Source organism: Streptomyces sp. NPDC006733 (genome assembly GCF_040636125.1).
Taxonomy (GTDB): domain Bacteria; phylum Actinomycetota; class Actinomycetes; order Streptomycetales; family Streptomycetaceae; genus Actinacidiphila.
Genome location: NZ_JBEYJD010000020.1, coordinates 56380 through 112718 on the forward strand (window position 1 = coordinate 56380; position 56339 = coordinate 112718).

Genomic DNA, 56339 nt, shown 5'->3' on the forward strand with positions numbered 1-56339 from the left:
CCGCCGCGAGCACGACGTACGCCTTCGGCACGGCGAGCCGCAACGGGTCGGGGGCCGGGACGACGGCGGCCTCGGCGACCGCCTCGTGCTCCAGCAGCACGCTCTCCAGCTCGAACGGGGAGATCTTGTAGTCCGACGCCTTGAACACGTCGTCGGAGCGGCCGACGTAGGTGATGTAGCCGTCGGCGTCGCGCGAGCCGATGTCGCCGGTGCGGTAGTAGCCGTCCGCCATCGCCGCCGCGGTGCGCTCCTCGTCCCCCGCGTAGCCGGTCATCAGCCCCACCGGGCGGTGGGTGAGGTCGAGGCAGATCTCGCCCTCGTCGCCCGGCTCGCCGGTCAGCGGGTCGACGAGCGCGACCACGTAGCCGGGGCTCGGGCGGCCCATCGAGCCGGTCTTGAGCGGCTGGCCGGGGCTGTTGGCCACCTGCACCGCGGTCTCCGTCTGCCCGAAGCCGTCCCGGATGGTGACGCCCCAGGCCCGCCGGACGTGCTCGATGACCTCGGGGTTCAGCGGCTCGCCCGCCGCGACCACCTCGCGCGGCGGGGTGCGCAGCGCGCTGAGGTCCGCCTGGATCAGCATCCGCCACACGGTCGGCGGGGCGCAGAAGCTGGTCACCTCGCAGCGGTCCATCTCCGCCATCAGCCGGGCCGCGTCGAAGCGGGTGTAGTTGTGGATGAAGACCGTCGCCTCGGCGTTCCAGGGGGCGAAGAGGTTGCTCCACGCGTGCTTGGCCCAGCCGGGCGAGGAGATGTTGAGGTGCACGTCCCCCGGCTGGAGGCCGATCCAGTACATGGTGGCCAGGTGGCCGACGGGGTACGAGATGTGGGTGTGCTCGACGAGCTTGGGCCGGGCGGTGGTGCCGGAGGTGAAGTAGAGCATCAGCGGATCGGACGCCCTGGTGGGGCCGTCCGGCGTGAAGCCCGCCGGGCTCGCGTACGCCTCCTCGTAGGGGTGCCAGTCCAGGGCCTCGCCGCCGGCCACCACCCGGGTGTACTCCCCCGGCACGTCGGCGAACTTGGCGGTGTCCTCGGCCCGCACCACGACGTGCCGGGCGCCGCCGCGCTCGATGCGGTCCGCCAGGTCGGCGGGACCGAGCAGCGGGGTGGCGGGGATGACGACGGCACGCAGCTTCATCGCGGCGAGCGCGGTCTCCCACAGCTCGACCTGGTTGCCGAGCATGACGACGATCCGGTCGCCGGCCCGCACCCCCAGGCTCCTGAGGTGGCCCGCGACCCGGTTCGACCGGTCGGCCAGCTCGGCGAAGGAGTAGAGGCCCTCCGAGCCGTCCTCCTCCACGATCCACAGCGCGGTGCGGTCGTTGTCCCGGGCGATCGCGTCGAACCAGTCCAGCGCCCAGTTGAAGTACTCGGGCTCGGGCCAGCGGAACCCCGCGTAGGCCGCCCGGTACTCCTCGCGGTGCCGCAGCAGGAAGTCCCGGGCCGCCCGGAACTGCTCCGTCGGCCCCTCGGTCCCGCCAGTCGTCGCACCGCTCGCCGTCATGTGCCCTCCTCAGTGCTCGACCGCTGAGTAGCATCGTCCATCCAGCGGCCCGGGTCCCACCACCCCCGGACGGGGGTGTCGGGCTGAAGGAGTGACTTCGGGGTGAGGGAGTGACGTGACGGAAACGGGCGAGGCCGCCGACGTACGGGCGGCCCTGCTGCGCATGCGGCGGGCCGGCGGGCTGCCGGTCGCCTTCGGCGGGCTGCTGTCGGGCGGGCGGCAGCTGCGGATCTCGGAGCTGTCCGGCACGGAGACCTCCGCCCTGCGCACCCTGGCGATCACCGCGGGCAACGGCCTGGGCGGCAAGGCCATCGCGCTGTCCCGGCCGTTCTCCGTGACCGACTACCACGCGTCGCGCGTCATCAGCCACGAGTACGACCAGGCCGTCGCCGCCGAGGGCCTGCGGTCGGTGCTGGCGGTGCCGGTGGTCGTCCGCAGCCGCGTCCGCGGCGTGCTGTACGGCGCGCTGCGCCAGCCGATGACGCTCGGGGACCGGCCGCTGACCGCCGCCGTGGCCGCGGCGCGCGAGCTGGAGCAGTCCCTCGCGGTCCGCGACGAGGCGCACCGGCTGCTGGCCCTCCTCCACCAGCCGGTCGCGGTCGACCCGGGGGCCTGGGAGGAGGTCCGCGAGGCGCACGGCGAGCTGCGCGCCCTCGCCCCGCTGATCGGCGACCCCCGGCTGCGGCAGGCGCTGCTGACCGCCTGCGGCCGGATCGCCGCCGCGTCGGGGGCGGCGGGGACGGCGGGGCGCGAGGGCTCCGCGGCCCGCGAGCTACCCCCGGCGGCGCCGCTCTCCCCGCTCGCGCCGCGCGAGCTCGACGTGCTCGCCGCGGTGGCCTCGGGCGCGACGAACGCCGCCGCCGCGCAGCGGCTGGGGCTGCGGCCGGAGACCGTCAAGAGCTATCTGCGTTCCGCGATGCGAAAACTGGGTGCTCACACCCGGCTGGAGGCGGTAGTGTCCGCGCGCCGGGCAGGGCTGCTTCCCTGACCGACCCGGTGTGTCTCGGAGGTGAGGGTGTTGGTGTCGACCGACCGCCTGCTGGCGTTCGCCGCGATGTCCGTGCTGCTGATCCTGATACCGGGTCCCAGCGTGCTGTTCGTCCTCGGCCGGGCGCTGGCCCACGGCCGCCGCACGGCCCTGGAGAGCGTGCTCGGCAACACGGTGGGCTCCTACGTCCTGGTCGTGGCGGTGTCGCTCGGGCTCGGCTCGCTCGTGGCGGGCTCCGCGGCGGTCTTCCTGGCCCTGAAGCTGGCCGGCGCGGCGTACCTGGTCCTCCTCGGGGTGAAGGCGCTGCGGCACCGCCGTGACCTGACCATGGCGCAGGACGTCCCCGGCGGCGGCGCGCGCAGCGGGCTGCGGACCCTGTGGGAGGGGTTCGTGGTGGGCGTGACCAACCCCAAGACGATGGTGTTCTTCGCGGCCGTGCTCCCGCAGTTCGTGGACCGCTCCGCAGGCCGCGTCCCGCTGCAGATGCTCGTCCTGGGCATGGTGTTCAGCCTGACCGCGCTGGTCTTCGACAGCCTGTGGGCGCTGACCGCGTCCGCCGCCCGCACCTGGTTCGCGCGCTCCCCGCGCCGCCTCGCCGCCATCGGCGGCACGGGCGGCCTGGCGATGATCGGCCTCGGCGTCACGGTCGCGGTCACCGGCCGGACGGACTGACCGGCGGCCCGCGGCCGTCCCCGCCTGTCCGCCCGCAGGACCGTCCGTGCGTCCGTGCGTGGGCACCCCCCCCGGCGATACCTCGCGTGTCGGCCCATACCTCGCGCCGCGTCTGCTTCAATCCTCAACTTCCCTATGCCGCCGCCCCGTTGACGCCTACCCTTGCCCGCAGCACCAGACGTCAAGGAGCCGCGGTGGGCAAGCGCCGTTTAGGACAATATCCCCAGTCCCGATACGCACATCTGCTCTCGTCGGAACGCATCGGCAACTACACCGAGCACCGCCCGGCGACCTTCGAGATCCCCGTCGAGCGCCCCTCCAAGGGGTGCCAGTCGTGCACCCTGGCCTGCGAGACCTGCCGGACCTCGCTCACGTACACGGTCTTCTCCATCCCCGCGACCCGGGCGCGCCGTTGGGCGTGGCTGCTGACGGCGCTGGCGGGCAGCGCCTCGATGCTCGTGTCGGGGCTCACCATCCACCACCTCGGCGGCCGGCACCTCGGCGAGCCGGGCGGGGGCCTCAGCGGCCTGATCGCCCTCGGCTCCGTCGGCGGCTTCATCGTCGCCGCCGTCGGACTGAGCTTCTGGTGGTACGAGGACGGCGTCCGCGGCCCCGGCCGGCTGACGGGCATCGGCGGCCACACGATAAAGCGCTGACGCGCGCGGTGGTGGCGCACCGCGATGGTGGCGCACGGTGGCCGCGTGCGCCGCGATTCCGGGTGGGCGAAGGAGGATTCGAACCTCCACAGCCGAAGCGGGGGCTTTACAGGCCCTTGGGATCACCGATTCCCGGTTCGCCCGGAGCGGAGGAGGTGGGGGTCGAACCCACACGGGTGCTCACACACCCCGACGGTTTTCGGGACCGCGGCCGGCGCCGCCTCTCGGCTGGCTCCTCCATGACGTACGCGGAGAGTGCGCGGATCGAACGCGCGCGGGCTCACACCCGACTACGGCTTAGCAAGCCGCTGCCTTACCACTCGGCCAACTCTCCACAGGGTGGGGCGGCAATGGAGAAGCCGCCCTGGCGGGGGTTCCCGCAGGCGGCTCGGTGACGGCTGTCACCGGTGGCTATGCGGCCTGCCCGAGGCTCCCGCGCTGGGAACGGGTACTGGAAGAGCGCTGATAACGCGGCGAACCGGCCTGGACGTTCATCGTGCGCTCCCCTCGTGCCTCGTCGGTGGTGTCACCACTGTGCCGGGCGGCGTCCGCCGGGGCAACGGATTATCCGGCGGGCTGCCCCTCGCCCAGCAGGGCCGCGATCGCCGGGGCGTACGCGGTCTCGATCTCGTCCGCCGTCAGGGCGGTGACGGCCGGCAGGCGCAGCAGGTAGCGGGTCAGGGCGAGGCCGAGGAGCTGGGCGGAGACGAGGCCCGCCCGGCGGGCGGTCTCCGGGCCCGCGGCGGCCAGCGCCGGGACGAGGGCGGGGGCCACCTGCCGGGCGAAGATGTCGCGCATGCGGGCGGCGGCCTGGTCGTTGGTGACGGCCGAGCGCAGCAGGACGAGGAGCGCGTCGTCGGTGGGGTCGCCCTCCCAGCGGTCCAGGAAGTGCCGGACCAGCGCGCGCGGCAGTTCGGCGGGCGGTACGGCGGTGAGGTCCGGCAGCCGCAGGTCGATGGCGAGGGCCGCCTCGAACAGGCCCTCCTTGCTGCCGAAGTAGCGCATCACCATCGACGGGTCGATGCCCGCGTCGGCGGCGACGGCGCGGATGGTGGTGCGCTCGTAGCCGTGACCGGCGAAGCGCTCGCGGGCGGCGGTGAGGATGGCGGATTTCGTCTGGTCCGAGCGGCGCGGCTTCTCTGTTCCGGTCACATCAACAAGCGTAGGCCAACAAGCGTTGACAAGCCAGCGAGCCCCGGCGCACCATGTCCACAGACGTTGGCCAACAACCGTTGGCAACGCTGTCGAGAGGGGGCACCACATGACCGCCGCCGCACTCCCCGCCACCACCCGCGTCGCGATCGTCGGCGCGGGCCCGACCGGGCTCGCGCTGGCCGTCACGCTGGCCGGGGCCGGCGTGGACTTCGTCCTGCTGGACCGGCTCGCCGAGGGCGCCAACACCTCCCGCGCCGGCGTGGTGCACGCCCGGACGCTCGAGGTGCTGGACGAGCTGGGAGCCTCGGCCGCCCTGGTCGAACGCGGGCTGGTCGTCGAGCGGTTCCGCGTCCGGGACGGCCGCCGCGCGCTGGCCGCGCTGGACTTCGGCCGGCTGCCGACCCCGCACCCGTACACGCTGCTGGTGCCGCAGTACGACACCGAGGCCGTCCTGCTGGCGCGGCTGCGCGAGCTCGGCGGCGACGTGCACCGCCCGTACGAGGTCGCCAAGGCCGAGCAGGACGAGGACGGGGTGACGCTGACGATGGCCACCGGCGAGACGCTGCGCGCCGCGTACGCGGTCGGCGCGGACGGCATGCACAGCGTCGTCCGCGAGGCGGCCGGCATCGGCTTCACGGGCAGCGCGTACGAGCAGTCGTTCGTGCTCGCCGACGTGACGATGGAGTGGGCGCCGGGCCGCGCCGAGGTGGCGCTGCAGTTCCACGCGGCGGGGCTGGTCGTCATCGCCCCGCTGCCGCAGGACCGCTACCGCGTCGTCGCCACCGTCGACGACGCCCCCAGGGAGCCGGACGCCGCCTACGTCCAGCGCGTCCTGGACGAGCGGGCGCCCGGCCAGGCGAAGGTCACCGGGCTGGTGTGGAGCTCGCGCTTCCGCGTGCACCACCGGGTCGCCGACTCCTACCGCAACGGCCGGCTGCTGCTGGCCGGGGACGCCGCGCACGTGCACAGCCCGGCCGGCGGCCAGGGCATGAACACCGGCATCCAGGACGCCTTCGCGCTCGGCCGCGCCCTCGCCGAGGACCGGCTGGACGGCTACGAGGCGCAGCGCCGTCCGGTCGCCGAGCGGGTCGTCGCGTTCACCGACCGCATGACCCGGATCGCCACCACCCGCAACCCCCTGCTCCGCACGGCGCGCAACCTGCTGCTGCCGGTGGCCGGCCGCGTCCCGGCCTTCCGCACCCGGCTCACCACCGAGCTGGCCGAGCTCGACTACCGCTGAACCGCGCCCTGCGTCACACCGCCGGCTGCACGTCGCCCACCATCGACGAGGGGACGTCGCCGCGCCCCGCGAGGTCGCCCGGCGGGATGCCGGGGTGGTGGCGGGCGGCGGCGTCCGGGCCCGGGGCCCCGGCCTCGCCGAGGGCGAGGCGCGAGACGATGCGGTAGCGGTCGCCGCGGTAGAGCGAGTGGACGTACTCGACCGGGCGGCCGGTGTCGTCCTTGGTGAGGCGCTCGAAGAGCAGCGCCGGGGAGAGCAGCGGCACGCCCAGCAGCCGGGCCTCGACCTCGTTGGTGACGGTCGGCTCGATGGACTGCACCGCCTCGTGGATGCGCACCCGGTGCCGGTCGCGCAGGAACTGGTAGAAGTCCCCGGACTCCATGTCCTGCGCCCGCAGGCCGGGCACGAGGACGGCCGGCACGTGCAGGTACTCGATCGCCATCGGCTCGCCGTCGACGAGCCGCAGCCGCGCGATGTAGGTAATCTCGGCCGCCGGTGAGATGTGCAGCTTGCGGCCCACCCGCGCCCCCGCCTGCACGGTGGTCAGTTCCAGGACCCGGCTGGACCAGGTGCCCGACGCCTTCGGCACCGAGAACGAGTGCTCGTCCGCCACCAGTTCCTGGGTGATCTTGGTGGGCGCCACGAACATCCCGCGCCCGTGCTCCCGGACGATCAGTCCGGTGTTGACCAGTTCGTCGACCGCGGAGCGCAGCGTCGGGCGGGAGACCGACAGCTGCTCGCACAGCGTCCGCTCCGAGGGGATCGGGTCTCCGGGCAGCTGGGATTCGACGAGCTCCAACAGGTAGTCCCGCACCCGTTCTCGCTTGAGCGCCGACCGTGGCGACTCGCTTCCCATGCTCACTCCTTCGTGCCGTCCGGGTGCCGCCCCGGCGCGTCCGGGCTGCTGTCCTGTCCAGTCCCTCCCCTGGAGGCTATCCAGATCCTGACCAGTACGCCAGGCCGGTCCGCTCCCGAAGGGGAGGATCCGGCGGCAACCGGCGCTCAACCCTTTGTCTGCACGAGGTCTTGACGGCTCCACTGGTCTATGCCACCTTCTCCAACCAGCACCAGACCAGTTGTGAAGTGGTAAGTTCCGCCGCTCCTATTCGAGGTGACAGACCCCGTGAGAACCAGACTCCTTGCAGGCACCGCGGCACTCGCGATCGCCGTGGCCGGCCTGAGCGCCTGCAGCTCTTCCGCCGACTCGTCGGACACGGCGGGCGACGGCAAGAGCCCCGCCGAGCTCACCGTGTGGATCATGAAGGGGAGCGTCTCCGACCCCTTCCTGGAGCGCTTCAAGACCGACTTCGAGAAGACCCACGCCGGCACCACCCTCAAGATCCAGATCCAGGAGTGGGACGGCATCGGCGCGAAGATCACCAGTGCCCTGGCGAGCAAGGACGCGCCGGACGTGATCGAGGTCGGCAACACCCAGGTCGCGCAGTACGCCGCCAGCGGCGGGGTCAAGGACCTGACCGCGAAGACCGACGACCTCAAGGGCGCGGACTGGATACCGGGCCTGGCCGAGCCCGGCAAGATCGACGGCAAGCAGTTCGGCATCCCCTGGTACGCCGCCAACCGCGTCGTGGTCTACAACAAGGACCTCTTCGCCCAGGCCGGCATCACCACCCCGCCCAAGACCCGCGACGAGTGGATCGCCGACACCACCAAGCTCAACACCGGCGGCAACGACGGGATCTACCTGACCGGGCAGACCTGGTACGCGCTGGCCGGCTTCGTCTGGGACGAGGGCGGTGAGTTCGCCGTCAAGGACGGCGACCGGTGGAAGGGCACCCTCGACACGCCCCAGGCACAGGCCGGGATGGCGTTCTACAAGAAGCTCCAGGCGCTGGGCAAGGGCCCGAAGGACTCCGACGAGGCCAAGCCGCTCCAGGCGGAGGTCTTCGCCAAGGGCAGGAGCGCCCAGATCATCTCCGTCCCCGGTGGCGCGGCCGCGATCATCAAGGCCAACCCGGCGATGAAGGACAAGATCGGCTTCTTCCCGATCCCCGGCAAGACCGCCGACAAGCCCGGCGCGGTCTTCACCGGCGGCTCCGACCTCATCATCCCGGAGGCCTCGAAGCACCAGGACGCGGCCTACGAGGTCGTCAAGGCACTGGCCGGTGAGAAGTGGCAGACCGACATGGCCAAGGAGATGAGCTACGTCCCCAACCGGACGTCGCTGGCCGGCGCGCTGGCGGGCAACGAGGGCGGCGCGGTGATGGCGGTCGGCGCGGCCAACGGCCACGGCACCCCCAACTCCCCCAACTGGGCCGCCGTCGAGGCGAACAACCCGATCAAGCAGTACATGACGCAGTACCTGACCGGTGCCGACCCGGCCACGGCCGCCCGCACCGCGTCCGAAGCCATCACCAAGGCCCTCAACACCGCTTCCTGAACCGGGGACCGGCCCGCACGCCCCCGCGCGGGCGCCCCGGCCTGACGAGACAGACGCCACCAGGACAACAGGAGAAGTGCCGTGCCCGCTGCACCCCCCGCCGCCCGTCGGCGCCCCCCTCAACAGGCCCTCGTGGCTCCGCCCCCGGCACCGCGCCGCAGGCGGCCCGTGCTCGGCGCCCTCTGGCCGTATCTGTTGATCGCTCCCACCGTGGTGGGCACGGCCTTCCTCCTGCTGTACCCGCTGATCCGCAACACCGTGATGTCCTTCCAGCACTTCCGGCTGGGTGAACTGATCCGCGGCGGCGCCGCGTTCGTCGGGTTCGACAACTACTCCGAGGTGCTGAACGACCCCGAGTTCTGGACGGTGGTGCGCCGCACCCTGTGGTGGACCGCGCTCAACGTCGTCCTGATCATGGTGCTCGGCACCCTGATCGCCCTGATGCTGGCGCGGCTCGGCAAGCGGATGCGGCTGGCCGTGATGAGCGGGCTCGTCCTGACCTGGGCGACGCCGGTGATCGCCGCCACCACCGTCTTCCAGTGGCTCTTCCAGTCCCGCTTCGGCGTGGTCAACTGGGCGCTGGTGTCCCTCGGGTTCGAGTCCTACCGCGACTACTCCTGGTTCGCCGACGGGAACTCGACCTTCTTCATCCTGGTCACCCTCGTCGTCTGGCAGTCGGTGCCGTTCGCCGCGCTGACCCTCTACGGCGGCCTCACCACGATCCCCGCCGAGCTGTACGAGTCGGCCCGGCTCGACGGCGCCGGCAGCTTCCAGGTCTTCCGCCACGTCACCTTCCCCATGCTGCGGCAGCTGTTCGCGCTGATCACGTCCCTCGAAGTGATCTGGTGCTTCAAGTGCTTCGCCCAGATCTGGGTGATCAGCGCGGGCGGCCCGAACGGCGCGACGACCACCCTGCCCGTCTACGCCTTCCAGATCGCGCAGTCGCTCCACAAGTACGACGTCGGCTCGGCGGTCTCCACGCTGACCGTGCTGATCCTCCTCGTGGCGCTGGTCTTCAACCTGCGCCGCATGTTCCAGCAGGAAGGAGAGGTCCGGTGACCCGGTCGCTGCGCAAGGTACCGCTCAACCTCGCCGCGCTGTTCGTCCTCGCGGTGTCGGTCTTCCCCGTCTACTGGATGGTGCTGACCGCCTTCAAGCCGACCGTGGACATCCAGGCCGACACCCCGTCGTTCCTGCCCCGCCACCTCACCCTCGACCACTTCTCCGCCGCCGTGCACGCCGACGGCTTCGGCACCTTCTGGCGCAACAGCCTCACCGTCACCCTCGGCGCGGTGCTGCTCTCCCTGGTCGTCGCGCTCCTGGCCGCCTTCGCGGTCGGCCGGATGCGCTGGCGCGGGCGGCGGGCCTTCATCCTGATGGTCTTCACCGCGCAGATGGCGCCCTGGGAGGCGCTGCTGATCCCGATGTACGTCATCGCCCGGGACACCGACATGCTCGACAAGCTGTCGATGCTCACCCTGGTCTACTTCATGACCACGCTGCCGTTCACCATCGTGACGCTGCGCGGGTTCCTCGCCGCGATCCCGGTGGAGCTGGAGGAGGCGGCACTGGTGGACGGCTGCACCCGGCCGCAGGCGTTCCGCCGGGTGACGTTCCCGCTGCTGGCCCCCGGACTGCTGTCCACCTCGCTCTTCGGGTTCATCACCGCCTGGAACGAGTTCGCGTTCGCCAACACCCTGATCATCAAGAACCAGGACGCCAGGACACTGCCGGTCTGGCTCTCCTCGTTCAGCAACGTCTTCGGTACCGACTGGGGCGCCACCATGGCCGCCTCCTCGCTCTTCATGCTCCCCGTCCTGGTGGTCTTCCTGGCCCTGCAGAACCGCGTCACCTCCGGGATGACCGCCGGCGCGGTCAAGGGCTGACGCGTGCCGACCGGAACGACCCGAATCCCGTACGGGCCTGGAGGCCGACCTGTGATCATTCCCCACCCCAGCCATCTGGTCCGCATCCCGGGCCACTTCACCTTCACCCCCGACACGGCCGTCCGGGCCACCGAGGGCGCGGAGGGCGCCGCCCACCTGCTGCGCACCCTGCTGCGCCCCGCCACCGGACTGCCGCTGCGCTCCTCCCCCGACGGCAACGTCATCCTCGCCCTGGACCCGCAGCTCGGCGGGCTGGGCACCGAGGGGTACGGGCTGACCGTCGGCCCGGACGCCATCCTGCTGCGGGCCGGCACCGCGGCCGGGCTGCTCAACGGCGTGCAGACGATCCGCCAGCTGCTGCCGCCCGAGGCGCTGTCGACCGCTCCCGTCACTGGGGTGCCGTGGCGGCTGCCGTGCGTGCAGGCCACCGACGTGCCGCGGTACCACTGGCGCGGGGCGATGCTCGACGTGGCCCGGCACTTCCAGCCGGTGTCGTTCCTGCGGCGCTTCGTGGACCTGATCGCCTTCCACAAGCTCAACGTCCTGCACCTGCACCTCACGGACGACCAGGGCTGGCGGATGCCGGTCCCCGGCTACCCGCTGCTGACGGAGACCGGCGGCCACCGGGCGCGCAGCATGACCGGCCGGGCCGGCAGCGCCCGCTGGGACGACACCCCGCACGGGGGCGCGTACACCGCCGCCGAGCTGCGCGCGCTCGTCGCCTACGCGGCCGAGCGCGGCGTCAGCGTCGTGCCCGAGATCGAGATGCCGGGCCACGCGCGGGCGGCGCTCGCCGCCTACCCGCACCTGGGCAACGTGCCCGGCCGGCAGCTGGACGTGTGGACCGAGTGGGGCGTGTGCGAGAACGTGCTCGGCGTCCACGACGAGGTGCTGGAGTTCTGCCGCACGGTGCTCGGCGAGGTCCTGGACGTCTTTCCGTCGCCGTACATCCACGTCGGCGGCGACGAGTGCCCCACCGTGGAGTGGACGGAGAGCCCCCGCGCGCGGCAGCGGGCGGCCGACGAGGGGCTGGCGGGGCCGAAGGCGCTGCACGGCTGGTTCCTCGGGCGGATCGGCGACTTCCTGCTCCAGCAGGGCCGCAAGCCCGTGTGCTGGGCGGAGGACGGCGGGATCCTGCCGCCGGAGTTCACCGTCATGCCGTGGCGCGACTCCGACCACGGGCTGGCCGCCGCCCGCCGGGGGCACGACGTCGTGATGGCGCCGTTCCGCACCACGTACCTCGACTACCCGCAGAGCGACCGGGCGAGCGAGCCCCTCGGGCAGTCCGGCGCCGTGGTCGACCTGCGGACCGTGCACGGCAACGATCCCGCGCCGCGCGAGTGGGAGCCGGACGCCGCCGCCCGGGTGCTGGGCACGCAGGGGCAGCTGTGGACCGAGTTCGCGGCCACGCCCGCCCAGGTCGAGTACCTCGCCTTCCCCCGGCTGTCGGCGCTCGCCGACAGCGCGTGGAACCCGCGCAGCGACTGGAGCACCGACTTCCTGCCCGCCATGCGCCACCACGAGGCCCGGCTCGCGGCGCTCGGCACCCGCCGCCAGGCCGTGTCCGGCTGATCCCGCCGGGCGTCGCCCCCAGATGTTCCACCCCGCACCACCCGCATCACCCGCAGTCGCACCACCCGTAGTTCCTTCCAGCAGTTCCCCCCTGCGATACCCCCACCTGGAAAGGGATTCACCGTGTCCGCAAGATCACGTATACCCGTCCGCGTGCGTACGGCGATGGCCCTGTGCACCTCCGCCGGGCTCGCGTGTGCCGCGCTGACGGCCATGCCCGCCTCGGCCGCGCAGGACTCGCTCAGCGCGCAGTACCGCACCAGCGCGACCGGGGCCACCGCCGACCAGTCGGAGCCGTGGCTGAAGGTCACCAACACCGGCAGCACGACCGTGCCGCTCAGCGGGGTGACGGTGCGCTACTACTTCAAGGCCGACACCGCCGACTCCTCGTACCGCTTCGCCTGTTCCTGGGCGGTGAAGGGCTGTGCCAACATCACCGGCACGTTCGGCACCCTGGCGCATCCCACCGCCACCGCCGACCGGTACCTGGAAGTCGGCTTCACCGCGGGCGCCGGCTCGCTCGCCCCCGGCGCCGACACCAGCGACATGCAGCTGCGGTTCTACCGGTCCAACTGGGCCACGCTGCGGCAGAGCGACGACTACTCGTTCAACGCCGCCCAGACGTCGTACGCCAACTGGTCGAAGGTCACCGTGCAGCGGGGCGGGACCGTCCTGTGGGGCACCGCGCCCGAGGGGAACGACCCCACCCAGCCGCCGACCAACCCGCCGACGACGCCGCCCACTACCCCGCCGACCACGCCGCCGAACGGGAACGGCCCGGCGCTCTTCGACGACTTCAACTACACCGGCAGCAGCGACCCGCTGGTGCAGCAGCACGGCTGGACGGTGAAGTCGGGGCAGGGCGGCCCCGGGGTCCCGGGGGCCACCTGGTCGCCGCAGGACGTCACCTTCGCGACGCAGAACGGCAACAGCGTCATGAACCTCAAGCTCACCACCGACGGCACGGCCGCCGGCACCAGGGAGACGGAGATCCAGACCACCGCGCGCAAGTTCCGCAACGGAACGTACGCCGCGCGGGTGAAGTTCAACGACACGCCCGCGACCGGCCCCGACGGGGACCACGTCAACCAGACGTTCTTCTCCTTCACCCCGCTCGCCCGCGACATGGACCCCGACTACGGGGAGCTGGACTTCGAGTACCTGCCCAACGGCGGCTGGGGCGAGACCGGCAACATCATGTACACCACGTCCTGGGAGACCTACCAGAACGACCCCTGGAACGCGGTCAACGCCCACACCGAGAGCCGGCAGAGCTACGACGGCTGGCACGACCTGGTCGTCACGGTCGACAACACCGACATCAAGTACTACATCGACGGGCAGCTGTTCGGGACGCACGGCGAGCCGTACCTCCCCGAGACGCCGATGTTCATCGACTTCAACCACTGGCTCATCGACCTCAACGGGCAGACGAGCAGCACGCCCCGCTCGTACAACGAGCAGGTCGACTACGTCTACTTCGCCAAGGACCAGGTGCTGAGCCCGGCGCAGGTGCAGGCCCAGGTGGCCGTCTACCGGGCGGCACACACCACCCACGTGGACACCGTCCCGGGGAGCTGAACCGGCGCGGCGGCGTCAGCCCCCGGGTCCGATCCGGACCTCGTGGCGCGCCGCCGACGGATCGCTGACGGCCAGCAGCCGCGCGCCCTCCGCCAGGAGGGCGTCGCGGTCGCCAGCCGTCAGCGGCGCGAAGGGCGTCACGCTCACCGCGGCGGCGGCCTTGGTGCGGTCGAACCGCCACGTGCCGCCGACGAAGCCGTCGACCAGGATCGTGCCGCGGATGATGCCGTTCACCGTCATCACCCGGCCGCGGTGCTCGTCGGAGAGGATCCGGGTCCGGTCGGCGTGCGACAGCAGCAGGTTGTCGAAGTCCGCGACGAACCGGGCCGGCACGGGGGTGTCCCGGTCGGGCAGCGAAGCGCCGGGCAGGTCGTACAGCTCCCGGCCCTCCTCGTCGCGGTAGGTCCGCAGGTCCAGGCCCGCGACCACGGAACGCAGCCCCGTCAGGCCCGACCACTTCTGGACGTCGGCGACGCTCGCGGGGCCGAACGCCGCCAGGTAGCGCTCGACGACCGGCCCGGGGTCGGGCGCGGCGAGCGGGGCGCCGAGGTACTCCTCGACGGTGGCGTACGTGGGCTGCCCGCTCTCGCCCCACAGCCCGCGCGGCGGCAGCTGCACCAGCGGGGCCCACAGGCGCAGCGCCTTCTCCAGCGCGTCGGGCGGCACGCCCGGCCAGCGGACGGCGAGCAGCTCGCGCAGTTCACCGGGGTTGCGCGGGCGCTCGGCCAGCAGCTCCCGGCCGGCGGCGACCACCTCGTCGCGGTCCACCCCGTCCAGCGCCGCACCACCCCACGCCGCGCTCCTGACCATCCGGTCGAACACCGGCTGCAGCAGCGGCCGCAGGATCAGCGCGTCGGCCGCGCTCACCAGGTGGACGGTGCCGCGCATCAGGGTCAGCCGCACCGCGCCGCGGTCCTTCATCAGCTGCGCCAGCTCGTCGAAGGAGAAGTCCCGCAGCCGGGTCCACAGGCCGATGTAGGGGGCGTTGGACGCCTGGGACTGCATGCCGAGCAGCCGCTCGATCACCTCGATCGCGGGCGCCTTCGCCCGTTCGAGCAGGAGTTGGCGCTCCAGCAGGGCGCGGTTGAGGGCGCGGCGGTCCAGCGTCGTCGTCGGCATACCGCCTACGCTACGACGCCCTGCGGACGGTTCCGGTCCTCAATGCTGACGCGGTCTACGCGGCCGAGGACCCGACGCGCCGGGATATCGGCGGGTCGGCCTCGTGGTGGATCGGCGTGTGCGCGCCGGTCAGCGGTACGCCGCTGCCGCCGCGCCGGTGGGCGACGATCTCCGCCGCGATGGACAGCGCGGTCTCCTCGGGCGTGCGCGCCCCGAGGTCCAGGCCGATCGGCGAGCGCAGCCGCGCCAGTTCGAGTTCGGTGACGCCCACGTCCCGCAGCCGCTCCAGGCGGTCCAGGTGGGTGCGGCGCGAGCCCATGGCGCCGACGAAGGCGACGGGCAGCCGCAGGGCCCGCTCCAGCAGCGGTACGTCGAACTTCGCGTCGTGGGTCAGCACGCAGATCACCGTGCGGCCGTCGACGCGGCCGGCCGCGGTGGTCTCGTCCAGGTAGCGGTGCGGCCAGTCGACGACGACCTCGTCGGCCTCCGGGAACCGGGCGCGGGTGGCGAAGACGGGGCGCGCGTCGCAGAGGGTCACCTCGTAGCCGAGGAACTTGCCGACCTTGACGACGGCGCCCGCGAAGTCGATCGCACCGAAGACGATCATGCGGGGGGCGGGCACGCTGCACTCCACGAGGAGCGTGAGCGGTGCGCCGCAGCGGCTGCCGTCCGCGCCGATGGTGACGGTGCCGGTCCGGCCGGCCTCCAGCAGGGCGTACGCCTCGGCCGCCGCCGTGCGGTCCCGTTCCAGGTCGCCGAGGCCGCCGTCGTGGCCGCCGTCGGCCCGCAGGGTCAGGGCACGGCCGAGCAGCTCGGCCGGGCCCTCGACGATCCTGGCCACCGCGGCGGTCTCCCCCGCCGCCGCGGCGGCCAGCGCCGCGGTGAACTCCGGCCGCACGCCGGGGTCCACCCGCTGGACGAAGATGTCGATCACGCCGCCGCAGGTCAGTCCCACGGCGAACGCGTCCTCGTCCGAGTATCCGAAGCGCTGGAGCACCGGCTCCGCCGAGTCCCCCGACTCCAGCGCCTCCCTGCAGAGCTCGTAGACGGCTCCCTCGACGCACCCTCCGGACACGCTGCCGATCGCGGTGCCGTCGGAGTCGACGGCGAGCGCGGCACCGGGCTGCCGGGGCGCGCTCCCGCCGACCGCGACCACGGTCGCGACGGCGAACGGACGCCCTTGCCGACACCAGCGGTGCAGCTCGTCAGCGATGTCCAGCATGGTGAACAGCTCCTCTACTTGACGCCGAGCCAGTTCTCGATGGGGTGGAGTGCGAAGAAGACGACGAACACCGCCGTGAGCACCCACATGAAGGCGCCGGGCTCGCGCCACTTGCCCTGGGCCGCCTTGATGGCGGTGTAGGAGATGACGCCCGCGGCGACACCGGCGGTGATGGAGTACGTGAAGGGCATGAGGGCCACGGTCAGGAAGACCGGGACCGAGACCGAGCGGTCCGACCAGTCGACGTGCCGGGCGTTGCTCATCATCATCGCGCCGATGACGACCAGGGCCGCGGCCGCGACCTGGCCCGGGACGATCTGGGCCAGCGGGGTGAAGAAGAGGCCGGCCGCGAAGAGCAGGCCGGTGACGACGCTGGACAGACCCGTACGGGCGCCCTCGCCGACCCCGGTGGCCGACTCGATGAAGACCGTCTGGCCGGAGGCGCCGGCGACGCCGCCGATCGCACCGCCCGCGCCGTCGATGAACAGCGCCTTGCTGAGGCCCGGCATCCGGCCCTGCTCGTCGGCGAGCTTGGCCTCGGTGCCGACGCCGATGATGGTGGCCATCGCGTCGAAGAAGCCCGCCAGCACCAGGGTGAAGACGATGACGCCGACGGTCATGCCGCCGATGGAGCCCCAGCCGCCGAACTCGACGTGGCCGAAGAGCCCGAAGTCGGGCATGGAGACCGCGCTGCCGTTCAGCTCCGGGGAGGCACCGCCCCAGTCCTTGTCGGTCAGGCCGCCGACGGAGTTGACCACGACGGCCAGGACCGTGCCGACGACGATGCCGATGAGGATGGCGCCGGGGATGTTGCGGGCCTGCAGCATGAAGATCAGCAGCAGCGTCACGCAGAAGAGCAGGACCGGCCAGCCGGAGAGCTGCCCGCCGGCGCCGAGGGCGACCGGGGCGGTGCCCTTGGCGTCGCCCTTGCCGACGAAGCCGGCGTTCACCAGGCCGATGAGGGCGATGAACATCCCGATGCCGATGGTGATGCCGTGCTTGAGGGCGAGCGGTATCGCGTTCATGACGATCTCGCGGAGCCCGGTCACCACCAGCAGCACGATGATGGCGCCGTAGATCACGCACATGCCCATGGCCTGCGGCCACGTCATGTTGGGGGCCACCTGGGTGGCCAGCACGCCGGAGACGCTCAGTCCCGCGGCGAGCGCGAGCGGCACCTTGCCGAGGAAGCCCATCAGCAGGGTGGAGACCGCCGCGGCGAGCGCGGTGGCGGTGATCAGCCCCGCGTGGCTGAGCTTGTGCCCGGCGGCGTCCGGACCTGACAGCAGGAGCGGGTTGAGCAGCAGGATGTAGCACATCGCCATGAAGGTCGTGATGCCGCCGCGGACCTCGCGGGAAATCGTCGACTCTCGCTGGGAGATGTGGAAGTACCGGTCGAGCCACGATCGGCCGGCCGGTGGGCGCGAGCCCGCGCCCGCGTCCTCCGCCGTCGTCTTCTGCTCTACAGGGGTTTGGGTCATGGTGCCGACTCCCAAGGTTCAATGGGACACCCGCACGTGGTGCGCGGGTTTTGGGATGGTGCGTGGGCTGCACGACCCGGGGGACGGCCCGAGGCGAACGGGGTGGAGCGGTCACGGCGGATGCCGTTGCCAAGCAGGCCCGTTGGCGGTGCCTGGGTGGCCCCGGACGGGGCGGGGATCGTCATTCCCCCGCCCCGTCCGGAGGTCGTCACGTACCGGTGAGGTGTTCGGGCCTGACCGGTACGCGCTTGAGTGCCAGACCGGTCGCGGCGCGGATGGCGGCGACGACGGCGGGCGTGGAGGAGACCGTCGGGGCCTCACCGATGCCGCGCAGCCCGTACGGGGCGTGCTCGTCGGCGAGTTCCAGTACGTCGACCGGGATGGTCGGGGTGTCGAGGATGGTGGGGATCAGGTAGTCGGTGAAGGACGGGTTCCGCACCTTCGCGTTCTTGTCGACGATGATCTCTTCCATCACGGCCAGCCCGAGGCCCTGCGTGGTGCCGCCCTGGATCTGGCCGACGACCGACAGCGGGTTGAGCGCCTTGCCGACGTCCTGGGCCGCGGCCAGTTCGATGACCTTGACCAGGCCCAGCTCGGTGTCGACCTCGACGACCGCGCGGTGCGCGCAGAAGGAGTACTGGACGTGGCCGTGGCCCTGTCCGGTGACCAGGTCGAACGCCTGGGTGGGGCGGTGCCGCCACTCCAGCTCGATGTCGACGGCCTCGCCCTCGATGACGTCCACCAGGTCGGCGAGCACCTCGCCGCCGTCGGTGACGACCTTGCCGCCCTCCAGCAGGAGTTCGGCGGTGGCCCACGCGGGGTGGTAGCTGCCGAACCGGGCGCGGCCGAGCTCCAGGACCTTCTCGCGGACGGCCTCGCAGGAGTTCTTCACCGCGCCGCCGGTCACGTACGTCTGCCGGGAGGCGGACGTGGAGCCGGCGGAGCCGACCTGGGTGTCGGCGGGGTGGATCGTCACCTGCGCGACGCCGAGCTCGGTGCGGGCGATCTGGGCGTGCACGGTGACGCCGCCCTGGCCGACCTCGGCCATCGCGGTGTGCACCATGGCGACCGGTTCGCCGTTGATGACCTCCAGCCGCACGCGGGCGGTGGAGTAGTCGTCGAAGCCCTCGGAGAAGCCGACGTTCTTGATGCCGACCGCGTAGCCGACCCCGCGCACGACGCCTTCGCCGTGGGTGGTGTTCGACAGGCCGCCGGGCAGCGCGCGCACGTCGGTGCTGCGTCCGGCGGAGTCGCCGGCCAGCCACTGCTGCTCGGGCGGCATCGGCAGCGCCTTGACGCGTCGCAGCAGTTCGGCGACCGGGGCCGGGGAGTCGACGGGCTGGCCCGTCGGCATGATCGTGCCCTGGCTCATGGCGTTGAGCTGCCGGAACGCGACCGGGTCCATGTCGAGGGCGGCGGCGAGCTTGTCCATCTGCGCCTCGTAGGCGAAGCACGCCTGGACCGCGCCGAAGCCGCGCATCGCGCCGCAGGGCGGGTTGTTGGTGTAGAGCGCGACGGCCTCGATCTCGACGTCGTCGATCACGTACGGGCCCACGGACAGCGAGGAGGCGTTGCCGACGACGGCCGGGGAGGCCGAGGCGTAGGCGCCGCCGTCCAGCACGATCCGGCACCTCATGTGCGTGATCTTGCCTTCGCTGGTGACGCCGTGCTCGTACCAGAGCTTCGCCGGGTGGCGGTGCACGTGGCCGAAGAAGGACTCGAAGCGGTTGTAGACGATCTTGACCGGCTTGCCGGTGCGCAGTGCCAGCAGGCAGGCGTGGGCCTGCATCGACAGGTCCTCGCGGCCGCCGAACGCGCCGCCGACGCCGGAGAGCGTCATGCGGATCTTGTCCTCGGGCAGGCCGAGGACCGGGGCGAGCTGGCCGAGGTCCGAGTGCAGCCACTGGGTGGCGATGTACAGGTCGACGCCGCCGTCCTCGGCGGGCACGGCCAGGCCGGACTCCGGGCCGAGGAAGGCCTGGTCCTGCATGCCGACCTCGTACTCGCCGCTGATGACGATGTCGGCGCGCTTGGCCGCCTCGTTCGCGTCGCCGCGGATGATCGGCTGGCGGTGCACGATGTTGGGGTGCGAGACGTGGCCCGCGTGGTGGTCGTCGCGGTTCGGGTGCAGGATCGGCGCGCCCTCGGCGAGCGCCGTCTCCTCGTCGATGACCAGCGGCAGCGGCTCGTACTCGACCTTGATCTTGGCGGCCGCGCGGCGGGCGGTCTCCGGGTGGTCGGCGGCCACGAGGGCGACCGGCTCGCCGTGGTAGCGCACGACGCCGTCGGCCAGGACCGGGGTGTCCTTGTACTCCAGCCCGTACTTGGTGAAGGCGGGCAGGTCGTCATGGGTCATGACGGCGTAGACGCCGGAGGTGGCGAGCGCCTCGCCGGTGTCGATCGACAGGATCCTGGCGTGGGCGTGCGGGCTGCGGAGCGTGAAGCCCCACAGCATGTCCTCGTGCCACATGTCCGAGGAGTACGCGAACTCGCCGGTGACCTTCAGGGTGCCGTCCGGGCGCAGCGTGGACTCGCCGAGGCCGCCCTTGGTCTTGCTGCCCTGCGTGATGTTGGTGGGATTGCGGGTAACGCCCATGTCAGACGCCCTCTCCGGCGGTGGCGGACTCGCCGCGCGCTGCCGCGAGACGGACCGCGTCGAGGATCTTCTCGTAACCGGTGCAGCGGCACAGGTTGCCCGAGAGCGCCTCGCGGATGTCCTGGTCGGACGGGGACGGGTTGCGCTCCAGCAGCTCGTCGGCCGCGACGAGCAGGCCCGGGGTGCAGAAACCGCACTGCACGGCGCCGGCGTCGATGAACGCCTCCTGGATCGGGGACAGGTCCCCGGCCTCGGTGCTCGCGCCGGTCTGCCCGTCGGCCGGCTTGGCCGACCACTTCTGGGCCTCGCCCAGCGGGGTGCCGCAGGCTCCGGTGCCGCAGCGGCCGGCCGCGCGGTCCTTGGCGAAGTCCGCCAGGCCCTCCACGGTCACCACGTCGCGGTCCTGGACCTGGGCGGCGGCCACCAGGCACGCGCACACCGGGACGCCGTCGAGGCGGACCGTGCAGGAGCCGCACTCGCCCTGCTCACACGCGTTCTTGGAGCCCGGCAGGCCCATGCGCTCGCGCAGCACGTACAGGAGGCTTTCGCCCTCCCACACGTCGTCGGCCTCCTGCGGGCGGCCGTTGACATTGAAGGTCACGCGCATGACTGCGTCCTCTCGTTCCCACGGTACTCGTCCCAGGTCCAGCCGAGCGTGCGGCGGGCCATGACGCCCAGCGCGTGACGGCGGTACGAGGCGGTGCCGCGTACGTCGTCGATCGGGTTGGCGGCGCCGGAGACCAGCTCCGCGAACTGCTGGGCGATCGACGGGGTGATGATCTTGCCGTTCTCCCAGAACCCGCCCTCCTCGAGCGCGGCCGTGAGGAAGTCCTCGGCGGCGCGGGCCCGCAGCGGGGTGGGGGCGGCCGAGCCGATGCCGGTCTTGACCGTCCTGGTCCCGGGGTGCAGCGCCAGGCCGAACGCGCAGACCGCGATGACCATCGCGTTGCGGGTGCCGACCTTGGAGAACTGCTGCGGTCCGTCGGCCTTCTTGATGTGCACGGCGCGGATTAGCTCGTCGGCGGCGAGCGAGTTGCGCTTGACGCCGGTGTAGAACTCCTCGACCGGGATCAGCCGGGTGCCGCGGACGGAGACCGCCTCGACCTCGGCGCCGGCGGCCAGCAGGGCCGGGTGCGAGTCACCGGCCGGGGAGGCGGCGCCGAGGTTGCCGCCGACGCTGCCGCGGTTGCGGATCTGGGGCGAGCCGACGGTGTGGGCGGCGAGCGCCAGACCGGGCAGCTCGGTGCGCAGGTGCTCCATGATCTGCGTGTACGGGACCGAGGCACCCAGGCGGACGGTCTCCTCGGTCACCTCCCACTCCTGCAGCTCACCGATCCGGTTCAGGTCCAGCATCACGTCGGGCCGGCGGTGGTCGAAGTTGATCTCGACCATCACGTCGGTGCCGCCCGCGATGGGCACAGCTGTGGGGTGCTCGGCCTTTGCGGCGAGCGCCTCCTCCCAGCTTGCGGGGCGCAGGAAGTCCATGAGGGTTCTCTTCTCGAATCTCGAGCGGGGCTGTTCACGTGTTGTTAACGCTGCGTGGGGCCCAGTACACGGCCCAGCACCCTTCCGGGTGCAGTCACCGAAAACATGAAGGACTTGGCTGGCCAGTACTCATGTCTTGTAGATTCCTATGAAAGGCCGCCCTCCGAAACCTCGCGGCATCGGACCGGCAACACCGGTGGAACGAATCACGCGCCATCCTGGTAGGTCTCCGACCAGGCAAGCGTTCGAGACAAGGCGATTGACGATGCGGCTGCGCGCACTGCTGGACACCGACGTTCTGGGGCTGCGGCTGCTCGGCGGTGAGGACGAGCTCGACCGCACCGTCCGAGGCGTGATGACCACGGATCTTCGCGATCCGAGCCGTTATCTCACGGGCGGTGAGCTGGTGCTCACAGGACTCGCCTGGCGACACGAAGCAGCCGACTCCGAGCGATTCGTACGAATCCTCGCCTCCGCCGGTGTGGCGGGGCTCGCCGCGGGGGAAGCGGAGCTGGGCTCCATCCCCGACGACCTGGTGGCGGCCTGCTTCCGGCACCGGCTGCCGCTGTTCGCCGTGGACGAGGACGTCGCCTTCGCGTCCATCACCGAACACGTCGTGCGGCAGGTCTCCACGGAGCGGGCCGGCGACCTGGCCGCGGTCGTGGACCGGCACCGGCGGCTGATGTCGTCGGGCCCCGCGGGCGGCGGCCCCGACGCCGTGCTGGACCTGCTCGGCACCGACCTGGACCTGCGCGCCTGGGTGCTGTCCGCCACCGGGCGGCAGATCGCCGGCTCCGAGCACCCGCTGCCGACCGCCGTCCGCGCCGAGCTGGCCGGTGCCCATCTGGCCGCCCTGCGCACCGCCCGGCCCTCCCCGCACCGCACCTCGATCGCGTCCGGCGGCGCGGGCAGCACGTACTCGCTCTTCCCGATCCGCACCGGCGGCGGCGTCCCCGGGGCCGACGTGCGGGCCACCCTGCTCTCCGACTGGTTCCTCGCCGTCGACGCCGACGCCGGGGACTGGGCCGCGGAGCGGCTGGACCTGCTGCAGGGCGTCACCCAGCTGATCGCCGTCGAGCGCGACCGGCACGACGCCGCGCGCACCGTGCGCCGCCGGCTCGCGCACGAGGTGCTGGAGCTGGTCCAGGCGGGCTCGCCGCCCGCCGAGATCGCCGCCCGGCTGCGGGCCGCCGCGCCCGTGCTGGTCCCCGGCCTCGCGTCCGCGCCGCACTGGCAGGTCGTGGTGGCCCGGGTCGACTGGGCGGACGGCGAGGTGGCCGCGGGGCCGGCCGCCCAGGCGCTGCTGGAGGAGGCCCTGGTCGACCCGGCCGCCATCGGCCCCGACCCCGCCGACCGCATCGCCGTGGCGCACGCGGGCGACGAGGCGGTGGCCCTCGTACCGCTGCCGCCCGCCGAGCCGTCCGACGACGGCTTCTCCGACGACTGGCGCGCCGACGGGCTGCTCGACACCCTGCGCGGCCCGCTGAGCCGGGGGCTGGCGGAGGACGGGCGGCTCACCATCGGCGTCAGCGCCACCGTGCACTCCGCCGAGGGGCTGCGCGGCGCGCTGGAGGAGGCCCGGCACGCCCGCCGGGTCGCGGCCGCCCGCCCCGGGCGGGTCTGCGTGGCCGGGCACGAGGAGCTCGCCTCGCACGTCCTGCTGCTGCCGTTCGTGCCCGACGACGTCCGCCGCGCCTTCACCGCGCGGCTCCTGGACCCGCTGCGCGCCTACGACCGGCGGCACCGCGCCGAACTCATCCCGACCCTGGAGGCGTTCCTCGAGTGCGACGGGTCCTGGACGCGCTGCGCGACCCGGCTGCACCTGCACGTGAACACGCTGCGGTACCGGATCGGCCGGATCGAGCAGCTGACCGGGCGTGATCTCGCCCGTCTGGAGGACAAGTTGGACTTCTTCCTCGCTCTTCGCATGAGCTGACACCGGCCGCTCGGATCACTGACATCATTCGGATCACTCGGATCACGAGCAATTGATCACCGCCCTCTTGGCGCGGGCCCCTAGGGCATGCTGGACTTCGACCACTGGCTCGACGATGCGCTTGGGGGGATAGGTTGTGGCGGATACCGCCATGCCGGAATCTGTGGTGGGCGCGCCCGATGTGTGGCGCCTGCGGGCTCGCGGCTGCTGGGCGGAGGCGGCGGCGATCCTCGCGCCGCACTGCGCCGACAGCCCGGCCACGGCGCTGCGCCGGGCCGCCCTGCTCGTGGAGGGCTGCATGTTCACCCTCGACGGCTGGTCCGAGGCGGAGGACGCACTGCGCTCCGCGGAGGCGCTGGCCGGCAGCGACGAGGAGCGCGGCGCCGCCGCGTGCGAGCGTGGCCACCTCGCCTACGCCGCGACGCTCTTCTCCGTCCGCGACCGGGCGGACGAGGCCCGCGCCGCGTTCGGCCGCAGCGCGGCCCTGCTGAGCCAGGTGTCGCCGGGACGGCCGCTGCTCGACTTCCGGCGCGGCCTGTTCGCCGAGAACGTGGCGCAGAACCCCACCGCCGCCCGCGCCGCCTACCGGCGCGCCCACGCGGGCGCCGTCGCCCACGGCGACGCGCTGCTGACGTCGTTCACCTGGCGCCATCTGGCGGGCCTGGCCGCCGCCGACGGCGACCTCGCCGAGGCGCACCGGGGCTTCACCGAATCCCTGCGCATCCGCGTCGAGATCGGCTACCTCGTCGGCACGGCGCCGGCCATGCTGGCCCTGGCCGACGTGGAGCCGGAACCCGCCGCGTCCGCCCTGCGGGCGGAGGCCGCCCGCCTGCACGCCCTGCTGGGGGGAATCCCGGTCTGGCTCCCCCACCCGGCGGCCCGGACCCCCTGACCCCCGCCACCCCGACTCACGGAACCGGCCCTACCCCCAGGCGGAGCCGGAGAAGTGCTCGCGGACCAGGGACTCGACGGTGACCACGTCCCCGGCCACCAGGGCCTCCAGCAGGACGGCGTGCTCGGTCGCGTCGGCCAGCAGCTCGGCCGGGCGGGACGGGGTGCGCGACGGGCCGGAGACCGGCCACTGGGAGCGCCGGTGCAACTCGTCCGCGACGGCGACCAGTTGCTGGTTGCCGGAGAGTTCGAGCATCGCGCGGTGGAAGACCCGGTCGGTCTTCGCGTAGGCCGCCCGGTCGCCGCGGGCCGCCGCGGCGACGGTGGCCGCCGCGAGCGGGCGCAGCGCCTCCCACCGCTCGGGGGCGACGGTGCGGGCCAGCCCGAGGACGACGGGGACCTCGATGAGGGCCCTGACCTCCGCCAGTTCCGCGAGGTCGCGCGCGCTGCGTTCGGCGATCCGGAACCCCCGGTTGGGCATCGCCTCGACCGCGCCCTCCCGGGCGAGCAGCTGCATGGCCTCGCGCACCGGCGTGGCCGAGACGCCGTAGCGCTCGGCGAGCAGGGGCGCGGAGTAGACGTCGCCGGGCCGCAGTTCGCCGCTGACCAGCGCGCTGCGCAGCGCGTCGAGCACCTGGTCGCGGACGGAGTGGCGCTCGGGCAGCCGGACGGGCGGAGCTTCGGCGGGGCGCGCGGCGGCGGTGTCGTTCACCGGGTCCTTCCCTCTGGGGCGACACCACTCGTGTGGCGTAGTGCCGTTAGGTTAAACCCCCGCAGCATCGGCTAAGGTAAGCCTTACCTCCCTAGGAACTCCTTTCAGGACGGTCCGCCATGCTCGCCATGCCTGTCACCGCCCCCGCCTACGCCCGGCTGACCGCGGCGTTCCCCTCGTTGCGCGTCACCGAGGAAGCGCCCCGCAGCGGAGACGGCTGGGTGCGCGCGGACGAGCTGGCGGCGGGCGGGGCGGCCCTGGACGCCTTCCTGGCCTGGGACGACGAGCAGGTGCTGCGCGACCACGGCAGGCGCGCCCGCCCCGACGTCGTCGCCGGCTTCGGCCTGCACCGCTACGCGTGGCACGCCTGCCTGCTCTTCACCGTCCCGTGGTTCCTGCACCGCAGGGTCCCGCGGCTGCCGGTGTGCGACGTGTCGTTCCACCGCACGCAGGGCCGGCTGACCGTCCGCACCCGGGACTTCGGCTGCCTGCCGGACGACCCGGCCGCCGTCCTGCCCGGAGCCCGCGTCGCGCACTCCGAGGAGGCGCTGCGCCAGGAGCTGCGCGACGCGCTCGCCGAGCACCTCGAACCCCTGCTGGACGGCTTCCGCTCCCGGCTGCGGCGCGGCAGGCGCGCCCTGTGGGGCATGGCCACCGACGAGGTGACCGAGGGGCTCTGGCGGATCGGGGAGCTGCTCGGCGAGGGCGAGCGCGCCCGGTCCGAGCTGACGGCGCTGCTGCCGGGCACCACCGCCCCGTACACCGGCGGCGCGGGCTTCCGCGACCTGCGCGCGCCCCGGCCGCTGCCCGCCCACGTGCCGGCCCGTACCCGGGACCGGATCTCGTGCTGTCTGTTCTACACCGTGCTCCCCGCGGAGACCTGCGGCACCTGCCCCCGCACGTGCGACGCCGATCGGATCGAACGTCTGGCCGCAACCGGCTGACCTGTTCGACGTTTCCATCCATAGGCGTGCTATTCCGGCAAAACCTCTTCACATCCGTGCCGCTTTCGCCAAGATGGCGCCCGTGAGCCGTCCCGCGTCCCGTGCGCGACGGAAGCGACGCTAGGAATCGCACATGAGACTTACCGACATATCGCTGGACTGGGCGCTCTCGGGGGCCGTGGGCCTGGCGGTCCTCGCGGCCTCGGCGGTCGCGCTCCGCAACCGCCGCGCCCGCGGCGGCGACGAGAACACGCCCGGCAGCGATTCATGGGAGCGCAGCGAGGAACGCCGGCGCCGCAAGGAGGCGGTCTACGGCAGCGCCTCGTACGTGCTGCTCTTCTGCTGCGCGGCGGTCGCCGCGGCGCTCTCCTTCCACGGGCTGGTCGGCTTCGGCCGGCAGAACCTGAACCTCGACGGCGGCTGGGAGTACCTGGTCCCGTTCGGCCTCGACGGCGCGGCGATGTTCTGCTCCGTGCTGGCCGTGCGCGAGGCCAGCCACGGCGACGCGGCACTCGGCTCCCGGATGCTGGTGTGGATGTTCGCGGGCGCGGCCGCCTGGTTCAACTGGGTGCACGCGCCGCGCGGCATCGAGCACGCCGGCGCCCCGCAGTTCTTCGCCGGGATGTCCCTGTCCGCGGCGGTGCTGTTCGACCGGGCGCTCAAGCAGACCCGCCGGGCCGCGCTGCGCGAGCAGGGCCTGGTGCCCCGCCCGCTGCCGCAGATCCGGATGGTCCGCTGGATGCGGGCCCCGCTGGAGACCTACGGCGCCTGGTCGCTGATGCTGCTGGAGAACGTGCGCTCGCTCGACGAGGCGGTGGAGGAGGTCCGCGAGGACCGCAAGCAGAAGGAGGTGAACGACGTCCGCCGCCGCGACCACGTCCGGCTGGAGCGGGCCCGCGTCAGGGCGCTCAACCGCCAGCACCGCGGCTGGAGCCGGGACCGGAGCGAGCGCCGTCCGGAACTGCCCAGCGGGGGCACCGGGACCGCCGGCGGCACGGAGCCCGTCATAGCCGCCGGTACGGCCGAACTGCCGGTGCGCCCGCGCCCCGCGCTGGCGCCGCCGGAACGCTCACGGTCGGAACGGCGCTGGGCCCGGCTGTCCGAACGCTCCGAGCCGCCGGATCCGTCCCCCTCGCCCACACCCGCGCCCGCACCCGAGGAGCAGCCGTACGTCGTCGACCTCACGGCCGAGGACGACACGCTGACGATCCCCCGGCTGGACTCGCTGGAACGCAAACTCCAGGACCTGGAACGGCAGTTCGGCTGAGCGGTTCGAACGGGGCAGATCGGCGGAGCGGTTCGGCCGCGTCGTGCGCAGCTCAGGCCGTCTCGACGTCCAGTTCGAACCAGACGACCTTCCCGGTGCCCTGCGAGCGCACGCCCCAGGAGTTGGCGAGCGCCTGCACGAGCAGCAGTCCGCGGCCCGACGTGGCGTCGTCCCCCGCCGGGTGCAGCCGGGGGCGCCTGGCCGTGTGGTCGTGCACCTCGACGCGGAGCCGGTGCGCGGGGCCGCCGGAGAGTGTGGCGGTGAGGACCGCTCCCTCGCCGGTGTGCTGGAGCGCGTTGGTGACGAGCTCGCTGGTCAGCAGTTCCGCGATGTCGACCAGGGCCGGCACACCCCACTGCCGCAACTGCTCGCGCAGCAGCCTGCGCGTGTCGGCTATCGCCGATAAGTCCGCCTGGCCCAGGGCGTGCCGCAGTTGCCGCGCTCCTGAGGTGCCTCGTGTCCGGTGGCCGTTATGCCGCTGTTCCGTGGTTTCCCTCGGCTGACGCTCCATCACTCCGCTCCGGCCGCCGCCCTCGTCCCCGTCGAACATCCTGTCGGGATGCATGCCCAGCACCGGACCATCCACGCATGGGCCCGCGGGCGGCGGCGGGGAGTCGGGGCCGCGGCGGAGGCTACGGCCGGGGCACGTTGCGCAGGTTGGAGCGCGCCATCTGGAGCATCTTGCCTACCCCGCCGTCGAGCACCGTCTTGCTCATCGACAGCGCGAAGCCGCCGATCTGCTCGCCGGTGATCTTCGGAGGGATGGAGAGCGCGTTGGGGTCGGTGACCACGTCCACCAGCGCCGGCCCCTTGTGCTTGAACGCGCCGCGCAGCGCGTCCCGCAGGTCCTTCGGCTTCTCCACCCGGACCCCGTAGGCCCCGCAGGCCCGCGCGACCGCCGCGAAGTCCGGGTTGCGGTTGGTCGTTCCGGAGGCCGGCAGGCCCGCCACCAGCATCTCCAGCTCGACCATGCCGAGCGAGGAGTTGTTGAACAGCACGATCTTCACCGGCAGATCGTGCTGCACCAGGGTCAGGAAGTCCCCCATCAGCATCGAGAAGCCGCCGTCGCCGGAGAGCGCGACGACCTGCCGTCGGCGGTCGGTGAACTGCGCGCCGATCGCCTGCGGCATGGCGTTGGCCATCGAGCCGTGGGTGAACGAGCCGATCACCCGGCGCCTGCCGTTCGGCGTGAGGTAGCGGGCCGCCCAGACGTTGCACATGCCGGTGTCGACGGTGAAGACCGCGTCGGCGGCGGCCTCCTCGTCCAGCACCGAGGCGACGTACTCGGGGTGGATCGGGACGTGCTTCTCGACCTTGCGGGTGTACGCCTTCACGACGCCCTCCAGGGCGTCGCTGTGCTTCTTCAGCATCTTGTCGAGGAACTTGCGCTCCTTCTTGACCTGCACCTTGGGCGTCAGGCAGCGCAGGGTCTCGCGCACGTCGCCCCAGACCGCGAGGTCCAGCTTGGAGCGCCGGCCGAGGTGCTCGGGGCGGACGTCCACCTGCACGATCTTCACGTCGTCGGGCAGGAAGGCGTTGTACGGGAAGTCCGTGCCGAGCAGGATCAGCAGGTCGCACTCGTGCATCGCCTCGTAGGCGGCGCCGTAGCCGAGCAGCCCGCTCATGCCGACGTCGTACGGGTTGTCGAACTGGATCCACTCCTTGCCGCGCAGCGCGTGGCCCACCGGGGACTTCACCCGTTCGGCGAACGCCATCACCTCGTCGTGCGCGCCGGCGGTGCCGCTGCCGCAGAACAGCGTCACCTTGTCCGCGGCGTCCACCATCCGGGCGAGCGCGTCGAGCTCCTCGTCGCCGGGCCGGACGGAGGGCCGCCGGGTGACGAGCGCGTGCTCGATGCTGCGCTGCGGGGCGGGCTGCGCGGCGATGTCGCCCGGGAGGCTGATCACGGAGACGCCGCCGCGGCCGATGGCGTGCTGGATCGCGGTCTGCAGCACGCGGGGCATCTGCTGCGGGTTCGAGATCAGCTCGCTGTAGTGGCTGCACTCCTTGAACATCTGGTCCGGGTGGGTCTCCTGGAAGTAGCCGGTGCCGATCTCGCTGCTCGGAATCTGCGCGGCCAGGGCCAGCACGGGGGCCATCGAGCGGTGCGCGTCGAACAGCCCGTTGAGCAGGTGGACGTTGCCGGGGCCGCAGGAGCCCGCGCAGGCCGCCAGCTTTCCGGAGATCTGGGCCTCGGCGCCCGCCGCGAAGGCCGCGACCTCCTCGTGGCGCACGTGCACCCATTCGATGGCCGCGTTGCGCCGGATCGCGTCGACCACGGGGTTCAGGCTGTCGCCGACCACCCCGTACATCCGCTCCACCCCGGCGCGCACCAGGACATCGACGAACTGCTCGGCCACGGTCTGCTTCGCCATCGGGCGCACCAATCGCTCGTCGCGGGGGACTTGCCCCCATCTCCCCACGGGGACGACGGGCCCGCCACTCCAGCGCCCCCGCGCCGGTGGCGCGGAGGCAGCCCGCCGACGCTCGGGGGCGCTCGGCGGCGCCTCCCCACGGCAGCGGGACGCCCGCCGGGCGCTACGCGTCCCAGACGCCCACCGCGGTGCGGTCGTCCGCGTACCCCTTGACCCGGGTCTGGGCCTCGGCCAGGAAGGCGGTGAGGCCCGGGGGGTGGCCGTTGCCCCATTGGTGGGCCAGCCGGGCGGCGAGGGCCGGCTCGCCGCGCAGCGGCTCGGCGAGGCCGCCGCTGCACAGCAGCAGCGCGTCGCCGGGGTGTGCGACCGAGGCGCGGAAGCGGAAGCGCTCCTCGGGCTCCGTGTCCTTGTTCACCGGGTCCAGGTCCTGCCAGCTGCCGTCGCGGATCCGGAACAGCCCGCCGTCCCCGACGCCGAAGAAGAGCCGGATGCGGCAGGACGGGTCCACCGGCAGCAGCAGGCAGCGCAGCGAGGCGGTGTACTCGCCCTCCTCCAGGCCGAGGTCCTCGCCCCGGGCCCGCAGCCGCCCGTAGCAGCGGTCGGTCAGCCGGTGCAGGCCCGACTTGAGCGAGCCGCGGCGCGCGGCGCGGATGTCCTCCGACAGCCGCTGCCGGCTCCGGCCGACCGCGCCCGCGATCCACCGGCAGGCGTCCTGCGCGGCCCGGGGGGCCTCGTCGGAGGCCCGGACGCCGCTGGCGACCGCCAGCAGCAGCAGGCCGTCGTCGCCCGCGCCGAAGCGCGCCGTCAGCAGCGCGTCCCGCCGGGGCTGGCCCCGGTAGCGCGCGGAGTCCCCGCGCACGGAGGCGGTCCGCAGCGTCAGGACGCCGTACTGCGCCCCGTCCAGCACCGTGTCCGGGACGAGGCTGTCGAGCTCGTCCGGGTGGGTCACCGGCCAGGCCGTCGGCTCGGCCGCGTACGTCGGGGGCCGGTCGCCGACGAACGGCGGGGCCGTCTCGACGGGCGGCTCCGCCGCCGCCCATCCCGGCGGCAGCTCCGGCGCCGGGCCGGGATCCGGATCGCTCCACGTCACCGGGCCCTCGCCGAAGGCGGTCGGCGCGAGCGTCCGGCTCCGCTCCGGCGGCAGCGGCGGGGCCGGGGCGTCGGGGCGGGTCGCCGGACCGGGCGGGGCGGGCGCGGCCCGCGCCTGGGGCGGCCCGGGCGGCTCCGGCGGCTCGGGCGCCCCGTGGGGCGGGGCCGGCCGGTACGGGTGCTGCCCCCAGGCCTCGCCCGCCGACGGGGTCACCCCGCCGCGCGGCGGCTCGTCCTGCGGGTCGGTGGCCGGGGCGGGCGGGCTCGGGGCCGGGGCCTGGCTCTGGGCCGGGGCCGGGGCCGCGGCCTGGGCCTGGCTCGGGGCCGGGGGCGAAGCCGGGGCCTGGCTCGGGCTCGGGGTCGCACGGCGGAGCCGGAGGGTGTCCGGCGGGCCGTGGTCGTCGAGCTCGTCCGCCTCCTGGTCGTACGGGCCGCGGGCGGGCGGCACCGCCGGCACGGCGTCGGCGGGAGTTCCCGCTCGAACAGGCGGCTCGTCCCGAACAGGCGGATCGTCCGGAGTGCCGACCGCGGACAGGGCCGAAGCGTAATGGTCGTCGACCGTTTCGGCCGACGCGCGCGGTTCGCCCGTCTCCGGGTTCCCGTACAACTGGCGCCACCACTCGTCCTCGTGACGAGGGTGCGTCTCCCCCTGCTGGCTCATGCCCTTATTGTCCACCGCGAAGGGCCTCGGGAAACGGTGGACGGCATACCTGACGCGGGTCCGTCGGCCGGCCCTCCCCCCACGGTCGGGTCGGCCGACGGCGCTCGTGCGAAACGACCCAAGTCGTGCCAAGTCATGCCCGCATCGCCGCCACACTGGCAGAACAGGGGGGTGAGCAGGGAAGATGTCCGCGGCGGGAAACCGCCGTGGCTCATTCCCGCCACCTTGGGGAGGGGGCGCCGTGCTCGGTGCCATAGGACTCGACGACGTCCAGGAGTCCGCCTACCGCGCCCTGATCGGTCTCGGCGCGGCCGAGATCTCCGATCTCGCGCAGCGCCTCGGCCGGTCCGAGGAGGAGGCGGCACGCACCTTGCGGCGGCTGGAGGGGCACGGGCTGGTGGCCCAGTCCTCGGCCCGGCCGGGCCGCTGGGTGGCCGCGCCGCCGGGCGTCGCGCTGGCCGCGCTGCTCACCCAGCAGCGGCACGAGCTCGAACAGGCGGAACTCGCGGCGGCAGTGCTCGCCTCGGAGTTCCGGGCCGAGGCCACCGAACCGGCCGTCCACGACCTGCTGGAGGTGGTGACGGGCGCGAGCGCCGTCGCCCAGCGCTTCCTGCAGCTGCAGCTGGGGGCGGAGAAGGAGGTCTGCGCCCTGGTCACCGGCACGCCCGTCGCCGTGACCGGCATGGACAACAGCGCCGAGGAGCAGGCCGCCGAACGCGGCGTCGCCTACCGCGTGGTGATCGAGCGGGAGATCCTGACCAGCCCCAACGGCATCACGGAGCTGTCCGCCGCGATGAACCGCGACGAGCAGGTGCGGGTGATCGACCGGGTCCCGACGAAGCTGGTGGTGGCCGACGGGTCGATGGCCATGGTGCCGCTGACCCGCCGCACCGGGCAGCCCGCCGCGCTGGTCGTGCACGCCAGCGGCCTGCTCGAATCCCTGATGGGGCTCTTCGAGGGGGTGTGGCGCACCGCGATGCCGCTGCGGCTGAACGGCCCGGGCGTCGACGAGGTGCCGCTGGACGCGCCCGACTTCGTCGACCTGCAGATCCTGTCGCTGCTGCTCGCCGGGCTCACCGACGCCAGCGTCGCCAAGCAGCTCGACCTCGGGCTGCGCACCGTGCAGCGCAGGGTCAAGCACCTCATGGAGATCGCCGGGGTGACGACCCGGCTCCAGCTCGGCTGGCACGCCTACGAGCGTGGCTGGATCGCCCGCCACGGCTGACCGGTCGGCCGATATCCGCGGGCGGGGGCGGCGACTATCCGGCAGGGTGAGGCCATGGGGACCCCACAGCTGTGCCTGATCGGCTTCGTGATGCTGCTCGGCCTGTTCGGCGTGCTGGTGCCCGGTGTGCCCGGGGCGCTGCTGTGCTGGGGCGCGGTCCTGTGGTGGGCGACCAATCTGCACACGCCCCTGACGTGGGGGGTGCTCGCCACCGCCACCGGGCTGCTCGCCCTCAACCAGGTGGTCCAGTGGCTGCTGCCGGCCCGCCGCATCCGCGACTCGGAACTCACCTGGCGCAACCTCTTCGCCGCCGGTTCCTGCGCGATCGTCGGCTTCTTCGTCCTCCCGGTCGTCGGCGGGCCCCTCGGCTTCGTGGCGTACATCTACGGCGTCGAGCGCGTCCGGCTCGGCACCCACGGCGGCGCCTGGACCGCCACCCGCACCGCGATGCGCGCCGTCGGCCGCTCGGTCCTCGCCGAGCTCTTCGCCTGCCTGCTGGTGGCGGGCGCCTGGCTCGGCGCGGTCGTCCTCGGCTGACCCCCGGGGCCCGGGAGATCCGGGGGCCTGGGCCCAGCGGCCTAGGCCGATGAGCCGATGCCCCGCCCCCGCCTTGGTGTGAGGGTGGCCGTATGACGATTTTCAGTGCGGGTGAGCGGGCGTACCTGGACGGCCAGCCGCTGGGCCGGCTGGCGACGGTGGACGGCAGGGGGCAGCCGCAGGCGAACGCGGTGGGGTTCGTGGTGCGGGACGACGGTTCGATCGACATCGGCGGCTACGCGATGGGGACGACGAAGAAGTGGCGCAACGTCGCGGGTCATCCGCTGGTGTCGCTGGTCGTCGACGACGTCGTGAGCCGACAGCCGTGGGTGGTGCGCGGGATCGAGATCCGGGGCGAGGCCGAGCAGGTCGTCGGCGCGCACGACCTGGGCGCGTACCTCAGCCCGGAGGTGATCCGGATCCGGCCGCGCCGGGTCATCGCCTGGGGCATCGAGGGCGGCGAGCCCGGCATGCGCGGCCGGACGGTGTCAGAGGACGCCCTCCAGGGCGAGTAGCGTCCGCTTGCGCTCCAGTCCGCCGGAGTAGCCGGTGAGGCTGCCGTCCGCGCCGATCACGCGGTGGCAGGGGCGGATGACGAGCAGCGGGTTGGAGCCGACCGCGCCGCCGATGGCGCGCACCGCGCCGGGCGAACCGGCGGCCTCGGCGAGCCCGCGGTAGCTGACGGTCGCACCGTAGGGCACATCGTCCAGGGCGTTCCAGACCCGCTGCCGGAAGTCGGAGCCGACGGGCGCGAGCGGCAGGTCGAACGTGCGGCGGTCGCCCGCGAAGTACTCCCCGAGCTGGCGCAGCGCCTCGGTGAACGCGGCCGGCTCGCGGCGCCAGCCGGGCAGCACCGTGGCGCCGCCGCGCTGCCCGGGGACGGAGAGCGAGGCGAGGGCGGTGCCGTCGCCGGTGAGCAGCAGCTCTCCGACGGGGCTGTCGACGGTCGTGTAGAGCGTCACGGGAACGGTGGTGGGGGCCGTGGGGCCCACGGACGCTGCGGGGATCGTCATGTGGTGGTCAACTCCAGTCGGGGGCGGGCGCGGTGGCCGGCGGCCCAGAGGTGGTGGAGGGCGTAGCTCCGCCACGGGCGCCACGCGTCGCTGAGCGGGGGTTCGTTGGGCAGGGCGACATCGGGGTCGCCGAGGGCGCGGAGCCGGATGTATCCGGCCGTCCAGGCGTCGACGCCCGGCAGGGTGGCGAGCACCCGCCCCGCCTCGTCGCGGTCGGCGCCCGCGTCGAGGCGCAGGGTGCCGTCGGCGAGGGCGGTGGTCAGCGGGAGCAGGGCGGGGTCGTCGATGCGGGCGGGTTCGGGGAACAGGTGGGTGAGTCCGCCGTCGGGGGCGGGGAGCGGCTCGCCGCGGGCCGCGACGAGGGCCCCGGCCGCGGCCGGGTCGCCGAGCACGGCGCGCACCGCGAGTTCGTCCGGGTCGGCCGCCCCCGGGGAGCGCAGACCGGGGCGGGCGGCGACCAGCGGGCCGAGCAGCGGGTCGCCGCGCAGCGAGTCGGCGACGGCGTACGGGTCGGCGTCCAGGTCGAACAGCCGGCGCACCCGCTGGACGGCGGTGGTCAGGTCGCGCAGGTCGGCCAGGCGCAGGCGGCAGTCCAGCCAGCCGGCGCGGTGCCGCTCGTCGACCTCGGCCACGCCGGGTCCGTGCGGCAGCCGCAGCGTCCGCCGGTAGACGCGCCGGCCGGGCGGGCCGGTGATCTCCTCGATCCCCGGCACCAGGTCGGCGCGCAGGAAGTCGAAGACCCCGGCCGTGTCGTACGTGCCCCGGTAGGCGAGCCGCAGCGGCACCCCGGACGCCGAGCCGGGTTCGGCCGCCCGCGCCGCGGTGGCGGAGCCGGTGCGGGCGGCGGCGCGCAGTTCGCTGGGGGTGCGGGCGTAGATCTCCCGGATGGTGTCGTTGAACTGGCGGACGCTGGCGAAGCCGGCCGCGAACGCCGTGTCCGTGACGGACAGGGTCGTGGTCTGCAGCAGCACCCGGGCGGCCAGCGCGCGCTGCGCGCGGGCCAGCGCCACCGGGCCCGCGCCGACCTCGGCGGTGAGTTGCCGGTGGACCTGGCGCGAGCTGTAGCCGAGTCGTCCGGCCAGCCCCGCGACGCCCTCGCGGTCGACCACGCCGTCGCCGATCAGCCGCATGGCGCGGCCCACGACGTCGGCGCGCACGTTCCACTCCGGCGAGCCGGGGACGGCGTCCGGGCGGCAGCGCCGGCAGGCGCGGAAGCCGCCGCTCTGGGCGGCGGCGGCCGTCGGGTAGTAGCGGACGTTGCGCTGCTTGGGCGTGACCGCCGGGCAGCTGGGACGGCAGTAGATGCCGGTGGTCGCGACGGCGAAGAAGAAGACGCCGTCGAAACGGGCGTCGCGGCCGCGTACCGCCGCATATCCGGTCTCCTCGTCAATCATGTACTCCAGTCTGCGGCATCGGGCGGCCGTCGACTGGCGGAAATCGGACGGCGAGATCAGAGGGCCGGGCAGCTTGTGAGAGCGCTCTCCCGGTGTCGGCCGGGGGCGATACCCTGTCCGCATCCAGCTCGCAGAGGAGCGTGCAGTGTCCGAGCAGAACTTCCCGTCCCGCCCCACCCTGGAGGCCGTCGCCGAGCGGGCCGGGGTGTCCCGGGCCACCGCCTCACGCGTGGTCAACGGGGGCGCGGGAGTGCGCGCTCTGCTGGCCGACCGGGTGCGGAAGGCGGTCGAGGAGCTGGGCTACGTACCGAACCAGGCGGCCAGGACGCTGGTCACCCGCCGCAACGACGCGGTGGCCGTCGTGGTGGCGGAGCCCGAGACCCGGTTCTTCTCCGATCCGTTCTTCGCCCAGCAGGTGCGCGGCATCAGCAAGGAGCTGACCGCGCACGACAACCAGCTGGTGCTGCTGCTGGTCGAGGGCACCGCCGACTACGACCGGGTCGGCCGCTACCTCGCGGGCGGCCATGTCGACGGCGCGCTGATCTTCTCGCTGCACGCGCACGACCCGCTGCCCGAGCTGGCCCGCAAGGCGGGCATCCCGACCGTCTTCGGCGGGCGGCCCGGCTGGGCGGAGACCGAGCGGGACCGCCACGCGCTCTACGTGGACTGCGACAACCGGGGCGGGGCGCGCACCGCCGTGCGCCATCTGACGGGGCTCGGCCGCCGCCGGATCGCCCACATCAGCGGCCCGCTCGACCAGACGGCGTCCGTCGACCGGCTCGACGGCTTCCGCGACATCCTCCCCAACGCCGATCAGGCGCTGATCGTCGAGGGCGACTTCACGCCCGACGGCGGCGAGCGGGCGATGGCCGAACTGCTGGACCGCTGCCCGGACCTGGACGGGGTCTTCGCCGCCTCCGACCTGATGGCCTCGGGGGCGCTGCGGGTGCTGCGGCAGCGCGGGCGGAGCGTGCCGGACGATGTCGCGCTGGTCGGCTTCGACGACATGGTGCAGGTCGCGCAGCTGACCGAGCCCCCGCTGACGACCGTCCGCCAGGACATCGAGGAGATGGGCCGGCTGATGGCGCGGCTGCTGCTGCGCAGCCTCGACCCGCGGCGCGACGCCCCCGGCGCCCTGCCGCTCTCCTCGGTGGTCACCCCCACCCACCTGGTCAGACGGCACTCCGCCTGACGCGGTGGGCGGAAGGGTCCTTCGACGCCCCGCGGAAGCGGTCCGGCCGCCGCCGTCGAGGCCGGTCCGCCCGGTGAACTACTGCTCCCCAGCGGGACGGTTGGGAAGCTGGGGCAACGGGAAGGTCACGGAACGACAGCGATTGTGAAGGTGCGGTGACGGTGCGCACCCCGCCGACAGGAGGACGCTCCATGGTCTACACGATCATCCTCGGCATTGTGATCGTGGCCCTCGGCGTCGCGAGCGTCGTGGCCACGTTCTGGAGCGAGGGAAGCCCGATCGCGCTCCGGCGCCGCCGGCACAACGGCGCCGGCTGACCCCGCGCTCGCAGCCGCCCGACCAGGCGGCCGGCCGGGCCCGTCACCGGGCCCGGCCCCCAGTCGCCTCAGGCCTCCCTGCGGTGGCCGCCGCCGCGCTTGGCCTCGTACATCGCCCGCCCCGCCGCCGACTTCATCTTCCAGTCGCGGCGCATCTCGGCGCGCAGCCGCTGGTCGGTGCGGGAGGCGATCCACGCGTTCTCCCGCAGCAGCTTGCGGTAGCTCTCCAGCCTGCGGTGCGGCAGCGTGCCCTCCTCCAGGGCGGCGAGCACCGCGCAGCCCGGCTCCGCGACGTGCGCGCAGTCGTGGAACCGGCAGTCGGCGGAGAGCGCCTCGATCTCCGAGAAGACCTGCGACAGACCGGTCTCCGCGTCCCAGAGCCCCACCCCCCGCAGCCCGGGGGTGTCGATGAGCACCCCGCCGGACGGCAGCGGCAGCAGATCACGCGTGGTGGTGGTGTGCCGCCCCTTGCCGTCGGCGTCCCGGATGCCCTGCACCTCCTGGACCTCCGCGCCCAGCAGGGCGTTGGTGAGGGTGGACTTGCCCGCGCCCGACTGGCCGAGCAGCACGGAGGTGGTGCCGGCCAGCACGGCGGCGAGCACGTCGATGCCCTCGCCGGTGGTGGCGCTCACCACGAGCACCTGCACCCCGGGCGCCGCGCCCTCGGCGTCGGCGAGCAGGTGGGTGGTGTCGCCCACGAGGTCCGCCTTGGTCAGGACGACGAGCGGCTGCGCGCCGCTCTCCCAGGCCAGCGACAGGAAGCGCTCCAGCCTGCCGAGGTCGAGTTCGGCGGCCAGCGACACGGCGATCACGGCGTGGTCGATGTTGGCCGCCAGCACCTGGCCCTCGGACCGGCTGGACGAGGTGGAGCGGACGAACGCCGTCCGGCGCGGCAGCAGGGCGCGCAGCGCGGGACCGGTCGGGGCGTCCGGGTCGACGGCCGCCCAGTCGCCGGTGCAGGCCAGCTTCATGGGATCACCGGACGCGTTGACGAAGGTGGTGTCCGCGCGCAGCGTGCCGTCGGGGGTGACGACGTCGCAGAGCCCGCGGTCGACCCGCACGATCCGGCCGGGCAGCAGGCCCTGGGCGGCGTACGGGGTGAATTCGGTGTCGAGAATGGAGTCCCAGCCGTACGAGGTGAACGGCAGGGAAGCAGATCCGTTGGTCAACGGAATGCCCTTCGAAAGGGCGGCCCCGGAGCTGAAGGTCAGGAAGTGGTCAGCCGGCGACCGCGGAGGTGAGGATGCTGTGCGACGGGATCAGGGCAGCGCCCTGCGCAAGGACAGTCATCGAAATACACCTCCACGTATGTGTGCCGGCCGCGGCTTCCACCGCTGCGGTCGTGAGGACAGTACGACAGGCCCCGAATCGCTGTCCACCGAATTAACGCCGCCGGCCGGGGGCCGCGCCGGACTCCCCTGACGCGTCCGATTCGTTCAAGACCGCGGGCCCCGGGCGGGCCTAGCGTGGCGGTCATGACTCCTCGATTCGCGTTCATCGGCCTGCTCGCCTCCGACATGGCCGCGTCCCTCGCCTTCTACCGCCGGCTCGGGCTGGACATCCCGGCGGAGGCCGACACCCAGCCGCACGTCGAGGCGGCGCTGCCCGGCGGCCCGCTCCTCGTCTGGGACACCGAGGAGGTCGTGCGGTCCTTCTCCCCCGGCTGGCAGGCCCCGCCGGAGGGCAGCGGCCGGACCGGGCTGGCCTTCGCGTGCGACGACCCCGCCGGCGTCGACAAGGTGTACGCCGACCTCACGGGCGCCGGGTACACCGGGCACCTCGCGCCGTTCGACGCCGCCTGGGGGCAGCGCTACGCCACCGTCCTGGACGCCGACGGCAACCACGTCGACCTGCTGGCCGTCCTGCCAGGCGCCTCCGCCTGACGGGCGGCCTCAGCCGACGAGTTCGCCGAGCGGCACCCCCGCCAGCGCCTTCACGTCGCGCGCGAGGTGGGCCTGGTCGGCGTAGCCGGCCGCCGCCGCGACCTCGGCGAACGGGGTGCCGCGCCGGGCCAGTTCCAGGGCGCGCTGCAGGCGCAGGACGCGCGCGAGCGTCTTCGGGCCGTAGCCGAAGGCGGCCAGGCTGCGCCGGTGCAGCTGCCGTTCGCCCAGCCCGGCGGCCCGCGCCGCGGCGGCCACGCTGCCGCCGGACGCCAGCCGGGAGGCCGTCGCGGCCAGCAGCGGGTCAGCGCCGGGCCCGGGTCCGGGTACGGCGCCGGTCAGCGCGTCCTCCAGGGCGCGCCCCGGATCGGCCGCGTCGCCGATCCGCTCGGCGATCCGCCGGGCGGTGGCGCCGGGCCAGACCGCGTCCAGCGGCACCCGCAGGTCGCGCAGTTCGTTCGCCGGGACGCCCAGCACCGCGGGCCCCCGGCCGGGGGCGAACCGCAGCCCGGCGAAGCGCGCGCCGGCCGGGGTCCGCGCCACGTGGGCGCGGGTGTCGGGGCCGGTGACGATCAGTTCCCCGTCGCGCCAGATGACGTCCATGCAGCCGTCGGGCAGCACGCGGTAGGGCCCGCCCTCCGCGGCTCCGACGGTCCGGGTCCACAGCACCGCGCCCGCGACCCGCGACAACCGCTCCTGGTACACACCCCCATTCTGCCCCCGGCGGCCCGCCGCAGCGGGGTCAGTCGCGGCGGCGCAGCCGGGAGCGGACGTCCGACGGCGGCAGGAAGCGCGTCCAGCGCTCGGGGAACTCGGCGGGCGGCGGGTCGTCGGGGCCGAGGTCGCCGTCGTCGTCGAAGTCGTCGTCGCGGCCGTCCTCGGCGGCCCGCCGCCGGGCGGCGTCGGCGACCACCCGGACCGCGGCCGCCTCCAGCGCGCGGGCGTTCTGCTCGCGGGCGGCGGCGGTGGCCAGCGAGGGCCAGATGCGGTCCACCGCCGCGTTGACGGCGGCGCCAACCAGCACCGCGAAGGCCGAGATGCCGATCCACAGCAGCACCGCGACGGGCGCGGCCAGCGACCCGTAGATCGTCGGGCCCTCGACGGTGTTGGTGAGGTAGATGCGCAGCAGGAAGCTGCCGAGGACCCACATCATGAGCGCGATGAGGGCGCCCGGCACGTCCTCGTACCAGGGCGACCGCACGGGCACCGACACGTGGTAGAGCGTGGTGAGGAAGGCGATCGACACCAGTAGCACGACCGGCCAGTACAGGACGTGGATCGTGCCCTGGCTGCGCGGCAGCACCGACACGAACGCGTCGGGCCCGGCGACCATCAGCGGCAGCACCAGCGCGCCGACGACGAGCGCGATGATGTACAGCAGCAGGGCGAGCAGCCGGGTCTTGACGATCCCCCGGTGCCCCTCCAGGCCGTACATGATCGTGATGGTGTCGACGAAGACGTTCACCGCGCGGGAGCCCGACCAGAGCGCGATGACGAAGCCCAGCGAGATGAGGTCGGGCCGCCGCCCGTGGAAGACGCTGTCCACCAGCGGGCGCACCAGCTGGTTCACGCCCTTGTCGGACAGGACCGTCGCGGAGGCGGTGAGGATGTTCTCGCGCAGGTGCGCGATCGTGTCGGTGCGGATGACGGTGTCGACGTAGCCGAGCGCGCCGACGAGGCCGAGCAGCAGCGGCGGCAGGGACAGCAGTACGAAGAAGGCCGCCTCCGCGGCGAGTCCGGTCACCCGGTACTCGATGGAGGAGTTGACGGTGTCCTTCAGCAGCAGCCAGCCGACCTTGCGCTTCGACACATTCCGGTACAGGGCCCGAGCCCTGCCCCAGCGGCCGGGAGGCCGCGCTTTTCTTCCATCCGCTGCGTGCACGCGCCTACGGTATCCGCCTCCGGCGAAGCCGGTCCCCTCCCCGTCGGGCGCCCGGGCCGGGCCGCCCCGCGACAGGGCGTCGCCTACCGCGCGGCGCGCGCGGACGCCTACGGTTGCTGCCATGAGCGCCCCCACACACACGGTGACCAACCAGCCTCCGCCGCTGGTCGGATATGACGTCCACGCCTCCGACGCCGCACTCGTCGAGGCCGTGGAACGCCATGCCGCCCCGGAGCGGCTGGCGGAGATCCAGGACGAACTGGGGGAGCTGGGCCGGGCCGCGGGCTCGGCCCAGGGGCAGCGCTGGGGGGACGAGGCGAACGCCAGTCCCCCCGTGCTGCGCACCCACGACCGGTACGGCAACCGGATCGACGAGGTCGACTTCCACCCGTCCTGGCACCGGCTGCTGGGGCACGCGGTGTCGTCCGGTCTGACGGACGCGTGGTCGCGCCCCGACGGGCACCTGCGGCGCGCGGCCGGGTTCCTGGTCTGGTCGCAGGCCGAGGCCGGGCACGGCTGCCCGGTGTCCATGACGCACGCGGCGGTGCCGGCGCTGCGCGCGGACCCGGCGCTGGCCGCCGAGTGGGAACCGCGGCTGCGCTCCCGGATCTACGACCGGCGGCTCGCCGCACCCGGCGAGAAGCCGGGCGCGCTGTTCGGGATGGGGATGACGGAGAAGCAGGGCGGCTCCGACGTCCGCTCCAACACCACCGTCGCGCAGCCGCTCGCCGAGGACGGCAGCTACGCGCTGACCGGCCACAAGTGGTTCTGCTCGGCGCCGATGTCCGACGGCTTCCTGGTCCTGGCGCAGGCCCCGGACGGGCTCAGCTGCTTCCTGCTGCCGCGGGTGCTGCCGGACGGGACCCGCAACGTCTTCGCGATCCAGCGGCTGAAGGACAAGCTCGGCAACCGCTCCAACGCCTCGTCCGAGGTGGAGTTCGACGGGACGTGGGCGCGCCGGGTCGGCGACGAGGGCCGCGGGGTGGCGACCATCATCGAGATGGTCGCGGCGACCCGGCTGGACTGCGCCGTCGGTTCCGCGGCCCTCATGCGGCAGGCGGTCGCCCAGGCGGTGCACCACACCACGCACCGCGGCGCGTTCGGCGGCCCGCTCGTCGACAAGCCGCTGATGCGCAACGTCCTGGCGGACCTGGCCCTGGAGTCCGAGGCCGCCACGACCACCGCGATGCGGCTCGCCGCCTCCTACGACACCGGCACGGAGCAGGAGCGGCACTTCCGGCGGCTGGCCGTCGCCGTCACCAAGTACTGGGTGACCAAGCGCTGTCCGGCCGTCGCGGTGGAGGCGATGGAGTGCCTGGGCGGCAACGGGTACGTGGAGGAGTCGGGGATGCCCCGGCTGTTCCGCGAGTCGCCGCTGAACTCGGTCTGGGAGGGTTCGGGCAACGTCCAGGCGCTGGACGTGCTGCGGGTGCTCCGGCGCGATCCGATGGCACTGAACGCGTTCCTCACCGAGATCGGCCTGGCCCGCGGCGCGGACCACCGGCTGGACGGCGCCATCAAGAACCTGCTGACCGAACTGGCCGACCTGGACGGTGCGGAGGCCCGCGCCCGGCGCATCGTCGAGCGGATGGCCGTGATCCTCCAGGGCTCCCTGCTCGTGCGGTTCGCCCCGCCCGCCGTGGCCGACGCGTACTGCGCCTCGCGTCTCGGCGGTGACTGGGGAGCGGCGTTCGGCACGCTCCCGCACACGCTCGACCTGGCCTCGATCGTGGAGCGCGCCCGGCCGCTCACGGACTGAGGCGGCGGGGGCGCGGCAGCGGCCGCCTGCCGTCGGGGACCGGAGAGACGGGGCCGCCACCGCGCTGCAGAGGGGTGGCGCCGCGCCGACTCGGCGCCACCCCCCGGTTCGGGTGCCCCCGAAATCCGGGGGCAAGCGTGCCGGCTCCACCGCCCCCGGCGGGGCCGCGCACGGCCCCGCCGGCCCGCGCCGACGGCCACCCGGGGACAGTGGATGTCGATCTGGCGGGAAACGCTCTTGCGGCGGCGCGCCGTACGGTGAAATGGACCGCTCGGCGCCACGGGCAGCGCTCGCGTCACTGTCCGCCGGACCGTCGCGCACCCGCAACGGTTGCAGCTCGTTGCACTGGGTATGCCGATTGCCCGGGCATCGCGGGCATGACAGCGGGACGATGGACGGCAGCACTCGAGAAGCAGGCGAACCGGGGGCAAAGTGACACACCCGCCGATCGGCCCGGGCCGTCTCGGGGCCATGGGCGTCCGCGAGTCGGCACGGCTGCTCGCCCGCGTGCACGACGCCGCCCTGGCCGGCGACCCGCCGCCCGCGACGCCCCGCCCGGTCATCAGCGAGTCCTGGCTGCGGGTGCGGAGCCATGGTGTGGATCCGGACACCGGCCGGCACGCCGGCCTGCTCCCCACCGAGGAGCTCGAACACCGTCGGCGGTCCTCGCCGCTGGCCGACGTCATGCCGCAGCTGCGCGAGGGCCTGGTGACGGTGGCCGACGTCGCCTGGCACATCATGGTGGTCACGGACCACGACGGCCGGGTGCTGTGGCGGGACGGCAGCCTCGCCGTGCGCAGGAGCGCCGACCGGCTCGGGTTCGCCGAGGGCGCGTCCTGGGCCGAGGACACGGTCGGCACCAACGCGATCGGCACCGCTCTGGTGACCCGGGCACCGGTCCAGGTGCACTCCTCCGAGCACTTCGTCCGCACCCACCACGCGTGGACCTGCGCCGCGGCTCCGCTGCACGACCCGCGGGACGGCCGGCTGCTGGGCGTGGTGGACGTCAGCGGCCCGGCCGCCACCATCCACCCGGCGACGCTGTCGCTGGTGACGGCGGTGACGCGGGTCGCCGAGGGCGAGCTGCGGCTGCGCCACTGGGCGTCCATCGAGCGGCTGCGGGCCATCGCGGCGCCGCTGCTCGCGCGGCTGGCGGGGCGGGGGCGCACCGCCGTGGCGGTGGACCTCAACGGCTGGACGGCCGCGGTCACCGGCATGGCGCCGCCGGACCGGGTGGCGCTGCCGGCGGCCCTGCGGGCCGGCGAGCTGTGGCTGCCGAGCCTGGGCGTGTGCGCGGTCGAACCGCTGCCCGGGGGCTGGCTGATCCGGGTCGGCGACGGCCGGGACCCGGCGGGCCCCGCGAGCCGGGTCGTGCTGGACGTCAGCCGGCCGCGCGCCTGGACGGTGACGGTCTCGGGGTCGGCGGGCAGTTGGACGCAGCAGCTGAGCCCGCGCCACGCGGAGCTGCTGTTCGTGCTGGCGCTCCATCCCGGCGGCCGCAGTGCGGCGCAGCTGGCGCGGGACCTGTTCGGGGACGGCGGGCGGACGGTGACGGTCCGCGCGGAACTGTCGCGGCTGCGCCGCAGCCTCGGCGGAGTGCTGGCACACCGGCCGTACCGCTTCGCGGAGGGGGTGGACGTGGAGCTGGTGCGCCCCGCGGACGGCTTCGACCTGCTGCCGCACTCCCTGGCACCGGCGGTCCTGGCCGCGCGCGGTTGACCCCGCGCGTGCGCGGTCGAGGGGCGGGTGCTCTCAGAGCTCGTGCGCCCACGGCGGGTTGGGGCCGCGCACCGCGCAGGTAGCCGCCGCCACCGCCGTGCCCAGGGTGACCGCCTCCTGGACGTCCTCGGCCGTGAGTGCGGCCAGCCGGCCGCCCAGCCGGCCCGCGGCGTGCAGGTGGTGCAGGAGGCCCGCCATGAACGCGTCGCCCGCGCCGACCGTGTCGACGACGTCGGACGGGCGGACGGGTACGTGCAGCCGGGTTCCGTCCAGCGACGCGAGGGCGCCCTCCGCGCCGAGGGTGATGACGACGAGCGGGACGCCGAGGGCGTGCCACTCGTCGCAGGCCTTCTCCGGCGGGGTGTCGGGGTGCAGATGGGCGAGGTCGTCGTCGCTGAGGCGCAGGATGTCGGCCGCCGCGCACCAGCGGGGCAGCCGCTGCCGGTAGCGGCTGGGGGGTACCAGGCCCGTCCGGACGTTGGGGTCGATGCTGATCGTGGTGCGGGGGCGCAGGTCGTCGAGCAGTTCCTCGACGCGTCCCGCCCCGGGGTCGCGCACCAGGGCCAGGGAGCCGGTGTGCAGGCAGGCCGGGTCGGCGGGCAGCCCGGCCGTCAGCTCGGCCGCCGTCCACTGCCAGTCGGCGGTGCCCTCGGCGTGGAAGGAGTAGCGGGCGCGGCCGGCCGCGTCGAGGTCGGCGACGGCGAGCGTGCTGGGCTCGGCCGCGTCCGGGCAGCCGGCCAGGTCCACGCCGGAGCCGGCCAGCCGCTCGCGGAAGAGCCGGCCGAAGACGTCGCCCGACAGCCGGCCGAGGAAGCGGGTGGGCGTGCCGAGGCGGGCCAGCGCGACCGCGGTGGTGGCGGGGCCGCCGCCCGGCACGACGGCCAGGTCGAGCCCGGCGGCCGGCTCGCCGGACCGGGGGGCGGCGAAGGCGTCGGCGACGCATTCGCCCAGGACGACGACGGGACGGCTGGCACTCATGCGGGACAGCGTACGAGCCCGTGCCGGGTGCGCGGCAGGGCTCACAGGGGCGCGGCGGCCGCGATCCGGCGCCCGGACCGCGCCGCTTAGGCTGTCGGCATGAGCATCAGCGTCACCACCTGGTCCCTGGAACAGACCTCGCCCGCGGATCTGCGGCCGTCGGCCGTGCCCGCCGCCGGGGCCGGGGTCCGGGTCGTGGCCGCCGAGGTGCCGTCCCCGGACTTCAGCCGCTTCCTCTACGCGTCGGTCGGTGCCGACTGCCAGTGGACCGACCGGCTGGGCTGGACGTACGGGCGCTGGCAGGCGCATCTGGAGCGGCCGGGCTCGGAGACGTGGGTCGCGTACGAGCGGGGCACCCCGGCCGGGTTCGTCGAGCTCGATCCGCAGGACGACGGCGTCGTCGAGATCATGTACTTCGGGCTGCTGCCGGCCTTCCGGGGGCGCGGGATCGGCGGCCACCTGCTGTCGTACGGGACCGCCCGCGCCTGGGACCTGGCGGGCCGGTGGCCGGGGCGGGACGCGACGAAGCGGGTGTGGGTGCACACCTGCGATCTGGACGGGCCGCACGCGATGGCCAACTACGAGCGGCGCGGCTTCCGGCTCTTCGACACCCGGACGGCGGACGAACCGGAGCCGGTGGTCCCGGTCGGCCCGTGGCCCGTGGAGCAGTGACGCAGAACACAACGTCTCACCAGGTGGGATATTCTGGTCCACATACTGGATGACGGTGGACTGCCCCGAGACCCGCATGCCACGCTTCCGACATGTCCCGCACTGGAATCGCCTTGGTAGGTCGGCCGCACGTCGACTTCTGCCGCGTGTCCAGCGCCATCTGTCCGGCGAGCTGATCGCGCCGCGCCGATCGGCGCCGGCAACCCGCCACCCTCTCGTGCCGTGGTCGCGCATGCGCCCCGCCGCTGCCAACTGCCCTGATCGTTTTCAGGTTTCCGCAGGCCATAGGGTGCACCCGCGCTAACACCGACGTATTCGCCGCTGCCCGAAGGACGCATCGCCATGGCCTCCACTCCTGATCAACCAGCCGACACCTCGGCCCGCCGCAAGGCCGGACGCCACCGTGGTGAGGGCCAGTGGGCCATGGGCCACTTCACGCCGCTCAACGCCAACGAGCAGACGAAGAAGGACGACGACGGTCTCAACGTGCGGACACGCATTGAGACGATCTACGCCCTGCGCGGCTTCGACTCGATCGACCCCGCCGACCTGCGCGGCCGCATGCGCTGGTGGGGCCTGTACACCCAGCGCCGGCCCGGGATCGACGGCGGCAAGACCGCCGTCCTGGAGCCGCACGAGCTGGACGACGAGTACTTCATGCTGCGGGTCCGCATCGACGGCGGCCGGCTCACCACCGAGCAGCTGCGCGTCATCGGCGAGATCTCGCAGGAGTTCGCCCGCGGCACCGCCGACCTGACGGACCGGCAGAACATCCAGTACCACTGGATCCGCATCGAGGACGTCCCGGAGATCTGGCGCCGGCTGGAGGCCGTGGGCCTGTCCACGACCGAGGCGTGCGGCGACACCCCGCGCACCATCCTGGGCTCGCCGGTCGCCGGGATCGCGGCCGACGAGATCATCGACGGCAGCTCCGCGATCGACGAGATCCACGCGCGGTACATCGGCTCCAAGGACTTCTCCAACCTGCCGCGCAAGTTCAAGACGGCGATCTCCGGGTCGCCGCTGCTGGACGTGGCGCACGAGATCAACGACGTCGCCTTCGTGGGCGTCGAGCACCCCGAGCACGGCCCCGGCTTCGACCTGTGGGTCGGCGGCGGGCTCTCCACCAACGCCAAGCTGGGCGTGCGGCTCGGCGCGTGGGTCGCGCTGGAGGACGTCAGCGACGTCTGGGCCGGGGTCATCGGCATCTTCCGCGACTACGGCTACCGGCGGCTGCGCAACCGCGCCCGACTGAAGTTCCTGGTCGCCGACTGGGGCAGCGAGAAGTTCCGGCAGGTGCTGGAGGACGAGTACCTGCACCGCAAGCTCACCGACGGCCCCGCGCCGGTCCACCCCGAGCAGCAGTGGCGCGACCACGTCGGCGTGCACCGCCAGCACGACGGCCGCTTCTACGTGGGCTTCGCGCCGCGGGTCGGCCGGATCGACGGCTCCACGCTCACCAAGATCGCCGAACTGGCCGCGGAGCACGGCTCGGACCGGCTGCGCACCACGGTCGAGCAGAAGATGATCGTGCTGGACATCGAGGAGCCCCGGGTCGAGTCGCTGGTGTCCGGCCTGGAGGCGCTCGGCTTCCAGGTGGCCCCGTCACCGTTCCGGCGCGGCACCATGGCCTGCACCGGGATCGAGTACTGCAAGCTCGCCATCGTCGAGACCAAGGCGCGCGGCGCCGCCCTCATCGACGAGCTGGAGCAGCGGCTGCCCGGCTTCGACCAGCCGCTGACCATCAACGTCAACGGGTGCCCCAACTCCTGCGCCCGCATCCAGGTGGCGGACATCGGCCTCAAGGGCCAGCTGATCACCGACGAGAACGGCGAGCAGGTCGAGGGCTACCAGGTGCACCTGGGCGGCAGCCTCGGTCTCGACCCCGGCTTCGGCCGCAAGGTGCGCGGCCTGAAGGTCACCTCCGCGGGCCTCGGCGACTACGTCGAGCGCGTGCTGCGCCGGTTCCAGGAGGAGCGCGAGGACGACGAGCGCTTCGCGACCTGGGCCGCCCGCGCCTCCGAGGAGGCGCTGTCATGACCGAGCGCGCCGCGCCGTTCTACTGCCCCTACTGCGGGGACGAGGATCTGCGCCCCTCCGAGGAGAAGGTCGCGCACGGATCGGGCGCCGCCTGGGAATGCCGGGCGTGCAACCGGGCCTTTCAGTTGAAGTTCCTCGGCCTGCTGGCCCAGGGACTCCACCAGAACCCCCCGACCGGAGGCGAGTCGTGACCACCGCACAGCACACCGCCGAAGACCTGCGCGACCTGGCCGAGCAGGCGGGCCGCGACCTGGAGGACGCGTCCGCGCCGGAGATCCTGCGCTGGGCCGCCGAGACGTTCGGCCCGCGCTTCTGCGTCACGTCCTCGATGGAGGACGCCGTCGTGGCGCACCTGGCGTCCCGCGCCTTCCCGGGCGTGGACGTCGTCTTCCTCGACACCGGCTACCACTTCCCCGAGACCATCGGCACCCGCGACGCGGTGGGCGCCGTGATGGACGTCAACCTCATCACGCTGACCCCGGTCCAGAGCGTCGCGGAGCAGGACGCCCAGTACGGGCCGAAGCTGCACGACCGCGACCCCGACCTGTGCTGCGCGCTGCGCAAGGTCAAGCCGCTGGAGCAGGGCCTGACCGGGTACGACGCCTGGGCCACCGGGCTGCGCCGCGACGAGTCCCCGACCCGCGCCAACACCCCGGTCGTCGGCTGGGACGAAAAGCGCCGCAAGGTGAAGGTCTCCCCCATCGCCCGCTGGACGCAGGCCGACGTGGACGCCTATGTCCTGGAGCACGGCGTGCTGACGAACCCGCTGCTGATGGACGGCTACGCGTCCGTCGGCTGCGAGCCGTGCACCCGCCGGGTGCTGGAGGGCGAGGACGCCCGTGCCGGCCGCTGGGCCGGCCGCGGCAAGACCGAGTGCGGGCTGCACGGCTGATGACCACTCAGATATCCCAGGAGCCAGAGATGAGCGTGACCGCGAGCCCGCGGGAGGCAGGCGCCACGGTGTGGCTCACCGGGCTGCCCAGCGCCGGCAAGACCACGGTCGCCTTCGCGCTGGCGGAGCGGCTGCGCGGGGCGGGCCACCGGGTGGAGGTGCTGGACGGCGACGAGATCCGCGAGTTCCTCTCCGCCGGGCTGGGCTTCACCCGCGAGGACCGGCACACCAACGTGCAGCGGATCGGCTTCGTCGCCGAACTGCTGGCCTCCAACGGGGTCAAGGTCCTGGTCCCCGTCATCGCTCCCTACGCGGACAGCCGTGAGGCGGTCCGCGAGCGCCACCGCAAGCAGGGCACCCCGTACCTGGAGGTGCACGTGGCCACGCCCGTCGAGGTGTGCTCGGAACGCGATGTGAAGGGGCTGTACGCGAAGCAGGCCGCGGGCGAGATCTCCGGGCTCACCGGGGTCGACGACCCGTACGAGGCGCCCGAGGCACCGGATCTGCGCCTCGAGACCCACGGGCGCACCGTCGAGGACTCCGCCGTGGCGCTGGAAGCGCTGCTCGTCGAAAGGGGACTGGCACTGTGACCACCGTCGCCGCAACCACTGATCCCACCGTGGAACTGAGCCACCTGGACGTGCTCGAGTCCGAGGCCGTGCACATCTTCCGCGAGGTCGCGGGCGAGTTCGAGCGTCCGGTGATCCTCTTCTCCGGCGGCAAGGACTCCATCGTCATGCTGCACCTGGCGCTGAAGGCGTTCGCGCCCGCCGCGGTGCCGTTCTCGCTGCTGCACGTGGACACCGGCCACAACTTCCCCGAGGTGCTGGAGTACCGCGACCGCACGGTCGCCGAGCACGGGCTGCGGCTGCACGTGGCGAGCGTGCAGGACTACATCGACGACGGCCGGCTGCGCGAGCGCCCCGACGGAACCCGCAACCCGCTGCAGACCGTGCCGCTGCTCGACGCGATCGCCGAGGGGAAGTACGACGCCGTCTTCGGCGGCGGCCGGCGCGACGAGGAGAAGGCCCGCGCCAAGGAGCGCGTCTTCTCCCTGCGCGACGAGTTCGGCGCCTGGGACCCGCGCCGCCAGCGCCCCGAGCTGTGGCAGCTCTACAACGGCAGGCACGCGGCCGGCGAGCACGTCCGGGTCTTCCCGCTCTCCAACTGGACCGAGCTGGACGTGTGGCAGTACATCGCCCGCGAGCGCATCGAGCTGCCGGAGATCTACTTCGCGCACGAGCGGGACGTCTTCGCCCGCAGCGGCATGTGGCTGACGGCGGGTGACTGGGGCGGCCCGAAGCCCGGCGAGAGCGTCGAGCGGCGGACCATCCGCTACCGCACCGTCGGCGACATGTCCTGCACCGGCGCGGTGGACTCCGACGCCTTCACCATCGACCAGGTCATCGTGGAGATCGCCGCGTCGCGGCTCACCGAGCGGGGCGCCACCCGCGCCGACGACAAGATGTCCGAGGCCGCGATGGAAGACCGCAAGCGCGAGGGGTACTTCTAAATGACCACCATCAGCGACATCACCAGCGCCGAGCAGATCGCGGCCACCTCGCAGCTGCGCTTCGCCACCGCCGGCTCCGTCGACGACGGCAAGTCCACCCTGGTCGGGCGGCTGCTGCACGACTCCAAGTCGGTGCTGACCGACCAGCTGGAGGCCGTCGAGCACGCCTCGCGCCGCCGCGGCCAGGAGGCGCCGGACCTGGCGCTGCTCACCGACGGCCTGCGGGCCGAGCGCGAGCAGGGCATCACCATCGACGTGGCGTACCGCTACTTCGCCACCCCGCGGCGCCGCTTCATCCTCGCCGACACGCCGGGCCACGTGCAGTACACCCGCAACATGGTCACCGGCGCCTCGACCGCGGAGCTGGCCGTGGTGCTCGTCGACGCCCGCAACGGCGTCGTGGAGCAGACCCGGCGGCACGCCGCGGTGGCCGCGCTGCTGCGCGTCCCGCACGTGGTGCTGGCCGTCAACAAGATGGACCTGGTGGAGTACGCGGAGCCCGTCTTCGCGGCCATCGCCGAGGAGTTCACCGCGTACGCGGCGTCGCTCGGGGTCCCGGACATCACCGCGATCCCCATCTCGGCGCTCGCCGGGGACAACGTCGTGACCGCGTCCGCGAACATGGACTGGTACGGCGGCCCCACCGTCCTGGAGCACCTGGAGACGGTGCAGGTCGGGACCGACCAGACGGACGCCCCGGCCCGCTTCCCGGTCCAGTACGTGATCCGGCCGCAGACCGCCGAGCACCCGGACTACCGCGGCTACGCGGGCCGGATCGCCTCCGGCGTCCTGCGGGTCGGCGACGAGGTGACGGTCCTGCCGTCCGGCGCGACCAGCACCATCACCGGCATCGACGCGCTGGGCGAGGCCGTGGACGCCGCCCGGGCGCCGCAGTCGGTGACCGTGCTGCTCGCCGACGACCTGGACATCTCGCGCGGCGACCTGATCGCACCGACCGCCTCCGCGCCGGCGACCACCCAGGACGTCGAGGCGACCGTCTGCCATCTGCACGAGCGGCCGCTCAAGGTCGGCTCCCGGGTGCTGCTCAAGCACGCGACGCGCACGGTGAAGGCCGTCGTCAAGGAGCTGCCGTACCGCATCGACCTGACGGCCGGGCTCGCGCACGAGTCGGGACCGGAGCAGCTCGACGTCAACGACATCGGCGCGGTCGTGCTGCGCACCGCCGAGCCGCTGCCGCTGGACGCGTACGCGGACTCGCGGCTGACGGGCTCCTTCCTGCTGATCGACCCGGCGGACGGCACGACGCTGACCGCGGGCATGGCGGGCGAGGCGTTCGCCGCACCGGCCGCGGCGGGTGCGTCCGCCGCGGACAGCGAACAAGAGGGGTGGGACTTCTGATGGTCACCGAGGCTTACAGCGGCTTCGCCAAGGAGGGCGGCCGTGTCGGCAGCGGCCTCCTGGGCGCGGGCACGGGCGGGGTGGCGCGATGTGCGCGCTGACCGCTGAACCGCGCAACCGCATCCGGGTACGCCCGCACCACCGAAGACCTGACGACTTCCCGGCAGCGCCCCGTTAGGCGCGCTCCGGACCTCCGAGAGGAACACCTCCCGTGTCTGCCGCAAGAACCACCCGCAGCCTGAAGCGAACGATCGCCGCTGCCGCGACCCTCCCGCTGCTCTTCGGCGCTCTCGCCGCCTGCGGGTACGGCTCGAAGTCCGACGACACGAAGGACAGCAGCGCTGCCCCGGTCGCCAGTTCGGGAGCCAAAAAGCTCTCCGCCGACACGGTGAAGATCGGCTACTTCCCGAACCTCACCCACGCCACCGCGCTCGTCGGCCTCAACCAGGGCCTGTTCGCGAAGGAGCTGGGCGGCACCGCCATCAAGACCCAGACCTTCAACGCGGGCCCGGCCGAGATCGAGGCACTGAACGCCGGCTCCATCGACATCGGCTGGATCGGCCCCTCGCCGTCCATCAACGGCTACACCAAGTCGAAGAGCACCAACCTGCGGATCATCTCCGGCTCCGCCTCCGGCGGCGTGAAGCTGGTCGTCAACCCCGCGAAGATCAAGACCCTGGACGACCTCAAGGGCAAGAAGATCGCGACCCCGCAGCTCGGCAACACCCAGGACGTGGCCTTCCTCAACTGGATCGCCGAAAAGGGCTGGAAGGTCGACGCGCAGAGCGGCAAGGGCGACGTCTCCGTCTACCGCACCGACAACAAGGTGACCCCCGACGCCTACAAGTCCGGCTCCATCGACGGCGCGTGGGTGCCGGAGCCGACGGCGTCCAAGCTGGTCTCCGAGGGCGCCAAGGTGCTGCTCGACGAGCGCGACCTGTGGCCCGACAAGAAGTTCGTGATCACCAACGTGATCGTGTCGCAGAAGTTCCTGGCGGCGCACCCGGACGTCGTCGAAGCGGTGCTGCGGGGTTCGGTGAACACCAACGCCTGGATCACGGCCAACCCGGACCAGGCGAAGGCCGCCGCCAACGCCCAGCTCAAGAAGGACACCCAGAAGGCGCTGCCCGCCGAGGTGCTCGACCCGGCGTGGACGAGCATCCAGGTCATCGACGACCCGCTCGCCAAGTCGCTGACCTCCGAGGCCGACCACGCCGTCAAGGCCGGTCTGCTGAAGAAGCCCGACCTGGCCGGGATCTACGACCTGACGCTGCTCAACAAGGTCCTCACGGCCGCGGGCAAGCCCACCGTGGACGCGGCGGGGCTCGGCAAGCAGTAGCAGCACCGCCGCACGGCAGCAGCAACCGGAAGCACGCCGGTGTCCGGCCCGCACGGGCCGGACACCGGCGGCCCGCAGCACGCACCGCCCGCCCACGTACCAGGAGGTGACCGGATGGCCACGGCAGTCTCGACCACCGAGCAGCACAGCGCGGACACCGCCGTCGAAGACGGCACGCCCGCCGTTCGGATCGACCACGTCCACAAGGTCTTCGGCCGTCCGGGCTCCACCGCCCAGGCCGTGCTCGACGACATCACGCTCGACGTCCGCCCCGGTGAGTTCGTCTGCCTCCTCGGCGCCTCCGGCTGCGGCAAGTCGACCCTGCTCAACCTGGTCGCGGGCCTCGACCAGCCGACCGCGGGCACCATCACGGTGCCCGGCGGCGGCCGGCCGGCCCTGATGTTCCAGGAGCACGCCCTCTTCCCGTGGCTCACCGCGGGCAAGAACATCGAGCTGGCGCTGCGGCTGCGCGGGGTGCCGCGCGCCGAGCGCCGTGCCGAGGCCGAGCGGCTGCTCAGCCTGGTGCGCCTCGACGGCTCCTACGGCAAGCGCGTCCACGAGCTGTCCGGCGGCATGCGGCAGCGCGTCGCGCTCGCCCGCGCCCTGGCGCAGGACTCCAACGTGCTGCTGATGGACGAGCCGTTCGCGGCGCTGGACGCCATCACCCGGGACGTGCTGCACGGCGAGCTGACCCGCATCTGGGCCGAGACGGGCGTCTCCGTGCTGTTCGTGACCCACAACGTCCGCGAGGCCGTCCGGCTCGCGGAGCGCGTGGTGCTGCTGACGTCCCGGCCGGGCCGGGTCGCCCGCGAGTGGACCGTCGACATCCCGCAGCCGCGCCGCATCGAGGACGCCGCCGTCGCCGAGCTGTCCATCGAGATCACCGAAGAACTGCGTGGGGAGATCCGCCGACATGGCCAGCACTGACACCGTTCCCGGCGACCGGGCGGCCAAGGACGGCGACGCACCGGCGCAGGACCTCGCGGGCCTGGAGGCCGGGCTCGACGCCCTGGACGCCGTCCAGGTCCGGAGCACCCCGTTCACCCAGGTCCTGGTCAAGAAGGTGCTGCCGCCGGTCTCGGCGGTGGCCCTGGTCCTCGCGGTGTGGCAGCTCGCCGTGCTCGCCGGGTTCGCCCCGGAGACCAAGCTGCCCGCCCCGCGGGCGGTCGCCGACAGCTTCATGACGCTGTGGAACGAGGGCGACCTCTTCGGGATCATCTGGACCAGCGTCGAGCGCGGGCTGCTGGGCTTCCTGGCCGCGGTCGCCCTCGGCACCCCGATCGGGCTCGTGGTGGCCCGCGTCCCGTTCGTGCGCGCCGCCATCGGGCCGATCCTGTCGGGCCTGCAGTCGCTGCCGTCGGTGGCCTGGGTGCCCGCCGCGGTCATCTGGCTCGGCATCACCGACTCCGCGATGTACGCGGTCATCCTGCTCGGCGCCGTGCCCTCCATCGCCAACGGCCTGATCTCCGGCATCGACCAGGTGCCGCCGCTCTACCTGCGCGCCGGCCGCACGCTCGGCGCCTCCGGGATCAGCGGCGCCCGGCACATCCTGCTGCCGGCCGCGCTGCCCGGCTACCTGGCCGGGCTCAAGCAGGGCTGGGCCTTCTCCTGGCGCTCCCTGATGGCCGCCGAGCTCATCGCCTCCTCCCCCGACCTCGGCACCGGGCTGGGGCGCTACCTGGAGAACATGCGCGAGGGGTCCGACATGCCGGGCATCTTCCTCGGCATCATCCTCATCCTCGTCGTCGGCATCGCCATCGACCTGCTGATCTTCAGCCCGCTGGAACGGCGCGTGCTGCGCAGCCGCGGCCTGGTGTCCAGGAGCCAGTGATGGACAGGCCCGTGCTTCTCGTCATCGCCCACGGCAGTCGCGACCCGCGCCATGCCGCGACCGTCCACGCGCTGACCGAGCGGGTACGGGCCGCCCGGCCGGGGCTCCGGGTCGTCACCGGCTTCCTGGACTTCTGCGCGCCGACCGTGGCGCAGGTGCTCGACCGCCTCGCGGCGGAGGGGGTCCGCGACGTCGTCGCGCTGCCGCTGCTGCTCACCCGGGCCTTCCACGCGAAGGCCGACATCCCCGCCGTGCTGCGCGAGTCGACCGCCGCGCACCCCCGGCTGCGGGTCGCGGTGGCCGACGTCCTCGGCCCCTCGCCCCTGCTGACCGCCGCCCTGGAACGGCGGCTGGCCGAGGCCGGGATCACCCCCGGCGACCGCTCGACCGGGGTCGTACTGGCCTCGGCGGGCTCCACCGACCCGGAGGCGATCGCAGTGATCGCTGAAATCGCGCGGGAGTGGCGGCACACCGGTTGGTGCGCCGTGCGGCCTGCGTTCGCCTCCGCATCCCTTCCCCGCACCGAGGACGCGGTCCGGCAGCTCCGGGCCGAGGGTGTGCGCCGGATCGCCGTCGCCCCGTACGTCATCGCGCCCGGGCGCCTTCCCGACCGCATCGTCGTCGGCGCCCGCGAGGCCGGCGCCGACGCCCTGGCCCCCGTGCTGGGCGCGGCCCCGGAACTCGTCGAACTGCTGCTGGAGCGCTACGCCGGAGCCCTGCTCCCCCGCCGGGCGCTGCTCTCGGCCTGACGCGGCAGGGGGCGGGCCTCAGGGATGCGGGGCGTGATCCCTGGCGGGAGGGCGGCCTCCTGAGCACCGGAAAGGTACGACCCCTGACGGGACGGATAGGGAGAAATACCTCGCAAACTCCCCTTCTGTAGGCGTGGCTTGGCTTATTCATCCCATCACTGTGCGATTGGTTTCCTTAGGCGATCTTTATACGTGTAAGGGACCGGCGTCTTTCCGGGGTGGGGGTAGCCTCACCTGCATGGGGGAGAACCCCCACCACCAAGTCACCTGGAAGCCTGATGGGGAGACCGCCTTCCAGCCCCTAGCGTCATGGATGAAGCAAGCGGTGCGGTGCCGCTGCCATGACAAGGGGGAACCGTGAGTCGCGGACGCGCACACGGCAGCAAAATGGGAATCGCTGCGGCAATGGGCGGCTGGAGCGCTCGGCACCGCTGGACCGCTGTGATCGGCTGGCTGGTCTTCGTGGTGCTCGCCCTCGCCATCGGCCAGATGGCCGGGCGGGTGGACGCCAGCCAGGAGGAGGGCCTGCCGGGCGAGGTCAGCCAGGCGGCGGGGATCATCGACGACGCGGGCATCAAGGGCGCCGCCGGCGAGATGGTGCTCATACAGGTCACGGCCGGC

The 56339-nt window shown here is 73.3% G+C and carries 53 protein-coding genes and 3 tRNA genes (2 of these 56 only partly in view); 34 read left to right on the forward strand and 22 right to left on the reverse strand.

Translation table 11 applies throughout. The annotated features are described in order from the left end of the window. Window positions 1-1501 carry the 5' portion of an AMP-binding protein gene (locus ABZ721_RS19240; RefSeq protein WP_358789816.1) on the reverse strand. The gene continues 197 nt to the left of window position 1, outside the view, so the window shows 1501 of its 1698 coding nt (coding positions 1-1501); it begins with the start codon at window positions 1499-1501; its stop codon lies off the left edge, out of view. A 115-nt stretch (window positions 1502-1616) separates the two neighbouring features. Between ABZ721_RS19240 and ABZ721_RS19245 the strand changes: the two genes are divergently transcribed. From ABZ721_RS19245 to ABZ721_RS19255, 3 genes are all read left to right on the forward strand, one after another. Beyond that, a complete protein-coding gene (locus ABZ721_RS19245; RefSeq protein ID WP_358789817.1) occupies window positions 1617-2489 on the forward strand; it encodes a helix-turn-helix transcriptional regulator in 873 nt (290 codons plus the stop codon). A 30-nt stretch (window positions 2490-2519) separates the two neighbouring features. Beyond that, entirely contained in the window at window positions 2520-3161 is a 642-nt protein-coding gene (locus tag ABZ721_RS19250) for a LysE family translocator (RefSeq protein WP_358789901.1), read from the forward strand. Between the two features lie 194 nt (window positions 3162-3355). Further along, window positions 3356-3817 (forward strand): hypothetical protein, encoded by a 462-nt coding sequence (locus ABZ721_RS19255; protein WP_358789818.1) that lies wholly within the window; start codon window positions 3356-3358, stop codon window positions 3815-3817. A gap of 63 nt (window positions 3818-3880) precedes the next feature. On the opposite strand, the gene ABZ721_RS19260 is transcribed toward ABZ721_RS19255, so the two are convergent. From ABZ721_RS19260 to ABZ721_RS19275, 4 genes are all read right to left on the reverse strand, one after another. Further along, window positions 3881-3960 (reverse strand) — tRNA-Tyr (locus ABZ721_RS19260). A gap of 4 nt (window positions 3961-3964) precedes the next feature. Continuing rightward, a tRNA-Ser gene (locus ABZ721_RS19265) sits at window positions 3965-4056 on the reverse strand. 10 nt (window positions 4057-4066) lie between these two features. After that, a tRNA-Ser gene (locus tag ABZ721_RS19270) sits at window positions 4067-4151 on the reverse strand. A 230-nt stretch (window positions 4152-4381) separates the two neighbouring features. Beyond that, complete coding sequence (locus tag ABZ721_RS19275; RefSeq protein WP_358789819.1) at window positions 4382-4969, reverse strand: TetR family transcriptional regulator; 588 nt, start codon at window positions 4967-4969, stop codon at window positions 4382-4384. Window positions 4970-5078: 109 nt separating this feature from the next. Here ABZ721_RS19275 and ABZ721_RS19280 point away from each other — a divergent pair, with 109 nt between their 5' ends. Next, window positions 5079-6212 carry an FAD-dependent monooxygenase gene (locus ABZ721_RS19280; protein ID WP_358789820.1) on the forward strand — a complete coding sequence of 378 codons (1134 nt, stop codon included), beginning with the start codon at window positions 5079-5081 and terminating at the stop codon, window positions 6210-6212. A gap of 13 nt (window positions 6213-6225) precedes the next feature. On the opposite strand, the gene ABZ721_RS19285 is transcribed toward ABZ721_RS19280, so the two are convergent. Then, window positions 6226-7068 carry a GntR family transcriptional regulator gene (locus ABZ721_RS19285; protein WP_358789821.1) on the reverse strand — a complete coding sequence of 281 codons (843 nt, stop codon included), beginning with the start codon at window positions 7066-7068 and terminating at the stop codon, window positions 6226-6228. 267 nt (window positions 7069-7335) lie between these two features. Here ABZ721_RS19285 and ABZ721_RS19290 point away from each other — a divergent pair, with 267 nt between their 5' ends. From ABZ721_RS19290 to ABZ721_RS19310, 5 genes are all read left to right on the forward strand, one after another. Further along, on the forward strand, window positions 7336-8610 hold the full coding sequence (locus ABZ721_RS19290; protein ID WP_358789822.1) for an extracellular solute-binding protein: 1275 nt from the start codon (window positions 7336-7338) through the stop codon (window positions 8608-8610). Window positions 8611-8742: 132 nt separating this feature from the next. Continuing rightward, window positions 8743-9669, forward strand: coding sequence for a sugar ABC transporter permease (locus tag ABZ721_RS19295; RefSeq protein WP_358789902.1), 927 nt, complete (start codon window positions 8743-8745; stop codon window positions 9667-9669). Beyond that, window positions 9666-10496 (forward strand): carbohydrate ABC transporter permease, encoded by an 831-nt coding sequence (locus tag ABZ721_RS19300; RefSeq protein WP_358789823.1) that lies wholly within the window; start codon window positions 9666-9668, stop codon window positions 10494-10496. Before ABZ721_RS19295 ends, ABZ721_RS19300 begins: the two co-directional genes overlap by 4 nt. Before the next feature lie 54 nt (window positions 10497-10550). Continuing rightward, window positions 10551-12068, forward strand: coding sequence for a beta-N-acetylhexosaminidase (locus tag ABZ721_RS19305; RefSeq protein WP_358789903.1), 1518 nt, complete (start codon window positions 10551-10553; stop codon window positions 12066-12068). A gap of 165 nt (window positions 12069-12233) precedes the next feature. After that, window positions 12234-13649, forward strand: a complete 1416-nt coding sequence (locus ABZ721_RS19310) for a cellulose binding domain-containing protein (RefSeq protein ID WP_358789904.1) — start codon at window positions 12234-12236, stop codon at window positions 13647-13649. Between the two features lie 15 nt (window positions 13650-13664). On the opposite strand, the gene ABZ721_RS19315 is transcribed toward ABZ721_RS19310, so the two are convergent. The 6 genes from ABZ721_RS19315 to ABZ721_RS19340 all read right to left on the reverse strand — a co-directional run bounded on the left by ABZ721_RS19315 (window position 13665) and on the right by ABZ721_RS19340 (window position 21552). Further along, the gene (locus ABZ721_RS19315) at window positions 13665-14768 is read right to left on the reverse strand and encodes a winged helix DNA-binding domain-containing protein (RefSeq protein ID WP_358789824.1); all 1104 of its coding nucleotides are present in this window, start codon (window positions 14766-14768) and stop codon (window positions 13665-13667) included. Window positions 14769-14823: 55 nt separating this feature from the next. Continuing rightward, window positions 14824-15990 carry an XdhC/CoxI family protein gene (locus ABZ721_RS19320; protein ID WP_358789825.1) on the reverse strand — a complete coding sequence of 389 codons (1167 nt, stop codon included), beginning with the start codon at window positions 15988-15990 and terminating at the stop codon, window positions 14824-14826. Window positions 15991-16004: 14 nt separating this feature from the next. After that, window positions 16005-17471 (reverse strand): NCS2 family permease, encoded by a 1467-nt coding sequence (locus ABZ721_RS19325; RefSeq protein ID WP_358789826.1) that lies wholly within the window; start codon window positions 17469-17471, stop codon window positions 16005-16007. Between the two features lie 208 nt (window positions 17472-17679). Continuing rightward, a complete protein-coding gene (locus tag ABZ721_RS19330) occupies window positions 17680-20067 on the reverse strand; it encodes a molybdopterin cofactor-binding domain-containing protein (RefSeq protein WP_358789827.1) in 2388 nt (795 codons plus the stop codon). A 1-nt stretch (window position 20068) separates the two neighbouring features. Then, entirely contained in the window at window positions 20069-20674 is a 606-nt protein-coding gene (locus ABZ721_RS19335; protein ID WP_358789828.1) for a (2Fe-2S)-binding protein, read from the reverse strand. Further along, complete coding sequence (locus tag ABZ721_RS19340; protein ID WP_358789829.1) at window positions 20665-21552, reverse strand: xanthine dehydrogenase family protein subunit M; 888 nt, start codon at window positions 21550-21552, stop codon at window positions 20665-20667. The genes ABZ721_RS19335 and ABZ721_RS19340 overlap by 10 nt, the downstream gene beginning before the upstream one ends. Window positions 21553-21817: 265 nt before the next feature. Between ABZ721_RS19340 and ABZ721_RS19345 the strand changes: the two genes are divergently transcribed. Together ABZ721_RS19345 and ABZ721_RS19350 are read left to right on the forward strand one after the other, a co-directional pair. After that, on the forward strand, window positions 21818-23488 hold the full coding sequence (locus ABZ721_RS19345; RefSeq protein WP_358789830.1) for a PucR family transcriptional regulator ligand-binding domain-containing protein: 1671 nt from the start codon (window positions 21818-21820) through the stop codon (window positions 23486-23488). Between the two features lie 151 nt (window positions 23489-23639). Then, entirely contained in the window at window positions 23640-24380 is a 741-nt protein-coding gene (locus ABZ721_RS19350; RefSeq protein WP_358789831.1) for a hypothetical protein, read from the forward strand. Between the two features lie 30 nt (window positions 24381-24410). Here the strand turns inward: ABZ721_RS19350 and ABZ721_RS19355 are convergent, their stop codons facing one another. Beyond that, complete coding sequence (locus ABZ721_RS19355; protein ID WP_358789832.1) at window positions 24411-25091, reverse strand: GntR family transcriptional regulator; 681 nt, start codon at window positions 25089-25091, stop codon at window positions 24411-24413. 119 nt (window positions 25092-25210) lie between these two features. On the opposite strand from ABZ721_RS19355, the gene ABZ721_RS19360 reads away from it, so the two are divergent. Continuing rightward, the gene (locus ABZ721_RS19360) at window positions 25211-26035 is read left to right on the forward strand and encodes a (2Fe-2S)-binding protein (protein ID WP_358789833.1); all 825 of its coding nucleotides are present in this window, start codon (window positions 25211-25213) and stop codon (window positions 26033-26035) included. A gap of 133 nt (window positions 26036-26168) precedes the next feature. After that, window positions 26169-27302 carry a DUF2637 domain-containing protein gene (locus ABZ721_RS19365; RefSeq protein WP_358789834.1) on the forward strand — a complete coding sequence of 378 codons (1134 nt, stop codon included), beginning with the start codon at window positions 26169-26171 and terminating at the stop codon, window positions 27300-27302. Window positions 27303-27354: 52 nt separating this feature from the next. Here ABZ721_RS19365 and ABZ721_RS19370 read toward each other — a convergent pair whose 3' ends face one another. From ABZ721_RS19370 to ABZ721_RS19380, 3 genes are all read right to left on the reverse strand, one after another. Then, on the reverse strand, window positions 27355-27867 hold the full coding sequence (locus ABZ721_RS19370) for an ATP-binding protein (RefSeq protein WP_358789835.1): 513 nt from the start codon (window positions 27865-27867) through the stop codon (window positions 27355-27357). A 67-nt stretch (window positions 27868-27934) separates the two neighbouring features. After that, window positions 27935-29677 (reverse strand): pyruvate dehydrogenase, encoded by a 1743-nt coding sequence (locus tag ABZ721_RS19375; protein WP_358789836.1) that lies wholly within the window; start codon window positions 29675-29677, stop codon window positions 27935-27937. Between the two features lie 163 nt (window positions 29678-29840). Next, window positions 29841-31427: a protein phosphatase 2C domain-containing protein gene (locus ABZ721_RS19380; protein ID WP_358789837.1), complete on the reverse strand. Its 1587-nt coding sequence runs from the start codon at window positions 31425-31427 to the stop codon at window positions 29841-29843. A gap of 241 nt (window positions 31428-31668) precedes the next feature. Here ABZ721_RS19380 and ABZ721_RS19385 point away from each other — a divergent pair, with 241 nt between their 5' ends. From ABZ721_RS19385 to ABZ721_RS19395, 3 genes are all read left to right on the forward strand, one after another. Next, window positions 31669-32652: a helix-turn-helix domain-containing protein gene (locus ABZ721_RS19385; protein ID WP_358789838.1), complete on the forward strand. Its 984-nt coding sequence runs from the start codon at window positions 31669-31671 to the stop codon at window positions 32650-32652. Between the two features lie 54 nt (window positions 32653-32706). After that, complete coding sequence (locus tag ABZ721_RS19390; RefSeq protein WP_358789839.1) at window positions 32707-33189, forward strand: DUF456 domain-containing protein; 483 nt, start codon at window positions 32707-32709, stop codon at window positions 33187-33189. A 92-nt stretch (window positions 33190-33281) separates the two neighbouring features. Further along, the gene (locus tag ABZ721_RS19395) at window positions 33282-33704 is read left to right on the forward strand and encodes a PPOX class F420-dependent oxidoreductase (protein WP_358789840.1); all 423 of its coding nucleotides are present in this window, start codon (window positions 33282-33284) and stop codon (window positions 33702-33704) included. Here ABZ721_RS19395 and ABZ721_RS19400 read toward each other — a convergent pair. After that, window positions 33678-34202: a methylated-DNA--[protein]-cysteine S-methyltransferase gene (locus tag ABZ721_RS19400; protein WP_358789841.1), complete on the reverse strand. Its 525-nt coding sequence runs from the start codon at window positions 34200-34202 to the stop codon at window positions 33678-33680. The genes ABZ721_RS19395 and ABZ721_RS19400 overlap by 27 nt on opposite strands. After that, complete coding sequence (locus ABZ721_RS19405; protein ID WP_358789842.1) at window positions 34199-35596, reverse strand: AlkA N-terminal domain-containing protein; 1398 nt, start codon at window positions 35594-35596, stop codon at window positions 34199-34201. The genes ABZ721_RS19400 and ABZ721_RS19405 overlap by 4 nt, the downstream gene beginning before the upstream one ends. A gap of 145 nt (window positions 35597-35741) precedes the next feature. On the opposite strand from ABZ721_RS19405, the gene ABZ721_RS19410 reads away from it, so the two are divergent. Both ABZ721_RS19410 and ABZ721_RS19415 read left to right on the forward strand, forming a co-directional pair. After that, window positions 35742-36788 (forward strand): LacI family DNA-binding transcriptional regulator, encoded by a 1047-nt coding sequence (locus tag ABZ721_RS19410; protein ID WP_358789843.1) that lies wholly within the window; start codon window positions 35742-35744, stop codon window positions 36786-36788. A gap of 191 nt (window positions 36789-36979) precedes the next feature. Beyond that, the gene (locus tag ABZ721_RS19415; RefSeq protein ID WP_358789844.1) at window positions 36980-37105 is read left to right on the forward strand and encodes a hypothetical protein; all 126 of its coding nucleotides are present in this window, start codon (window positions 36980-36982) and stop codon (window positions 37103-37105) included. A gap of 68 nt (window positions 37106-37173) precedes the next feature. Here the strand turns inward: ABZ721_RS19415 and rsgA are convergent, their stop codons facing one another. Next, the gene (gene rsgA / locus ABZ721_RS19420; protein WP_358789845.1) at window positions 37174-38274 is read right to left on the reverse strand and encodes a ribosome small subunit-dependent GTPase A; all 1101 of its coding nucleotides are present in this window, start codon (window positions 38272-38274) and stop codon (window positions 37174-37176) included. A gap of 306 nt (window positions 38275-38580) precedes the next feature. Here rsgA and ABZ721_RS19425 point away from each other — a divergent pair, with 306 nt between their 5' ends. Next, entirely contained in the window at window positions 38581-38988 is a 408-nt protein-coding gene (locus tag ABZ721_RS19425) for a VOC family protein (RefSeq protein ID WP_358789846.1), read from the forward strand. 9 nt (window positions 38989-38997) lie between these two features. On the opposite strand, the gene ABZ721_RS19430 is transcribed toward ABZ721_RS19425, so the two are convergent. Then, complete coding sequence (locus ABZ721_RS19430) at window positions 38998-39690, reverse strand: helix-turn-helix domain-containing protein (RefSeq protein ID WP_358789847.1); 693 nt, start codon at window positions 39688-39690, stop codon at window positions 38998-39000. Window positions 39691-39727: 37 nt separating this feature from the next. Then, on the reverse strand, window positions 39728-40867 hold the full coding sequence (locus ABZ721_RS19435) for a YihY/virulence factor BrkB family protein (protein ID WP_358789848.1): 1140 nt from the start codon (window positions 40865-40867) through the stop codon (window positions 39728-39730). Between the two features lie 121 nt (window positions 40868-40988). Between ABZ721_RS19435 and ABZ721_RS19440 the strand changes: the two genes are divergently transcribed. Both ABZ721_RS19440 and ABZ721_RS19445 read left to right on the forward strand, forming a co-directional pair. Continuing rightward, complete coding sequence (locus tag ABZ721_RS19440) at window positions 40989-42626, forward strand: acyl-CoA dehydrogenase family protein (protein ID WP_358789849.1); 1638 nt, start codon at window positions 40989-40991, stop codon at window positions 42624-42626. A gap of 471 nt (window positions 42627-43097) precedes the next feature. After that, window positions 43098-44345, forward strand: coding sequence for a GAF domain-containing protein (locus ABZ721_RS19445; protein ID WP_358789850.1), 1248 nt, complete (start codon window positions 43098-43100; stop codon window positions 44343-44345). A 33-nt stretch (window positions 44346-44378) separates the two neighbouring features. Here the strand turns inward: ABZ721_RS19445 and ABZ721_RS19450 are convergent, their stop codons facing one another. Further along, window positions 44379-45323 (reverse strand): carbohydrate kinase, encoded by a 945-nt coding sequence (locus ABZ721_RS19450; protein ID WP_358789851.1) that lies wholly within the window; start codon window positions 45321-45323, stop codon window positions 44379-44381. Window positions 45324-45422: 99 nt separating this feature from the next. On the opposite strand from ABZ721_RS19450, the gene ABZ721_RS19455 reads away from it, so the two are divergent. The 13 genes from ABZ721_RS19455 to ABZ721_RS19515 all read left to right on the forward strand — a co-directional run. Then, on the forward strand, window positions 45423-45995 hold the full coding sequence (locus ABZ721_RS19455) for a GNAT family N-acetyltransferase (RefSeq protein ID WP_358789852.1): 573 nt from the start codon (window positions 45423-45425) through the stop codon (window positions 45993-45995). A 92-nt stretch (window positions 45996-46087) separates the two neighbouring features. Then, window positions 46088-46171, forward strand: coding sequence for a putative leader peptide (locus ABZ721_RS19460; protein WP_331283982.1), 84 nt, complete (start codon window positions 46088-46090; stop codon window positions 46169-46171). Between the two features lie 166 nt (window positions 46172-46337). Next, window positions 46338-48035: a nitrite/sulfite reductase gene (locus ABZ721_RS19465; RefSeq protein WP_358789853.1), complete on the forward strand. Its 1698-nt coding sequence runs from the start codon at window positions 46338-46340 to the stop codon at window positions 48033-48035. After that, entirely contained in the window at window positions 48032-48226 is a 195-nt protein-coding gene (locus tag ABZ721_RS19470; RefSeq protein ID WP_358789854.1) for a hypothetical protein, read from the forward strand. The genes ABZ721_RS19465 and ABZ721_RS19470 overlap by 4 nt, the downstream gene beginning before the upstream one ends. Beyond that, entirely contained in the window at window positions 48223-48927 is a 705-nt protein-coding gene (locus tag ABZ721_RS19475; protein WP_358789855.1) for a phosphoadenylyl-sulfate reductase, read from the forward strand. The genes ABZ721_RS19470 and ABZ721_RS19475 overlap by 4 nt, the downstream gene beginning before the upstream one ends. Before the next feature lie 29 nt (window positions 48928-48956). Beyond that, a complete protein-coding gene (gene cysC, locus ABZ721_RS19480; protein WP_358789856.1) occupies window positions 48957-49517 on the forward strand; it encodes an adenylyl-sulfate kinase in 561 nt (186 codons plus the stop codon). Beyond that, complete coding sequence (gene cysD / locus ABZ721_RS19485; RefSeq protein WP_358789857.1) at window positions 49514-50440, forward strand: sulfate adenylyltransferase subunit CysD; 927 nt, start codon at window positions 49514-49516, stop codon at window positions 50438-50440. Before cysC ends, cysD begins: the two co-directional genes overlap by 4 nt. Continuing rightward, complete coding sequence (locus tag ABZ721_RS19490; protein WP_358789858.1) at window positions 50441-51799, forward strand: GTP-binding protein; 1359 nt, start codon at window positions 50441-50443, stop codon at window positions 51797-51799. 211 nt (window positions 51800-52010) lie between these two features. After that, complete coding sequence (locus ABZ721_RS19495; RefSeq protein WP_358789859.1) at window positions 52011-53138, forward strand: aliphatic sulfonate ABC transporter substrate-binding protein; 1128 nt, start codon at window positions 52011-52013, stop codon at window positions 53136-53138. Between the two features lie 114 nt (window positions 53139-53252). After that, on the forward strand, window positions 53253-54065 hold the full coding sequence (locus ABZ721_RS19500; RefSeq protein ID WP_358789860.1) for an ABC transporter ATP-binding protein: 813 nt from the start codon (window positions 53253-53255) through the stop codon (window positions 54063-54065). Beyond that, on the forward strand, window positions 54052-54969 hold the full coding sequence (locus tag ABZ721_RS19505; protein WP_358789861.1) for an ABC transporter permease: 918 nt from the start codon (window positions 54052-54054) through the stop codon (window positions 54967-54969). Before ABZ721_RS19500 ends, ABZ721_RS19505 begins: the two co-directional genes overlap by 14 nt. Continuing rightward, on the forward strand, window positions 54969-55718 hold the full coding sequence (locus ABZ721_RS19510) for a sirohydrochlorin chelatase (protein WP_358789862.1): 750 nt from the start codon (window positions 54969-54971) through the stop codon (window positions 55716-55718). Before ABZ721_RS19505 ends, ABZ721_RS19510 begins: the two co-directional genes overlap by 1 nt. Window positions 55719-56105: 387 nt before the next feature. After that, window positions 56106-56339: the 5' portion of an MMPL family transporter gene (locus ABZ721_RS19515; RefSeq protein ID WP_358789863.1), read on the forward strand. The gene runs 2013 nt beyond the window's last position; the window shows 234 of its 2247 coding nt (coding positions 1-234); it begins with the start codon at window positions 56106-56108; its stop codon lies beyond the right edge, outside the window.

Coding starts and splice junctions, on each gene's coding strand:
- ABZ721_RS19280 (WP_358789820.1), top strand. CDS start 5,079: ATGACCGCCGCCGCACTCCCCGCCACCACCCGCGTCGCGATCGTCGGC.
- ABZ721_RS19285 (WP_358789821.1), bottom strand. CDS start 7,068: ATGGGAAGCGAGTCGCCACGGTCGGCGCTCAAGCGAGAACGGGTGCGG.
- ABZ721_RS19310 (WP_358789904.1), top strand. CDS start 12,234: ATGGCCCTGTGCACCTCCGCCGGGCTCGCGTGTGCCGCGCTGACGGCC.
- ABZ721_RS19315 (WP_358789824.1), bottom strand. CDS start 14,768: ATGCCGACGACGACGCTGGACCGCCGCGCCCTCAACCGCGCCCTGCTG.
- ABZ721_RS19320 (WP_358789825.1), bottom strand. CDS start 15,990: ATGCTGGACATCGCTGACGAGCTGCACCGCTGGTGTCGGCAAGGGCGT.
- ABZ721_RS19325 (WP_358789826.1), bottom strand. CDS start 17,471: ATGACCCAAACCCCTGTAGAGCAGAAGACGACGGCGGAGGACGCGGGC.
- ABZ721_RS19330 (WP_358789827.1), bottom strand. CDS start 20,067: ATGGGCGTTACCCGCAATCCCACCAACATCACGCAGGGCAGCAAGACC.
- ABZ721_RS19335 (WP_358789828.1), bottom strand. CDS start 20,674: ATGCGCGTGACCTTCAATGTCAACGGCCGCCCGCAGGAGGCCGACGAC.
- ABZ721_RS19340 (WP_358789829.1), bottom strand. CDS start 21,552: ATGGACTTCCTGCGCCCCGCAAGCTGGGAGGAGGCGCTCGCCGCAAAG.
- ABZ721_RS19345 (WP_358789830.1), top strand. CDS start 21,818: ATGCGGCTGCGCGCACTGCTGGACACCGACGTTCTGGGGCTGCGGCTG.
- ABZ721_RS19350 (WP_358789831.1), top strand. CDS start 23,640: ATGCCGGAATCTGTGGTGGGCGCGCCCGATGTGTGGCGCCTGCGGGCT.
- ABZ721_RS19360 (WP_358789833.1), top strand. CDS start 25,211: ATGCTCGCCATGCCTGTCACCGCCCCCGCCTACGCCCGGCTGACCGCG.
- ABZ721_RS19365 (WP_358789834.1), top strand. CDS start 26,169: ATGAGACTTACCGACATATCGCTGGACTGGGCGCTCTCGGGGGCCGTG.
- ABZ721_RS19370 (WP_358789835.1), bottom strand. CDS start 27,867: ATGCATCCCGACAGGATGTTCGACGGGGACGAGGGCGGCGGCCGGAGC.
- ABZ721_RS19375 (WP_358789836.1), bottom strand. CDS start 29,677: ATGGCGAAGCAGACCGTGGCCGAGCAGTTCGTCGATGTCCTGGTGCGC.
- ABZ721_RS19380 (WP_358789837.1), bottom strand. CDS start 31,427: ATGAGCCAGCAGGGGGAGACGCACCCTCGTCACGAGGACGAGTGGTGG.
- ABZ721_RS19390 (WP_358789839.1), top strand. CDS start 32,707: ATGGGGACCCCACAGCTGTGCCTGATCGGCTTCGTGATGCTGCTCGGC.
- ABZ721_RS19395 (WP_358789840.1), top strand. CDS start 33,282: ATGACGATTTTCAGTGCGGGTGAGCGGGCGTACCTGGACGGCCAGCCG.
- ABZ721_RS19400 (WP_358789841.1), bottom strand. CDS start 34,202: ATGACGATCCCCGCAGCGTCCGTGGGCCCCACGGCCCCCACCACCGTT.
- ABZ721_RS19405 (WP_358789842.1), bottom strand. CDS start 35,596: ATGATTGACGAGGAGACCGGATATGCGGCGGTACGCGGCCGCGACGCC.
- ABZ721_RS19415 (WP_358789844.1), top strand. CDS start 36,980: ATGGTCTACACGATCATCCTCGGCATTGTGATCGTGGCCCTCGGCGTC.
- ABZ721_RS19425 (WP_358789846.1), top strand. CDS start 38,581: ATGACTCCTCGATTCGCGTTCATCGGCCTGCTCGCCTCCGACATGGCC.
- ABZ721_RS19440 (WP_358789849.1), top strand. CDS start 40,989: ATGAGCGCCCCCACACACACGGTGACCAACCAGCCTCCGCCGCTGGTC.
- ABZ721_RS19445 (WP_358789850.1), top strand. CDS start 43,098: ATGGGCGTCCGCGAGTCGGCACGGCTGCTCGCCCGCGTGCACGACGCC.
- ABZ721_RS19450 (WP_358789851.1), bottom strand. CDS start 45,323: ATGAGTGCCAGCCGTCCCGTCGTCGTCCTGGGCGAATGCGTCGCCGAC.
- ABZ721_RS19455 (WP_358789852.1), top strand. CDS start 45,423: ATGAGCATCAGCGTCACCACCTGGTCCCTGGAACAGACCTCGCCCGCG.
- ABZ721_RS19460 (WP_331283982.1), top strand. CDS start 46,088: ATGTCCCGCACTGGAATCGCCTTGGTAGGTCGGCCGCACGTCGACTTC.
- ABZ721_RS19465 (WP_358789853.1), top strand. CDS start 46,338: ATGGCCTCCACTCCTGATCAACCAGCCGACACCTCGGCCCGCCGCAAG.
- ABZ721_RS19470 (WP_358789854.1), top strand. CDS start 48,032: ATGACCGAGCGCGCCGCGCCGTTCTACTGCCCCTACTGCGGGGACGAG.
- cysC (WP_358789856.1), top strand. CDS start 48,957: ATGAGCGTGACCGCGAGCCCGCGGGAGGCAGGCGCCACGGTGTGGCTC.
- ABZ721_RS19490 (WP_358789858.1), top strand. CDS start 50,441: ATGACCACCATCAGCGACATCACCAGCGCCGAGCAGATCGCGGCCACC.
- ABZ721_RS19500 (WP_358789860.1), top strand. CDS start 53,253: ATGGCCACGGCAGTCTCGACCACCGAGCAGCACAGCGCGGACACCGCC.
- ABZ721_RS19505 (WP_358789861.1), top strand. CDS start 54,052: ATGGCCAGCACTGACACCGTTCCCGGCGACCGGGCGGCCAAGGACGGC.
- ABZ721_RS19510 (WP_358789862.1), top strand. CDS start 54,969: ATGGACAGGCCCGTGCTTCTCGTCATCGCCCACGGCAGTCGCGACCCG.